This window comes from Pseudoxanthomonas sp. Root65 (genome assembly GCF_001427635.1).
Lineage (GTDB): Bacteria > Pseudomonadota > Gammaproteobacteria > Xanthomonadales > Xanthomonadaceae > Pseudoxanthomonas_A.
In genome coordinates this window covers 342,724-395,967 of the sequence record NZ_LMHA01000001.1, presented here as the reverse complement: position 1 = coordinate 395,967, position 53,244 = coordinate 342,724, and the positions used below count along the sequence as shown (strand labels likewise).

Below are 53,244 nucleotides of genomic sequence, written 5' to 3'. Positions count from 1 at the left end.
CCGCGCAGGGATTGGGGGGCGGGCTTTACCGGGGCCTGTCGCAGGCCGGCGCCGACGGCATCTGGATCGCCAGCAGCACCGGCAAGGTGGAACGGCTGGATACGCGCGGCGGACACGTGACGCCGTTGCCGCATCACGCCGCGCTGCTGGGCGAATTGCGGATCACCTCGCTGCGCCAGGACCGCCATGGCCTGCTGTGGATCGGCCATCGCAGCGGCCTGATCCGGGTGGATCCCCGCACCGGCGCCCTGCGGCAGTGGGGGCAGGGCGGCGAGGACGCGGTGCCCGACAGTACCTCGATCGACTGGCTGGTCGAAGCGCCGGACAACACCCTGTGGCTGGTGTCGCAGATGGGCAGCGTGCAGCAGCGCGATCTGACCAGCGGTCGCGTGCTGCGCACCCTCGTCAAGCAGGACGACGGCAGCGGCCTGCCTGACATCGAAGGCCTCGCGGTGTCGCCGGACGGGCGCGTCTGGCTGGGCGGTGCCGCCGGCATGATGGCCTGGGACGCGGCGACGCAGCGCTTCGTCGCGATGGACGCGATGGGCGGTGAGCGCGTTTACGCCTTCGCCTTCGAACATGCCGACCGCCTGTGGCTGCACCGTATGTCTGGCGTGGAGGCCTGGCGCCGCCAGGGCGGACGCTGGCTACGCGAGCGCCGCATCGGAGCCGCAGAAGGATTGCCGGCCCTCGAGTCGACCGGCCTGGCGGTCGATCCGCAGCGGCGCGTGTGGCTGGGGACGCGCCGCGGGCTGTTCCGCATCGATCCCAACCTGCAGGGCTCGCGCGCGCTGCTGCGCAACTTCGGCGTGCGCGAAGGCCTGCTGAGCCAGGAACTCAACGACCGCGGCCTGCTGATGACGGTGGACGGTCTGCTGGCGAGCACGGCCGCGGATGGTTCGGTCGCGCTGCTCGACACGCACCTGCCGGACCCGCGGCCGGTGACTCCGAACCTGGTGCTGGACAGCCTGCAGGTGAGCCGTGGCGACGACATAAGGCCGCTGCGGATCGACCAGCCGCTGGTGCTGCAGCCCGACGACCACGAGTTGCTGGTCGGCACCCGCCTGCTGAGTTACGAGAATCCGCTGGGCAACCGCTACCGCTCCAGGCTGGAAGGCTTCGACAGCAGCTGGCTCGAGCAGGGCGCCAGTGGCGAACGCGTGTTCTCCACGCTCACGCCGGGCCGCTACACCCTGCGCGTGCAGGCCTACGACGCCGCCGGCAACGCCTCGCGCGAACTCGTGCTGCCGGTGCACGTGCTGCCGCCGTGGTGGCGCAGTCCGTGGGGCATGGCGCTGTTCGCGGTGCTGGGCGTGGTGCTGCTGCTGATGGCCGGCGCCGCGTACCGGCGGCGGGTGAGCCGCCGCAGCGCCTGGCAGTTGGCCGAACACAAGCGCGAACTGGCCGAACAGGCGTCTCTGGCCAAGACCCGCTTCCTGGCCACGCTCGGCCACGAGATCCGCACGCCGATGACCGGCGTGCTGGGCATGACCGAGCTGTTGCAGGCCACGCCGCTGGACGAGCGGCAGAAGGGCTATGCCGATGCCATCCAGCGCGCCGGCACGCACCTGCTGCGCCTGGTCAACGACGCGCTGGACCTGGCGAAGATCGAAGCGGGCAAGCTGGAGTTGCAGCAGGTCGAGTTCGACCTGCATGCGCTGCTGGCCGACGTGGCCGCGCTGATGGGGCCGGTGGCCGGCAAGCGCGGGCTCGCCTTCCATGACGGCATCGCCGCCGGCGTACCGCACCTGGTACGCGGCGATCCGCTGCGGCTGCGGCAGATCCTGCTCAATCTGCTGGGCAATGCGATCAAGTTCACCGAGACGGGCCATGTTTCGCTGCATGCGCTCCCGCTGTCGCCGCACGGCGTGCGTCTGACCGTCGGCGACACCGGCCCCGGCATCAACGCCGAGCAGCAGGCCCGGCTGTTCCGGCGTTTCGAGCAGGCGGAAGGCGCGCAGACCACGGCCCGCTATGGCGGCAGCGGCCTCGGCCTGGCGATCTGCCAGGAACTGGCGGTGGCGATGGGCGGGCAGATCGAGGTCGACAGTGCGCCGGGCCGCGGCACGCGGTTCTCGGTGGACCTGCCCGCGCTGCAACCGCTGGCGCAGGGCGAAGCGCATGCGTCGTCCGTCGTGGATACGGCGCACGCCCCGGCGCCGGTCGGGCCGCTGGACATCCTGCTGGTAGAGGACGATGCGACCGTCGCCGAGGTCGTGGCCGGCCTGCTGCGCGCGCGCGGCCACCGGGTGACGCACGCGCCGCATGGCCTGGCCGCGCTCTCCGAGGTGGTCTCCACGGTGTTCGACGTGGCTTTCCTCGACCTTGACCTGCCGGGCCTGGATGGCATGGCCCTGGCGCGCCAGCTGCGCCTGCACGGCGTGACCACGCCGCTGATCGCACTGACCGCGCGCACCGATGCCGAAGCCGAGCCGCTGGCGCGACAGGCGGGATTCGACGACTTCGTCCGCAAGCCGGTGACCGGCGACATGCTGGCCGCGGCGATCGTCAACGTGAGGGGGGCGGCGACAGCCTCGGGGGAGGGTCAACAGGGAGAGCCCACATGATCCAGGGACGAAACCGGAAGGCACGCGGCATCCTCATGGGGGTCGCCTGTGGGCTGGCAACACTCTTCGCGTCGGCACCTGCGGCAGCGGCGGACACGCAGGCCGAGCGCCCGTTCCTCGGCGGCTTCCTGCAGGAGAGCCGCATCCTGTATCCGCTGACGATCGGTCAGTGGGTCGCTCGCGACGAACACCTGTACGAACAGGCCGAGGCGGGCGCCTCGGTGCGCTACCAGCATGGCGACCTGCGCGACCGCTGGATCGACGTCTATTTCTACCCGGCTGGTGTCGTGCCGGATGAGCGCGTGCGTGCGATGGCACAGGGAACCGTGGACGGCATCCGCGCGCTGCCGGGGAACGGCGGGCTGCCGGCGGGCGAACTGGAGACGTCGCAGATCGCGCTCTCCGGAGACAAGGATCGCCGGCACGCCACCCTGTACTCCGCAGGCTTCATGCTCGCCCGCGACGGCACACGCTATGCGTCGGCGATGAGCCTGCTGGCGAAGGACCTGTACTACATCAAGGGCCGTTACAGCGGCGACGAAGCGGCGCACACGCCCGAGGGTCTGCATGCCGAGCTGAAGGACTTCACGGTCCGGCTGGTGCGCGAAAGCCGGCTGTACAGCACGGGCGACTGCTGGCTGCCGCCGCCGATCGTGCAGGTCGCGGCGCCCGATCCCAACGCGGCGGGGGCGCTGGTGAACATCGGCGGCGACGGCGCGGCACAGGCGGTGGGCTTCGCCGATCGCGTCGAGGCAGTGGATACGCGGTCGAGCCAGGCGGTCATCGCGCAATTCATGGCGTACAGCGCGAGCGGTCGCTGGATCGCCGGCTGCAACCCGCCCGAGGACATGACGCCGGACGTGCCCGAGGGCATGCGCGAGATCCGCTTCGAGTACCGGTTGCCGGAAGGCGATGCCGACGGCACCACGCCGCGCCTGGGCAGTCCGCGCTCCGGCGTGGGCTGACCGGCTCAGCGCAGCCGGCGCACTTCCATCACGCCCGCGACCGGGTCGTAGTAGAACCAGTCGCTGGCATTGCCCGCGAGCCAGTCGATGCGCGCGCGCGCCGATGCCGGCACGTGGCACAGCACGCCCAGGCCGTAGTCGTCGCCCGTCGCCACCGGCGCCGGCGGCGTGTCTGCCAGCAGGTCCTGCAGCGACGCCGGCTTCTCGCCCCAGGTCAGGCAGTCCGCGTCCGTGCTGCTGTCGGCGGGCCAGTCCATGCGGGTCCAGAACGCCTCGCGGCCGCGCGCGCCCATCCGCTGCGCGTCCACCTGCTCCTCGTCCGCGGTGCGGGTGAGGCGCCACGACGGCGCTTCACCCTGCACGATCCAGACCACCTCGTCGCGGTCGGCGGTCGCGCCATGGCCGTACTGGCCGGTGAACGGCGCAGGTGGGGCGGCCTGGGTGGTTGGCGCAAGGAGGAGCAGCGAAAGCAGGGAAACACGCATCGGGTCAGTCCGCCCAGGCTTCGACATAGAGGGTGCGGGCGGCATCGTCGGGATCGACGTGGATCCAGATGCCGCCGGCATCGGAGGTGGGAAGGTAGAGGCCGTCGTCGGCCTCCAGCATGGTGCAGGCGGTGGCGGGCGCTTCATCGGCCAGCGTCCGGGCCAGGCAGCTGTCCTCGACGAACCGCCGGATCGCCGGGCCGGCGGCGGCGAACGGCGCAGCCAGCACGTACTGGTGGTCGCCCCAGCGCTGCGAGTCCATCAGTCGCACCTCGGCCACCGGCAAGCCGGCAAGCTGCACGCGGTCGGGCTGCAGCAACGCGCGCGCGGTCACCGCAGTGAGGCGCTCTTGTGCGTCGTCGGCCAGCGTGTCCTCGCAGTCCAGTTCGATGCGCGACACGCGGGTCCGCCATCCTGGCGCCAGTTCGTCCACGCGGCGCGCACGGATGCGCTCGCAGGTGGGCGGCGCCTGCCGTCCGTGCACCGCGTGCTCGTCCGGCACCACCATCACCAGCGCGGGAAAATCACCGCCGGCCACGTGCAGCACGCGCGGTGCATCCACCTCCCCGGCACGGACACGTGCGCCCGCGACCAGCAGCAGGACGGCGGTGGCGATGGCAAGCAGGTGGCGGCATTCCATTGCGTCACTCCGGCGGGAAGAGCGGGTGGCGTCAACGTGCGCTGTAGGCGTGGACTTCGTCCACCAGCACGGCGACGTGGTCGGGATTCATGTCCGGCGACATGCCGTGGCCGAGGTTGAACACGTGGCCGTCGCGCGAGCCGCCGTTGCCGTCGCGGTAGCTGTCCAGCGCACGGCGGACTTCGCGACGGATCGCCTCGGGCGCGCCGTACAGCGTGGCCGGGTCCAGGTTGCCCTGCAGCGCGACCTTGCCCTGGGTGCGGCGCGCGGCCTCGCCCAGTTCGACCAGCCAGTCCACGCCGACGCCGTCGGCGCCGCTGGCGGCCAGGTCTTCCAGATATGCCGCCGTGCCCTTGCCGAACAGGATCAGCGGCGCCTTCCCGGCGCCTTCGCCACGGTCCAGTTCGCGCGCGATGCGCTGCAGGTAAGGCAGGGAGAACTCGCGGTACATCGACGGCGACAGCACGCCGCCCCAGGTGTCGAACACCTGCAGGGCCTGCGCGCCGGCCGCGCGCTGCGCGGACAGATAGGCGATGACGGCATCGGTGTTGACCGACAGCAGGCGGTGCAGCGTGGCCGGATCGTTCAGCGCCATCGCCTTGATGCGGGCGAAGTCCTTGCTGCCGCCGCCTTCGACCATGTAGCAGGCCAGCGTCCACGGACTGCCGGAGAAGCCGATCAGCGGCACCTTGCCGTCCAGCTCGCGGCGGATCACCCGCACCGCGTCCATCACGTAGCGCAGCTCGGTTTCCATGTCCGGCACGGCGAGCTTCGCGGCGTCTTCCGCGCTGCGCACGGTGCGCTCGAACTTCGGGCCTTCGCCTTCGACGAAGTACAGGCCCAGGCCCATGGCGTCGGGGATGGTCAGGATGTCGGAGAACAGGATGGCTGCATCCAGGTCGAAGCGGCGCAGCGGCTGCAGGGTCACTTCGCAGGCGATCTCGGGATTCTTCGCCATGCCCAGGAAGCTACCGGCCTCCTTGCGGGTGGCGCGGTACTCCGGCAGATAGCGGCCGGCCTGGCGCATCAGCCACACCGGCGTGCGGTCCACGGGTTCGCGGCGCAGCGCGCGCAGGAAGCGGTCGTTCTTCAAAGCGGTCATCGGGGGAATCCGAAAAGGGTTACTTGGGCGCGTCGGCGCCGCGGGCGAACATCAGCTGGAAGCCGCGCTTGAGGTGGCTGTCGCGGGCCTTCTCGAACGCGGCATTGGCCTCGTCCTGCAGCAGGTATTGCTCGCGCTTGAGCGCCGCACGGCCGCCGATCTGGCCCGTTTCGCGCAGCAACTCCCAGCCGCCGAACAGATCGGGCTGCAGGGTCAGCTGGACGTAGCGGGGCGCTTCGCCCGCGTCGGGGCGTTGCTGGAGGAAGACGCGCATGGCGGCATTTTAGCCGGAGAGCACGGCCAGCACGCGGGTCTCGTCGACATCCGGTACCACCTCGGCCTGGCCCAGGCCGCGCCACAGCACCAGGCGCAGGCGGCCGGCCACGTTCTTCTTGTCCAGCCGCATGCGGGCCAGCAGGGCCTCGGGGGCGAGGCCGGCCGGTATCCGCACCGGCAGCCCACAGGCCGCCAGAAGGGCTTCCAGGCGGGCCGTGTCGGTCGCCGGCGCCATGCCGAGGTCGGCCGACAGGCGCGCGGCCAGCACCATGCCCACGGCCACGGCCTCGCCGTGGTTCAGGTTGTCGTTGCCGACGCCGCCGTAGCCCTGCTCGGTCTCGATGGCATGGCCGAAGGTGTGGCCGAAGTTCAGCAGCGCGCGCTCGCCCTTCTCCAGCGGATCGCGGGCGACGATCTCGGCCTTGTGCTCGCAACTGGCCGCGATGGCCAATGCCAGCGCCTCGGCGTCCATCGCCAGCAGCGCGTCGCGTTCCTGCTCCAGCCACTGGAAGAAGCGCGCGTCGCGGATGGCGCCGTACTTGATCACTTCGGCCAGGCCGGCGCGCAGTTCGCGCGGCGGCAGCGTCGCCAGTGCATCGGTGTCGGCGAACACCGCCCGCGGCGGATGGAAGGCGCCGACCAGGTTCTTGCCCTGCGGGATGTCCACCGCCGTCTTGCCGCCCACCGACGAATCCACCATCGACAGCAGCGTCGTCGGCACCTGCACGCAGTCCACGCCGCGCATCCAGCAGGCCGCCGCGAATCCGGCCAGGTCGCCGACCACGCCGCCCCCCAGCGCCACCACGCAGGCGTCGCGGGTGGCGCCCAGGGTCGCCAGCGCCTCGATGGCGTGGCCGAAGTGGGACAGCGTCTTCGATTCCTCGCCGGCCGGCAGGATGAAGGTGCCGATGGCCAGGTCCGGCCGCGCCGCATGCAGGGCTTCGCGCACGGTGCCGGCGTACAGCGGCGCGACGATCGAGTCGCTGACCAGCAGCACGTGGCGGCCGCGCACGTGCCGCGCGAGCGCGGCGCCGTCGGCCAGCAGGCCCGGCCCGATGGCGATGGAATATGGAATCTCGCCGCCGACATCGACGGTACGTGCGTGGCTCATGCGTTCTCTTCGATGGGCTGCCAGCGGTGCGCCAGCAACTGGGTCAGGCGGACGGTGGCCTCCGGCGGCGTCAGGCCGTCGGTGTCCAGGGTCAGGTCGGCCACGTCGCGGTACAGCGGCTCGCGCTTCACCGCCATGTCCTGCAGCACCTGCTCGCGGTCCGGCCGCTGCAGCAGCGGGCGGTTCGTGCAGCGGCCCAGCCGCTTCAGCTGCGCCTCCACGCTGACCTGCAGGTAGACCACGTAGCCGCGTTGTTTCATCCGTATCCGGTTGTCGGCGTCCAGCACCGCGCCGCCGCCGGTCGAGATCAACTGGCCATGGCCGGCCAGCAGTTCGTGCAGCGTGGCCTTCTCGCGTTCGCGGAAGCCGGCTTCGCCCACGTGTTCGAACAACGTGGCGATGCTGGCGCCGGTGCGGTCGACGATGGCCTGGTCCGCATCCACGAACACCAGCCCGAAGCGCTCGGCCACGCGCTTGCCGATGGAGGTCTTGCCCGCCCCGGTGGGGCCGACCAGGATCAGGTTGGGGGCCGGATTCATGATGGGACAGATGCTAGCACCGCCCGCGCGCATGGCGTGGACTTAACAGCTGCAGGTCTACGGTGGTCGTCCGGCGCTGTGCCGGGACAACCGAAGAGGGGACATCATGTCCGTCGCCAAGATCATCGAGGTCAATGCGTCGTCGAAGACCAGCATGGAAGACGCCGTCAAGGTCGGCCTGAAGAAGACCTCCGAGACCGTGAAGAACATCAAGGGCGCCTGGGTCAACGAGATCAAGGTGGTCACCGACGACGACGGCAACGTCACCGAGTGGCGGGTGAACCTGCGGATCAGCTTTGTGGTGACCTGAGGGGGCTCAGTCGCGGACAGGCCGTTGTGGGAGCGACGTCAGTCGCGATGCCGACATCCGGGCGCTTCATCGCGACTTACGTTGCTCCCACACCTGGCATCAACGGGACACGGGCCTGTGCGCCTCGTCGAGCACGACAACGCGATCCGCCCTCGCCGGCAGCGTCGCCAGCAGGTGGCGGCTGGTGCGTTCGTAGTGCTGGATGAAGTGCTCCAGTTGCGCGCGGTCCATGCCGTGGCGATCAGGTGTCCGCGCCACCATCGCCTGTTCCTGCTGCCAGCGCCACGTCCGTACGATCTCGAAGCCGGGCGGCTGCAGGAACCACAACGCATCGAGGCGTGACCACAGCGCCGGATAGTCGCGGCGCAGCGCGTCATTGCAATGGCGCCGCCAGCGGCCGTCCCGGTCTTCGTCGCGTTCCAGCGCGTTGATGGGCATGGCCAGCGCCGTGTCGTCTTCCGGCGTGGCGCCCACGCACCAGCCTTCGAACAGCACCAGGTCGACGCGTCCGCGCACGCGCGTCCATGCCGCGTTCGCCACGCGATCGTCGGCCAGCTTGTCGAAACGCGGCAGGTCGATGTCCTCGCCCGCCTTCAGGGCATCCAGCACGCGGCAGCCCAGCGCCACGTCGTGCGTGCCCGGCGGGCCGCGCGTTGCCAGCAACGGATGCACGTCGCGCGCCAGGCGCAGGCGTTCGGCCTGCGTCAGGTACAGGTCGTCCAGCGACAGCACCGCCACGCGCAGGCCGTCCGACTCCGCCCGGGCGGCGATCTGCATGGCCAGTGTGGATTTGCCGCTGCCCTGCAGGCCGCTGATGGCGAACACGGGCGTGCGTGCCGGCAGCGCACGTGCGGCGGCCAGCGCTGCGGCCACGAGCGGGCCGGGAAAGCCATCGGGATGCGTTGCCTGCGCCATCGCGCGACAATAGCGCATGCCCGGCATGCGGGCGCCGCCCCGACACCGCCATGACCGACCTGTACGCCGAAGCCCTGTCCACGTTCGCCACACTGTTCGGCGAAGCGAAGGCCGCCGGTACCGAAGTGGAGCCGAATGCGATGACGCTGGCGACCGCCACGCCCGACGGCCACCCGTCCGCACGGACCGTGCTGCTGAAGGCCTTCGACGAGCGCGGCTTCGTCTTCTACACCCACACGCACAGCCAGAAGGGCCGCGAACTCCGCGACAACCCGCGCGCCGCGCTGCTGTTCCTGTGGCGCAGCCTGCGCGAGGCCGGCATCCAGGTGCGCGTGGAAGGCCCCGTCGCCCCGGTCAGCGAGGCCGAAGCGGATGCTTACTTCGCCTCGCGTCCGCGCCAGAGCCAGCTCGGCGCCTGGGCTTCGATCCAGTCGGAGACGCTGGATTCGCGCGAGGCGTTCGATACCCGCGTGGCCGAAGTGGAAGCGCGCTTCGCCGGCGGCGAGGTGCCACGGCCGGACGGCTGGAGCGGCTACCGCGTGGCGCCGGAGGCGATCGAGTTCTGGTACGGCGCGCAGTTCCGCCTGCACGAGCGCTGGCGTTACGAGTGCGACAGCGCCGGCGCCTGGAGCAAGCGGATGCTGTTCCCGTGAGCGACAGGCAAGGCTCTTGTAGGAGCGACGTAAGTCGCGAGCTTTTCCCAGCGCTCCAACAGTTCGCGACTGACGTCGCTCCCACAGGACAGGTGTCGCAATGATGGGTCCGCGACGCATCGTCTGCCTGACCGAGGAGCCCACCGAGACGCTGTACGCGCTGGGCGAACAGGACCGCATCGTCGGCATCAGCGGTTTCACCGTGAGACCGCCGCAGGCACGCAAGGAGAAGCCGAAGGTCAGCGCCTTCACCAGCGCGAAGATCGGCGAGATCCTGAAGCTGCAGCCGGACCTGGCCATCGGCTTTTCCGACATCCAGGCCGATATCGCCGCCGAGCTGGTGCGACAGGGCGTGGAAGTCTGGATCAGCAACCACCGTAGCGTGGACGGCATCGTCGACTACGTGCGTCGCCTCGGTGCGCTGGTGGGCGCCGCCGCGCGCGCCAACGACTATGCCGATGCCCTGCAGCGTGGACTGGATGAGGTGCGTGCGCAGGCCGCGCAGCTGCCGCGCCGGCCGACGGTCTATTTCGAGGAATGGGACGAGCCGCAGATCACCGGCATCCGCTGGGTGTCGGAGCTGATCGGCATCGCCGGCGGCGACGATGTGTTCCCGGAGCTGGCGAAGGAATCGCTGGCCAAACACCGCATCCTCGCCGATGGCAGCGAGGTGGTGCGCCGCGCGCCCGACATCATCCTCGGCTCTTGGTGCGGCAAGAAATTCCGCCCCGACCGCGTCGCCGCGCGTCCCGGCTGGGACGCCATTCCCGCGGTGCGCGACGGCGAACTGCACGAAATCAAGTCGCCGCTGATCCTGCAGCCGGGACCGGCGGCGTTGACCGAGGGCGTGCAGGCGATCGCGGCGATCATCCAGGCGTGGGCCGCGCAGCGCACCTGAGTGGGAAGCTGCATCGGTCGGATGCGGGATGTCATGTCTGGGAGCGACGTAAGTCGCGATGGGCCACCGCGGTGCTTCATCGCGACTTACGTCGCTCCCACAGGCTGGCTCCCCTTCGGGCGAATGCTGCCTGCCTCAGAAATTCCGCTGGAACTTCACCGTTTCGGTGCGCCCGCCCGCCGTCACCACCACCTCGAAGCGGTAGGAGTTGCGCGGCGAGATGCGCGCGGTGCCGATGTGGTCGGTGTAGCCGCCGGCGTCCACCTTGCGCAGTGTGAGGGTCTGCCGCGCGCCGGACAGGTCGTGCGCGCTGACGGCGACGTCGCCTTCCGCATCGACCTCCTCGTCGCCCTTGATCTCGCGCAGGGCCACCAGCACCAGCGCGGTGTCGGCGTCGCGCGGAACGCCGTACTGCTTCGCCACCGGTGCGCTCAGGGCCAGCGTCGGCAACGCGTTGTAGCGCACGCGCAGGGTGCCGAAGTCGGCTTCGGCCGGCGAGGCCTGCACGAACTCCGCCGTGCGCGGCGCCTCGCCGCCGGAGCAGGCGGACAGCAGGGCCATCAGTGCGGCGGCGAACAGGGAGGTGCATTTCATGACAAGGGCTCCTCGGCAACGCGAAGGCATACGGCGTTCCGCACGGACGGGATGCAGCGTCACTCGTTCGCTGCCGACAGCTCGCCGCCGCGTACGGTCGCCGCATGCACCGCCTTCGCCACCAGGGCCTCGAAGCCACCGGCCTGGAACGTCTCGATGGCGGCCTGGGTGGTGCCGTTCGGCGAGGTCACGCGGCGCCGCAGCTCGGCGGGCGTCTCGTCGCTCTCGGTCAGCATGCGCGCCGCGCCCAGCACGGTCTGCAGTACCAGCGTGCGCGACGCCTCGGGCGACAGGCCTTCCGCAACCGCCGCCGCCTCCATCGCTTCGGCCAGCAGGAACACATAGGCCGGGCCGCTGCCGGACACGCCGGTGACGGCATCCATCTTCGCTTCGGCGTCGATCCACACCGTCGGGCCAGCGGCGGACAGCAGCAGCGCCGTGCGCTGGCGACCGGCGTCGTCGACCTCGTCGCTCGCGTACAGGCCGGTGACGCCGGCGCCCAGCAGGGCAGGGGTGTTCGGCATGCTGCGCACGACGGCCACGCCGCCGCCCAGCCAGCGCTGCATCTGCGCGGTGGTGATGCCGGCGGCGATGGACACGGCCAGCGGACGCTGCGCCTGCGCCAGCGGCGCCAGGCCTTCGCACACGGCGCGCATCACCTGCGGCTTGACCGCGAACAGCCAGGTGTCGGCGCCGTGCGCGGCCTCCCTCGCGTCGGCGAAGACCTGCACGCCGAAGTCGGCGGCGAGGGCAGCGCGCAGGGCATCGGCGGGTTCGGCCACGCGGATGCGCGTGGGGTCGGCCCCGCGCTTCAGCAGGCCGCCGATCAGGCTGCGCGCCATATTGCCGCCGCCGATGAAGGCCAGCGGATGGGTCAGCAGGGAGGAAGTGGGCGACGCCGTGATGGCCTGGGGTCCTGGGCAGAATGTGGAAAGGAAGCGGTCATGCCGGCCGCGCACCGAACAGCGCGGTGCCGATGCGCACCATCGTGGCGCCGTGCGCGATGGCCAGGGCGAAGTCGTCGCTCATGCCCATCGACAGTGTGTCGACCTGTGCGTGCCGTGCGGCCAGCGCGTCCTGCAGCGCCTGCATGCGGACGAATGCGGCGATGCGACGGGCGGCCTCCGGATGCGGTGCCGGGATCGCCATCAGGCCGCGCAGGCGCAGCGTCGGCTCGGCGGCGATGGCGTCGGCCAGGGCGCCGATCTCCTCCGGCCGGCAGCCATGCTTGCTCGCTTCGTCGTCGATGTTCACCTGGATCAGCACGTTCAAGGGTGCGCGGTCGGCAGGGCGATACCGTGACAGCGCGCCGATCAATTTGTGACGGTCGACCGTTTGCACCCAGTCGAAGAGGCGCGCGGCGATGTCGGCCTTGTTGGACTGCAGGTGGCCGATGAGATGCCATTCCAGTCCCATGCCGGCCAGTTCGCCGATCTTGTCCTGCGCCTCCTGCACGTAGTTCTCGCCGAACGCACGCTGCCCGGCACGCGCCAGTTCGGCCACGGCCGAAGCGGTCTGCCGCTTGGACACGGCCAACAGCGCGGGGGCTGGCCGATGTGCGGCATTCGCTGCGTTTTCAAGGCGTTGCAGGGTCTCGCTGAGGGTGTCGGCGAGCATGTGGGTCCAGCCATTGGCGGAAACGATGAGGGCGCTATACTGCCCTCCGGGGAATCAAGGTTCCAGTTCGCAGCAACTTGGGGAAGCAGCGTCATGGATATCGCCGAACTGTTGGCGTTCTCGGTAAAGAACAAAGCGTCCGACCTCCACCTGTCAGCCGGCCTGCCGCCGATGATCCGCGTGGACGGCGACGTGCGTCGCATCAACATCCCGGCGCTCGACCACAAGCAGGTGCACTCGCTGGTCTACGACATCATGTCGGACAAGCAGCGCCGCGACTTCGAGGAATTCCTCGAGGTCGACTTCTCGTTCGAGATCCCGTCGCTGGCGCGCTTCCGCGTCAACGCGTTCAACCAGAACCGGGGCGCGGGTGCGGTGTTCCGCACCATTCCGTCGGATGTGCTGACGCTGGAGGACCTGGGCTGCCCGCCGCTGTTCCGCGAGCTGATCCAGCAGCCGCAGGGCCTGATCCTGGTGACCGGTCCGACCGGCTCGGGCAAGTCGACCACGCTGGCAGCGATGATCGACCACATCAACAAGAACGAATACGGCCACATCCTCAGCGTCGAGGATCCGATCGAATTCGTGCACACCTCGCAGAAGTGCCTGATCAACCAGCGCGAAGTGCACCGCGATACGCACGGCTTCAACGAAGCGCTGCGTTCCGCGCTGCGCGAAGACCCCGACTACATCCTGGTCGGCGAGTTGCGCGACCTGGAGACCATCCGCCTGGCGCTGACCGCCGCGGAAACCGGCCACCTGGTGTTCGCCACCCTGCACACCAGCTCGGCGGCCAAGACCATCGACCGCATCATCGACGTGTTCCCCGCCGGCGAGAAGCCGATGGTCCGTTCGATGCTGTCCGAGTCGCTGCGCGCGGTCATTTCGCAGGCGCTGCTGAAGAAGATCGGCGGCGGCCGTACCGCCGCCTGGGAAATCATGGTGGGCACCCCCGCCATCCGCAACCTGATCCGCGAGGACAAGGTGGCGCAGATGTACTCGGCCATCCAGACCGGCCAGAACTACGGAATGATGACCCTCGACCAGCACCTGCAGGACCTGGTGAAGCGCAGCCTGATCACGCGCCAGCAGGCCAAGGAATACGCCAAGGAGAAACGTCTCTTCGAGTGATCGAAGCGACGTGGGAACTGGGAATAGAGAATCGGGAATAGTTCAAAGCTGGGACACGGAAGGGCTGGAACGGATCAGCGGCACGATTCTCCATTCCCCATTCCCTATTCCCGGCTCCACAGGAGCCACCCATGAGCACCATCGATTTCACCTCCTTCCTCAAGCTGATGGCGCACCAGAAGGCGTCGGACCTGTTCATCACGTCCGGCATGCCGCCGTCCATCAAGGTGCACGGCAAGATCTCGCCGATCACGCAGACGCCGCTCACCTCGCAGCAGTCGCGCGACCTGGTGCTGAACGTGATGACGCCGGCGCAGCGCGAGGAGTTCGAGAAGACCCACGAGTGCAACTTCGCCATCGGCGTGGCCGGCGTGGGCCGCTTCCGTGTCAGCTGCTTCTACCAGCGCAACCAGGTGGGCATGGTGCTGCGCCGGATCGAGACGCGCATCCCGACCATCGAAGAGCTGAACCTGCCGCCGGTGATCAAGACGCTGGCGATGACCAAGCGCGGCATCATCCTGTTCGTCGGCGCGACCGGCACGGGTAAGTCCACCTCGCTGGCGGCGATGATCGGCTACCGCAACCAGAACTCGACCGGCCACATCATCACCATCGAGGACCCGATCGAGTTCGTGCACAAGCACGAGGGCTGCATCATCACCCAGCGCGAGGTCGGCATCGACACCGACAGCTGGGAAGCCGCGTTGAAGAACACCCTGCGCCAGGCGCCGGACGTGATCATGATCGGCGAGGTGCGCACCCGCGAGGGCATGGACCACGCCATCGCCTTTGCTGAAACCGGCCACTTGGTGCTGTGCACGCTGCACGCCAACAACGCCAACCAGGCGATGGACCGCATCATCAACTTCTTCCCCGAGGACCGCCGCCAGCAGCTGTTGATGGATCTGTCGCTGAACCTCAAGGGCGTGGTGGCGCAGCAGCTGATCCCCACGCCGGACGGCAAGGCGCGCCGCGTGGCGATGGAGATCCTGCTGGGCACGCCGCTGGTGCAGGACTACATCCGCGACGGCGAGGTGCACAAACTGAAGGAAGTGATGAAGGAGTCCACCAACCTCGGCATGAAGACCTTCGACCAGGCCCTGTTCGAGCTGTACCAGGCCGGCGAGATCAGCTACGAGGACGCGCTGCGCTTCGCCGACTCGCAGAACGAAGTGCGCCTGCGCATCAAGCTTGCCCAGGGCGGCGACGCCCGCACGCTGGCGCAGGGACTGGACGGCGTGGAGATCGCGGAAGTCCGCTGATCCCATACGCAAAGCGGCACACCGGAAAGGGGCGGGCGACCGCCCCTTTTTCGTGGGCGATGAAGACGGTGGAGCGATTCGCGCGGGCGATGATGCGCGGTGGTGGACGACGGCCGGAAGTGGACGCGCGAAGTGCCGGCGAGGTTGGCTCGCCTGTCCGCGCGACAGCATTTGTCTGTATGGACACCACCTCACTTTTTGTGCGCGTTAGTATCCATCGGCGAATCGTGTACGCGTGACGTGGACGATTGCGTGGTAGGACCTTGGCGGCTTAGAACGCAAAGGGTCTGCAAGGATTCGGAGCATCGTTCGTCCAAGCGGGCGCGCTGTCAGGGGCACAGCGTCATTGCTTTGATTCGAGCGCTGCAACAACACTTCATGGAGGAAGCATGTCGCGTACGTTTCTTGTCCTGGTCTCGATCCTGGTGGTGCTGGGCGCCGGTCACCACGCATACAAGCACATCAAGGCTAAGTTGCAGTCCTCGATGACGGAGACTGCCATCGTCGCCTCGTCACGCAATACCGTGGTGGTTTACGGTCGCGACGGCTGCGGCTACACCCGGCAGATGCTCGCGTCCCTGCAGGGTCGCAACATTCCGGTCACCTACGTCGATATCGACCGTCCGGGCGCGAGCCAGGCCTTCCATGAGCGCTTTGATGGATCAGGACTGGCAGACCATCGCGGTTACGCCCTGCCCGTCGTTGAAGTGGATGGTGAGGCCCATGCGCGCCCCAGTCCGGACGTGGTGGCGTACCACTTCCAGACACGGGACTGATCCGACTTGATCGGGAATCACCAGAATCTTTGCAAAGGATGGAATGACGCATGAGAAACAAGATCTCCGGCGTGATCGGGATGCTCTGGGGCGGCGGCATCGTGGTGTCGCGACTGCTGTCCGATTCACCGGCCGAGGGCGCCTATCAGGCGGGTCAGACTGCCGGGCTGGCGTTCGGCGTGGTGTTGCTTGGCGCGGGTCTCTACTACTTCTTCAAGAAGCCGTGAGCGGTGATTGAGAGGATGTCGTGTCCATGCTGGACTGGTGACGCCATTCCTGGAGGGAAACGGGGTGCGGATTACTTCCCGGAGGCGGGAGTCCGAGGCACCCTGGGCCAGCCCGTTGCCGCAGGAAGCAAAGCAGGAAACCTGCTTCTGAGCTTTGCTGTCGGGATCAACGTCCCGCGGCATTCATCCATGGCGGCCGCTGCTTGGCGGCGCGCTTGAAGGCGGGGCAGTCCTCGCGGTGGGCGCCGGGCAGGTAGCCCAGGCTCATCAGGAACTCGTTGGTGATCTCGCCGCCGGTGAAACGGAAGGTCTTCTTGAACAGCTTGATCCACTCCGGCTTCGGCAAGGGGTGGTGGGCGTCCAGCCAGGCGGCAAAGCTGCCGTGCGTACCGCGGAGCTGCTGGATGACCTGGGCGTTGTGGATGGCGGCCTCGACCTTCAGGCGGTTGCGGATGATGCCGGGGTCGGCCAGCAGGCGGGCGCGGTCCTGCTCGCCGTAACGGGCCACCGTGTCGACATCGAAGCCGCTGTAGGCGGCGCGGAAGCCCTTGCGCTTCCTCAGCATCGTCTCCCAGCTCAGGCCGGCCTGGTTGATCTCCAGCAGCAGGCGCTCGAACAGCACGGACTCGTCCCGTTGCGGGAACCCGTACTCGCGGTCGTGGTAGGGGCCGTGCAGGGGATGGCCGGGGGCGATGTCGCAGTAGCCGGACATGGGCGTGCGCCTGAAGAGGAATGGCGATTCTAGGGCCAGTTGCGGACAGGATCCGTCCGTGAAGGCGCGAGGCGCGCGGGGGCGGGCTAGAATGTCGGCCATGCAAGATGCCGCCACGCCCCTGGCCAACCAGCTGCTGATCGCCTTGCCGGCGCTGTCCGATCCCAATTTCGCGCGCGCTGTCACCCTGATCTGCCAGCACGACGACGAAGGCGCCATGGGTGTGGTCGTCAATCGTCCGTCCGAGTACACGCTGGGCGAGGTGCTGCGGCAGATGAACCTGGCCTCGCACGATCCGCGCTTGGACGAACAGATCGTATTGGCCGGTGGCCCGGTGCACCCCGAGCGCGGCTTCGTGCTGCACGACAGTGCGCGCGCGTGGGAATCCACGCTGGAAGTCGCCAGCGGCCTGTACCTGACCACCTCGCGCGACATCCTCGAAGCGATGGCCGAAGGCGAGGGCCCGGCGCACGCCGTGGTGGCGCTGGGCTGTGCGGGCTGGGGTGCGGGCCAACTCGAATACGAACTGGGCGAGAACAGCTGGCTGACCGTGCCCGCCGATGCCGACCTGCTGTTTGCCGTGCCGCTGGAACAGCGCTGGCAGACCGCGGGCCAACGGATCGGCGTGGACATGACGCGCCTGACGGACTACAGCGGCCACGCATGAACCCGCATCCGCCGACGTCGCGTTGCCGCACGCCGCTGCAGGATGGCGCAGACCGCATCGAACGGAGGCACTGGGCATGAAGCTGGACGGCACCGTACTGGGATTCGACGTGGGCGCCCGCCGCATCGGCGTGGCGGTCGGCAGCGCGTTCGGCACCGGCGCACGCGCGCTGGCGGTCATCGACGTCCATGGCCATGGCCCCGACTGGCAGGCGATCGACAAGCTGCATGCGGAGTGGAAGCCCGATGGCCTGGTGGTCGGCGACCCGATGACGCTGGACGGCGGCGACCAGCCGATCCGCAAGCGCGCCCATGCCTTCGCCCGCGAGCTGCGCACGCGCTACCAGTTGCCGGTGGTGCTGGTGGACGAACGCACCAGCTCCGTCGAGGCGTCGCAACGCTTCGCGCTGGACCGCGCCGAAGGTCGCAAGCGCCGGCGCGATGCCGCCACGCTCGACGCCGTCGCCGCCGCCGTCATCATCGAACGCTGGCTGGCCGCGCCGCACGACGCGACCCTGCTGACCTGACCCTTCCCGACCGCACCCCATGACCCCACAACTCGATTCCGACGGACGCCTGCGCCACCTGCTCACCCTCGACGGCCTGCCGCGCGAGACCCTCTGCCGGCTGATCGACCGGGCTGGCCAGATCCGCGATGCCGCGCTCGGCCGCACCCCGCGCCGGCAGGTGCTCGACGGCACCACCGTCTGCACGCTGTTCTTCGAGCCGTCCACGCGCACGCGCAGCTCGTTCCACATCGCCGCGCAGCGCCTCGGCGCGGACGTGCTGAACTTCGATGCCTCCACCTCGTCCACCCGCAAGGGCGAGACCGCGCGCGACACGCTACGCAATCTGGAAGCGATGGGCGTGCGCGGCTTCATCGTCCGCCACGCCGACGATGGCGCGGTCGCCGCGCTGGCGGCCGAGGCCGGCGAGGGCACGGCGCTGGTCAATGCCGGCGACGGCCGCAGCGCGCATCCCACCCAGGGCCTGCTGGACGTGCTGACGATCCGCCAGGCCAAGGGCGCGGACTTCTCGCGCCTGAAAGTGCTGATGGTCGGCGACGTGAAGCATTCGCGCGTGGCACGCTCGGACCTGCACGCGCTGCGCACGCTGGGCGCGGGCGAGATCCGCGTGTGCGGCCCGCAGTCGCTGCTGCCGGACGACGGCACGCTGGCAGGATGCGTGCAGGGGCAGGACTTCGACGCCATGCTCCAGGGCGTGGACGTGGTGATGATGCTGCGCCTGCAGCGCGAACGGATGGAAGAGGGGCTGGTGTCGTCGCTGGAGGACTACCACCGCGACTACGGCCTGACCACGCTGCGACTGGCGCACGCCGCGAGGGACGCGGTAGTGCTGCACCCGGGGCCGATCAACCGCGGCGTCGAGATCACCGACGAGGTGGCCGACGGCCCGCAGTCGCTGGTGCTGCGCCAGGTCAGCAACGGCGTCGCCATCCGCATGGCGGTGCTGGAGATGCTGCTGGGGTAAGGTAGCGACGCTGCGTCGTGCATACGATGTCTGCTTGATGTGCGCGGGGATCCGAATGCCCCCATCGCGGCAGCGCTCAACAGACGAAAGGCTGATCAAGCCGGAACCAGCGACGTCATCCACCAGCACCAAAGACACTGGGTCCCGGCCTGCGCCGGGATGACGGTTTGAGACATCGCGGGTCAATAGACATGGATGCCGCGTCAACAGCATGCGCGATGTTCGATTCTCAGCGACTATCCGGTTCCCGACGGACTGCTTGGCCTCATGCGTGACGTGCTCGCGATTCTGCGAGTAGCTTGCAGACCGTCATCCCGGCGAAGGCCGGGACCCAGTGTCTTTCGCTCTCCCATCAAGCGAGGCCGCAGTGCCGTGTTGCCATGGATGAAGTCACTGGGTTCCGGCTTACGCCGGAATGACGGTCTGAGATATCGCGGAGAGAAAGTAGTCTGCATCGCGTCGATCGCACGTGCTACGCGCATGCAGGTACCGCCGGCGTTACGGGTTCAGACAGGGCATGACGCGTGGGATCGACATCGCGTCGCCTCCCAGCGGCGGGGTCACTCCGGTGCGGCGACCACGCGGTTCTTGCCGGCCTGCTTGGCCTGGTACATGGCACGGTCGGCGCGTGCGAGCAGTTCGTCCTGCGATTCGCCGGGTTGCCAGCGCGCCACGCCGGCGCTGAAGGTCACCAGGATGCCGCGGCCTTCGTAGACCAGTGGTTTGTGCGCGAGGCGGTCGCGCAGGCGTTCCAGCGTGCCCATCGCTTCCAGGAAGCTGGTCTCCGGCAACAGCAGCACGAATTCCTCGCCGCCGAAGCGGGCGACCGCATCGGTGGCGCGCAGGGTGTTGCGTGCCAGCGCCACGACATGGCACAGCGCGGCGTCGCCGCCGAGATGGCCGTGCGCGGCATTGATGTGGCGGAAATCGTCGAGGTCCAGCAAGGCCAGGGTCAACGTCTGGCCGCTGCGCAGCGCACGCACCGATTCGCGCTTGAACAGCTCGTCGAAGCCGCGCCGGTTGAGCGCTTCGGTCAGCTGGTCCACGCGCACCAGTTCGGAGACGGACTGCAGTTCCTGTTCCAGGTTCATCACGCGGCGCTCGGCTTCCTCCACCTCGCGTCGCGCTTCCAGCAGGCTGTCCCGCGCACGCGCGGCCTGCGCCTGCACCGTTGCGGTGTCCTCCAGGATGTCTTCCATCCGCTTGCCCAGCTCGGCGATGCTGCGGCTCTCGCGCACGGCCTGGGCGTGGAAGCTGATGCGGTCGTGGTATTCGCCGGTGCTGCTGGCCATGCCGTCCAGCCGCTCGACGAAGGTCACCATCATCTCCTTCATCGACGCCTTCGACTCGGCCAGGCCCTGTTTCAGCAGGCCCTGCTTGTAGATCACCTCGCGCAGACCGGCACGCGTCTGTTCCAGCGCGGTGCGGTCGAGCGGTCCGGCGAGCAACTGGCGTACCGCGCCGATCTGGTCCTGCAGCCAGCTGCCGTCCTCGATCAGTTCGCCGACGTTTTCCAACAGCAGGTCGAACAGGCTGCGCATCAGTTCCTGCGCATCGTTCACTTCGTGCGTGCGCAGGCCGACCTGCTGGCAGAGTTCCTTCAACTCGCTGCCGAGTTCGGCCAGCGGCTGCGCGGGTTGCCACTGGCGCACGCGGTCGGCCAGGGCGTGCGCCTGCGGCAGCAGCGTGGTGTCGTCGCGCAGCAGGTGTTCCATGCCGCCGACCAGCAGGTGGTGCAGCAGGTCGCGCATCTGCTCCGCTTCGCCCGACAGCGGCTCATCCTGGATCGTGCGGATGTACTTGTCGACGAGCTGGCGCAGCGCGCGGCCATAGCGCGGCCAATCGTTGTCGGCATGTGCGGACTGCAATCGCTCGCCCATGCCATGCAGTTCGCCCGGCAGACCGGCGACGCCGTCGGCAAAGGCGGACAGCAGGGCGGCCGGTTCCTCCGCGTGCGCGAACAGCGCCTGCAGTTGGGCGGCGCTGATCGCCGGGGCCCTGGCGGTGGTCTTTGTCGTGGCGAGTTCGCGCGAGGCCGGTGCAGCGGCCTCGCGGCGACGCGACCACAACCGGCGGAAGCCGCCAGAGATACCGGAGTTGTCGTCGGCCGCGTCAGCCATTCAAATCGCTCGCACGGCCATGGGCGGATGCCCGTCGGCCACCAGGGGATGCCGGGTTATCGGCCGCGACGGGCACGGGTTGAGGCTGGCGTGTCCGCCGGCGGCGGCGAGGCGGCCGAAGCGTGACCCAAGGCGTGCCGGCGCTGGCTCAGTCGCCGTGCCGGGGGAAACGGGCCTGGGCTTCCTCGATGATGGCCAGTTGGCTCGCGGCTTCCGCGTTGCCGGCAGCGGCGGCCGCGCGGACCTGCTCCAGCGTCGGGTGCGAGACGATCAGCAACAGGTTGCCGCACTGGGGGCAGGCGTAGTCGGTGACGGCGTCATGCAGTTCCATTGCCATGGCACGGCTGTCGCCCTGCCAGCCGCAGGGGCAGGCCAGCGGCTGGTCGCGCCAGCCGGCGGTGAAGTAGTCGGGGATCAGGTCGGCCACGCTCAGCGCCCGCGACGCTGCGCGAACAGCCAGTCCCACATCGGCGCGTGGGCGTAGGTCGCGTCCCAACTGTTGTGGTTGGCGTCGGGGAATTCGGTGTAGCGCGCGTCGCGCGCGCCAGCGGCCTTCAGCGCGGCATCCATGCGGCGCGACTGCGACGGCGGCACCACGTCGTCCTTGCCGCCATGGAAGATCCACACCGGCACATCCTTCAGCCGCTGCGCGGCGGCGGCGAAGGGGTCCGCAGCGCCCGCCACGCTGTGCACGTTCATGCTGGGGCGGTCGCGTCCCCAGTCCACGGTGATGCCGCCACAGATCGGCACCAGCGCGGCGAAGCGCGTGGGCTGCTGCAGCGCCAGTTCCCAGGTGCCGTAGCCGCCCATCGACATGCCGGTCAGCGAGACGCGGTCGGGATCGCCGTTGAACTCGCGCAATGCCGCGTCCAGCGTGGCGAAGGCGATGGGTCCGGCGTCCTGGGTCCATTCCGTATCGTCCGGCGCCTGCGGGAACACCACCAGGGCGGGAAACGTGTCGGCGTGCTCGCGCAGGTACGGCCCCAGGCCGGCCATGGTCTGCTTCACGCCATCGCGGCCGCGCTCGCCGGAGCCGTTGAGGAACAGCACCACCGGCGGCTTGTCGCTACGGAAGCGCGCGGCCGGCACGAACACTTGGTAACGGTAGGTCTGACCGTCGAGTGCGATCTCGCGCGCGACGAATTCGCCGCTGGGATTCATCGGGGCGGTCGTGGTGCAGGCGGTCATCAGGATCAGCAGCAGGCCCAGGCAGGCGGTGGCGAGAAAGCGCATGGCGGTCGGCATCGGGGATAACGAATGGCAGCATAACCCGAGGGTGCCGCCAAGCCGGGCGGGCCCGACCGTTTAGCGTGCGCGATCGGGCGGTGGCATGTCCTCGCGTACCCGCACGAAGCGGGCGAAGCGGGGCAGTCCGGTCGAGGTGAGTCCGCTGTAGCGGTACGTCACCCACGCGCCCAACGGCGGTGGCGCGGCCCGCTGCGCGTCGGTGAAGCCGCTCCCCAGGCGGAAGCTGCGTCCCTCCGGGGTACGCACCTGCACGGCGCCCATCATGCCCTCGTACTTGCCCTTGCCGGGCAGGTGCGCGACCACCTGCGCTTCGGCGTCCTGGTGGATCTTGTACTTGAGCAGGTGGTCGCTGCGCCCGGGCCGGTAGCGCGCGTCGCGCCGGTGCAGCATCAGGCCCTCACCGCCGGCGGCCACCACGCGGGCCAGTTCTGCATCCAGCTCGGCGGTGCTGGCGAAGCGCTGCTGCGGGATCATCGCCAGATGCACGTTGCCGGCGGCCGCGACCACCGCGCGCAGGCGCGCGACGCGCTGGTCGAAGGTGCCTGGATGCGCGGGCAGGTCGAAGGCCATGAAGCGCACGCTGCGCCAGGCCTGCGGATCGAGGTTGACGCGGCGGACCAAAGCGCTGACTTCATCGAAGCGGCCGCGCGCGATCCAGACCTCGCCGTCCATGGCGTCGGTCGGCCAGCCACGGGTGAACGTGGCGGGTGCCGCGATGCGCGCGCCGCCGCGTGTCCAGAGCGCCCGGCCATCCCAACGCGCCCGCACACCGTCCAGCTTCTCGCTCACCAGGAAGGACGACACCGCGACGCCCTCGCGGTAGGACGTGGCCAGCATCGGCTCGGGGGGCGGCGTCGCGAGGGCGGGCCACGTCAGCAGGCACAGCAGGGCAGCGAGAAGCAGGCGCATGGCGATGAACCGGATCCGGGAAGCGGCAGCGTCGCGCGCGGACACGATCGGAGGAATCGGGACATGCCGCAGCGGCCTGTAGGAAAGCGGCGCGTGCGGGCGAACGTCAGTCCGGCAGGCTCAGCCTCGTCGGGCCACAAACGCTGGCCACGTCCCTCGCATCGGCGTCATGCCCGCCCCCACAACCACGCAGCGGCGGCGATGAGGTGCAGTACCACCATGGCCCGGAACACCACGCGGTAAGCGCGTTTGCTTGACTTGTGCCGCAGCACCTGCTGGGCGATCCACGCACCGGGCCAGCCACCGGCCAGTTCCATCATATGCAGCGTCGATTCGGGCGTGCGCCAGCGGCCGGTCTGCGCGGCATGCTTGTCGAGCGCGTAGGCGACGAAGGTGATCGCCGACAGCGCCAGCGGCACCAAGGCCGCTTCCAACGGAAGTCGTCCCGCGCCGATCGCCCATGCGATCAGCAGGGCATAGGCCACGATGGCGAGCGCGCCCGGCAGGGCGGAGCCGGGTCGCCATGGCATCGCCCGCGACGGCGCCGCCGGTTTGGCCTGACGCACCGCCGGTACCGTCCTGCGCACCGTCAGGGTGCGCCACTTGCCGTCGGCCTGGCGTTGCGCGGTGAACCTGATCACTTCGCCCACCTCGGGGCGACGCCCGTCGAGCCGGTAGTCCCGAACGTGGAAGAACACGCGGGCCGGTTTGCCGTCGAGCGGTGCGATAAAGCCGAAGCCGCGGTCGTCGTTCCATTCGCTGACCTTGCCCACGCGTTCCATCGTGGAAACCATCAGTGCAGCAGGATGACCGTGGCCAGGCCCAGGAAGCAGAAGAAGCCCATCACGTCGGTCACGGCGGTGACCACGACGGTGCCGGCGACGGCGGGATCGATGTTCATGCGTTTGAGCAGCAGCGGAAGCAGCACACCGGCGGTGGCGGCGGCGCAGAAGTTCAGTACCAGGGCCATCGCGATGACCAGCGACAGCAGCGGACTGCGGAACCAGGCGAACGCGATGACGCCGACGATGCCGCCGATCAGCAGGCCGTTGATCAGCGCCACCCGGATTTCCTTCCACAGCAGGATGCGCGCATTGCTGGCGCCGACCTGGCCCAGCGCCAGGCCACGTACCATCAGCGTCAGCACCTGCACCGCGGCGTTGCCGCCGATGCCGGCGACGATCGGCATCAGCACGGCCAGCGCGACGATCTTCTCCAGCGTGGCGTCGAACTGCTTGATGACCGTCGCCGCCAGGAACGCCGTGAACAGGTTGATGCCCAGCCACACCACGCGACCGCGCACGGCGCGCTTGACCGGCGAGAACAGGTCCTCGTCTTCGTCCAGACCGGCGGCGCCCAGCGCCTGGTGCTCGGCCTGCTCGCGGATGATGTCGACCACGTCGTCGATGGTGATGCGGCCGAGCAGGATGTTGTTGTCGTCCACCACGGGCGCGGACACCCAGTCGTGGTCGGAGAACTGGCGCGCCACTTCCTGCGCGCTCTCGCCCACGTCGATGGCTGGCTGCTCATCGTCGATCAGGCGGTTGATCGGCGTGGTGTCCTCATGCGTGACCAGCGCGGCCAGCGGCACGCGGCCCAGGTACTGGTGGCGACGACTGACCACGTACAGGTGGTCGGTGTGGTCCGGCAGTTCGCCACGCAGGCGCAGGTAGCGCAGCACCACGTCGACGTTGACGTCGGCGCGCACGGTGACCACGTCCGGGTTCATCAGACGGCCGGCGGTGTCCTCCGCATACGACAGCACCTGCTCCAGGCGCTCGCGGTTCTCGCGGTCCATCGACTTGAGGACTTCGTCGATGACGGTGTCGGGCAGGTCTTCGACCAGGTCCGCGAGATCGTCGATGTCGAGGTCCTCGACCGCGGCGACGATTTCGTCGGTGTCCATGTCCGCCAGCAGGCTCTCGCGCACCTCGTCGCCGACGTGCACCAGCACTTCGCCGTCGTCCTCGGGATCGACCAGGCCCCACACCACTTCGCGCTTGCCCGGCGGCAGCGATTCCAGCAGGTTGCCGATCTCCGCCGGCGACAAGGTGTTGACCAACCGGCGCACGGGCCCCAGCCGACCGCTGTCGAGCGCGTCGGAGAGCAGGCGCAACTGGCGTGCGGTCTTGTCGTGGCGGATGGTCTCGACCATTCGGTACTCCGGAATGGGGCCGATCCGTCAGGCGGATGCGACCGGGGCATCAGGCGTTCATTGCGCCATTATCGCCCGGGCTGCGATTTATGGACACCCTGGGGCAGGGGTGTCGGGTGTGGTGTGGGATGTGGGTGGCGGGGTAGCGGTTGTGGGAGCGACGTCAGTCGCGATGAAGCTTTCCCGATGCCCTATCGCGACTTGCGTCGCTCCCACAAGAAGCTTCGGTGACCTCAGGCGGAGGCCGCCGCCTTCAACCAGCGCTCGATGCCGGCACGGTCGCGTGCCTGCAGCAGCTTCTCGGTGCGTGCCTGCAGATCGGCGAGGTCGACATCGCGGATTGCGCGGCGCACTTCCAGCAGCGTGGCCGGATGCAGGCTGAACTCGCGCAGGCCCAGCGCCAGCAGCATCGGCGCGAGCATGGCATCGCCGGCGATCTCGCCGCACATCGCCACCGGGACATCGTGTTCGGCGCCGGTGCGGATCACGTGCCGCAGCAGGCGCAACACGCCCGGGTGCAGCGGCGAATACAGTTCGCCCAGGGCGTCGTTGTTGCGGTCCGCGGCCAGCAGGTACTGCACCAGGTCGTTGGTGCCGATCGAAACGAAGTCGACCACGTCGGCGAAGGCGTGCAGCGCGATGGCCGCGGCGGGCACTTCGATCATCGCACCCAACGCCAGCTGGACCGCGACCTCATGGCCCTGCTTGCGCAGCTGGAGGGCCGCGCGCTGCAGGCGGCGACGGACCTCCAGCATTTCCTCGCGGCTGCTGACCATCGGCACCAGCACGCGGATCGGGCCGTAGCTGGACGCGCGCAGGATGGCGCGCAGCTGCGTGTCGAACACGCCGGCATGCGCCAGCGACAGGCGTACGCCGCGCAGGCCCAGCGCTGGGTTCTCTTCGTTATGAACCACAAGGCCGGCACGGTCGGCCTTGTCGGCGCCCAGGTCGAGGGTACGGATGGTCACCGGCCGGCCGCCCATGCCGAGCACCAGGTCGCGGTAGACCTGGAACTGCTCCTCCTCGCTGGGCAGCTCGCGCCGCTGCAGGAACAGGAATTCGGTGCGGTACAGGCCCACGCCGGTGGCACCGAGCGTGTGCGCCTTCGCCACGTCTTCGAGCGATTCCGCGTTCGCCCACAGGGCGATGTCGACGCCGTCGCGGGTGCGGCTGGGCTTGGATCGCAGGCGCCCCAGTTCGCGCGCCTCGCGCGCGGCGTCGCGCAGGCGTTCGCGGTAGCGGCGCAGGTCGTCCGGATCGGGATTGACCACCACTTCGCCGGTGGCGCCGTCGACCAGCAGCACGTCGCCGTCGTTGATCTTGTGCAGGGCCTGCGCATTGCCCACCACCAGCGGCAGGTGCAGGCTGCGCGCGAGGATCGCGCTGTGCGACAGCGTGCTGCCGGCCGCGGTGACCACACCCACCACGCCCTGCTGCTGCAGTTCCGCCAGTTCCGACGGCGCCACGTTGTCGCTCACCAGGATCTCGCCGGCCACACCCGGCGCATCGGGTGCGCGCTGCTGCAGGTGCGCGTGGATGCGGCCGATCACATGGTCCAGGTCGTCCATGCGGCTCTTGAGGTAGGCGTCGTCCATGCCGTCGAAGACGGCCGCCAGGCGGTCGCGCTGCAGGCGCAGCGCGTAGTCGGCCGAATAGCGGCCGGTACGGATCAGTTCGTCCAGGCCATGCAGCAGCTCGGGGTCGTCCAGCAACAGCGCGTGCAGGTCGAGGAACTCGCCGACTTCCTTCGCCAGTGCGCCGTGCAGGCGCGTGCGCAGGCTGTGCATCTCGCGGCGGGTGGCGTCGACCGCCTCGTGCAGGCGGGCGACCTCGTCGTCGATCTGGTCGGCGCGGATGAGCTGCTCGGCGACATCCAGCACATGCGGCAGCCGGACCCGGGCGCGTCCGAGCGCGCTGCCGCGCGAAGCCCCATGGCCCGGCAGCAGCGCCCTCAACTCAGGACTCCTCGTCGAATCGTCGCTCGAACAGCGACACGACGTCCTGCATGGCAGCCGCTTCGTCCTCGCCCTCGATGCGGACGGTCACCGGGGTGCCCTGGCCGGCGGCCAGCAGCATGACGCCCATGATGCTCTTGGCGTTCACCTCGCGGCCCTTGGCCGCCAGCGTGGCGTTACAGCGGAAGCCGGACAGCGTCTGCACCAGCTTGGCGGTGGCCCGCGCATGCAGTCCGAGGCGGTTGGAAATGATGAGTTCGCGTTCAAGCATCGTCGTGGATGACTCCATTGCGTGCGCCCGCCGCCGCCGTGGCAGGCAGGTCGTCCAGTCCCTGTTCCGGATAATTCATCACCCTCAGCAGCATGGGCAGGCTGAGCGCCGAGACGCGGCGTACCGGCGTGCCCAGGCGGGCCAGCTTGCCGGCCAGGTTGCTGGGGCTGGCGCCATACAGATCCGTCAGCACCAGCACCCCGTCGCCGCCATCGACGCGCCGCAACGCCGCGGATGCCTGCGGGAGCAGGGCATCGAGGTCGGCGTCGAACGGCACCTCGAAGGCTTCCGCCTTCAGGGGCAGTTGTCGCAGCAGCGCCGTGGCGACCGCCAGGATCGCCGCGCCCACGCCAGGATGAGTCACAAGAAGAATGCCACAGGCCATGCAGGAACGTTAACAGACGGGCATGACGGGCAGGAAGCGGCGCGGATGGAACGGTCAGGGTTTCCGGGTGGCTGCGCATTACCAGAGCGGAGCGTGCTCTGCGGCGGCTGCGGCCCGAGGTGTCGGAAAGTGTGAGCCGGGCAGGCCCGGCCCTATAAACCGGGGGTCAATCCAGTTCGCGGTGGAAGGTGGCGACTTCTTCCCAGCCCTGCTCGCGGGCGTGCCGCGCGAGGGTCTCGGCCAAGTAGACCGAGCGGTGCTTGCCGCCGGTGCAGCCGAACGCGATGGTCACGTAGCTGCGGGTTTCGCCGCGCAGGCGCGGCAGCCAGGTATCGAGGAAGCCGCTGACCTGGCCGACGTATTCGGCCACTTCCGGTTGCGTGTCGAGGAAGGCCCGCACCTTGGGGTCGCGGCCGGCGTAGGGACGCAGCTCGGGGTTCCAGTGCGGGTTGGGCAGCACGCGGGCGTCGAACACGAAGTCCGCGTCCGCCGGTACGCCGCGCTTGTAGGCGAAGGACTCGAACAGCAGCGACAGCTGGGTGCCCTTGTTGAGCGCGAACTCGGCGATGATCCGGCGGCGCAGCTGGTGCACGTTGAGCTGGCTGGTGTCGATGACGACATCGGCTTCGTCGCGCAGCGGCTGGATGATCGTGCGCTCCTGGCGGATCGCTTCCTGCAGCGACAGGCCGCCATGCCCCAGCGGGTGACGGCGGCGGGTGTCGGAGTAGCGCCGCAGCAGCACGTCGTCTTCGGCATCGAAGAATACCAGCCGGCCTTCCAGGCCCAGCTGCGCCAGGGCGGCGCGCCATTGCGCCAGCTTGGACAGATCGCTGCGACGGCTGCGCACATCGATGCCGACCGCGATTTTCGGCGGCAGCTCGTCCTCGCGCACCAGGCTGCGCACGAACGAGGGCAGCAGGTCCACCGGCAGGTTGTCGACGCAGTAGTAATCCAGGTCCTCGAAGGTCTTCAGCGCCACCGACTTGCCGGAGCCGGACAGGCCGCTGACGATGACCACCGTGGGAGGCGGCGGAGCGGCGATGGACTCGTCGCGCGGGTCCGCGGGGGTCGGGTCGCCCTGGGTCATGGCGTGCTGCGCTCGAGCAGGTTGCTGTGTCGGGCGATGAACATCGCCGCCGGATCGATGCCCTTGGTGCGCAGGATGTGCAGCCGCGTGGCGGCCTCGGTCAGCACAGCCAGGTTGCGGCCGGGCATGACGGGCAGGGTGATCAGCGGGACGTCCAGGTCCAGGACGTGGCGGGTGCCGGAATCGCCGGTGAGGCGTTCGTAACCGTGCGGATTGGGTTCGGTCATCGGCCGGGTGAGGTGCACGATCAGGCGCAGGTACTTGTTCTTCTTCACCGCCGTGTCACCGAACATCTCGCGCACGTTGAGCACGCCCAGGCCACGCACTTCCAGCAGGTCCTGCAGCAGTTCCGGGCAGGTACCGTCCAGGACATCGGGCGCGATCTGGGTGAACTCGGGTGCGTCGTCGGCGACCAGGCGATGGCCGCGGCTCAGCAGTTCCAGCGCCAGCTCGCTCTTGCCGGAACCGGCTTCACCGGTGATCAGCACGCCGATCGAGTAGATCTCCATGAACACGCCATGCAGCGTCACCCGCGGCGCCAGTGTGCGCGCCAGGTGATAGGAGAGGTGGTTGAGCAGTTCGTGGCCGCGCTTGGGCGAGGCCCACAAAGGCGTGTCGTTCTCGTTCGCCGCTTCGCGCAGGTCCTCGGGGCAGGACTGGCTCTTGCTGATCACCAGCGCCAGCGGCTTGGCCTGCACGATCTTCTCGATGGTTTCCCAGCGCTGGCGCGAGTCGAGCGAATCCAGCCAGGTCAGTTCCTCGGTACCGAGGATCTGCACCTTGTTGGGATAGACGGCGTTGAGGTAACCGGCCAGCGATGGCCGCCGCGACACGGTGTCGCCCGATTCCAGCACGCGCTTCTCGCCCTTCTGTCCCGCCAGCCAGCGCAGGGCCAGCTTGTCCTTCTGCTGATCGAACAGTTCACGGGCGGTGATGCTGGTATTCATCATGCGGAGACAGCCGGCGGGAAGGGAATGCCGCGTCGGGCGGTGCGCGATGGCCACGAGCCGGCATCGGCATCGTCCGCCAGGGGCGCGACGAGTCCAGTGTAATCGGCATGTCGGGAGCGCGCGACCGCAGGCTGCGGTCATCCCGGGGCGGCAGGCGTTGGTGAGTTGCAACGGGTCGCTCCGCGTCGCGGAGCGACTCCGTGCAGGGTAGTGCGTCAGCCGATCAGTTCGCCGCGCATGCTGTGGCGCTGGACGTCGGTGCGCTTTTCCTTGTGCTTGACCAGCAGGCGGTCGAGCTTGTCGGCCAGGATGTCGATGGCGGCGTACATGTCCTGCGCACCGGCATCGGCGTGCAGCCTGCGGCCGGCGACATTGACCGTGGCTTCGGCCAGGTAATCGGGTTTACGGGTTCCCAGTTGCGTCCGGACTTCGCAGGGTTGCTCGAAGTGGCGTTCCAACCGCCTCAGTTTGGTTTCGACGTATTCGCGCAAGGCGGGAGTGACTTCGATTTCATGGCCGTAAGTCTCGATACGCATTAGTGCCTCCTTCGGGTCGGTAGAGCCGCGCGCGGGGCGCGGTGGGCGTGTCATGGAATGACCACGCGGTAGCGTCTGGGTTCCGTCGATCTCCTGTGCGAGTGGCGATGGCAGGGGATGCCTGCAAGACAAAGATGGACCCCTCCGCGGCAACTATCAACTGTCGCGGCGGTCTTTTTTTCGTGACCCGGGGAGGTGTTAGGAAAACGTTTCGTGCGGGCGGAACGCGATCACGATTCCGGGGCGCAACGGGCGCGGTTCAGGCGATGCGCACGCGTTCGTGCGAGGACAGGATGTTGAGGGCCTCGCGGTACTTGGCCACGGTGCGGCGCGCGACCGGAATGCCCGAGGCCTTCAGCAGGTCGGCCAGCTTGGCGTCGGACAGCGGCTTGCGCGGATTCTCGGCATCGACCAGCCGCCGTATCATCGCCTGGATCGCCGTGCTGGAGGCTTCGCCGCCGCCGTCGGTGTCGATGCCGGAGGCGAAGAACGCGCGCATCGGCAGGGTGCCGCGCGGCGTGCGCACGTACTTGCGGGCGATGGCGCGCGACACGGTGGATTCGTGCAGGCCCACTTCTTCGGCGACATCGCGCAAGGTCAACGGGCGCAGCGCCTGCTCACCGAATTCGAGGAAGCCGGCCTGCTGGTGCAGCAGGCAGCGCATCACCTTCAGCAGGGTATCGCCGCGGGCTTCGACGCTCTTGAGCAGCCAGCGCGCTTCCTGCAGTTGCGCCTTGAGGTAGCCGGCATCGCTGTCGCCGCACTGCCGGATCATCTGTTCGTAACCGCGATGGATGCTGATGCGCGGCAGGGTGTTGCCGGACAGCGCCGCGCGCCAGATGCCGCGCTGGCGCCAGACCACGCAGTCCGGCACCACGTAAGTGTCGTGCGAGAGATCGCCCACCTGGGCGCCGGGCTTGGGATCGAGGGTGCGCAGCAGTTGCACGGCCTCCTCGACGTCGGCGACCGGGCGTTTCAGTTCCTGTGCGATGCCGGCCACGCCACTGCGCGGCAGGCGTTCCAGCGCGGTATCGGCGATCTGCAGCGCCAGCGCCTTGCCGGGCGTGTCGTCGCTCAGCACCGCCAGTTGCAGGTGCAGGCATTCGCCGAGCGTGCGCGCGGCAACGCCGACGGGGTCGAAGCGCTGCAACTGGTGCAGCACGACCAGCACCTCGTCTTCGTGAGCGTCGACGTCCGGACGCAGCGCCTGCACGATGCCGGCCAGCGGCTCGCGCAGGTAGCCGTCGTCTTCCAGCGCGTCGATCAACGTAGCGCCGATGCGACGGTCGCGTTCGGAAAGATGCGAGAGATGCAGCTGCCACAGCAGGTGGCCATGCAGGGTGTCGGCTTCCGCCACGCGCTCGGCCGGGCTGCCGCCGTCATCGTCTTCGAAGGAGCCGCCGCTGCCGGACGAGGTCCAGGGTCCTTCGTCGGGCGACCAGTCGTCGCGGTCGTCGGTGGCCTCGCGCGCGACTTCCTGCGCCGGTTCGGCGGGGGGCTGGTCGTCGTCGTTGCCGCGGACCTGGGCCGGTTCTTCCTCCGGTTCGCTCCAGTCCAGCAGTGGATTGGTTTCCACCGCTTCGGTCAGTTCGATCTCGAGTTCGGCGGTGGACATCTGCAGCAGCCGGATGGCCTGACGCAACTGCGGCGTCATGACCAGATGCTGTCCCAGCGATGTCTGCAGGCGTGGCTTCATTCCCGACCTTGGAAACCCGAAAGGCGGCCAAGGGCCGCCGACGGGATCACAGGCGGAAGGTTTCGCCCAGATAGACCCGGCGTACGTCCGGATTGGCCAGCAACGCGTCCGGGGCCCCCTGCGCCAGAACGCTACCGGCATTGAGGATATACGCCCGGTCGCAGATTCCCAAGGTTTCGCGCACGTTGTGGTCGGTGATCAGCACGCCGATGCCGCGATCCTTGAGGTGCTTCACGATCCGCTGGATTTCGCCGACCGAGATCGGATCGACGCCGGCGAAGGGTTCGTCCAGCAGCATCAGGCGCGGACGGGCGGCCAGAGCGCGGGCGATTTCCACGCGCCGGCGTTCGCCACCCGACAGGCTGGCGCCCAGCTGGTCGGCCACGTGGGTGACCTGCAGTTCGTCCAGCAGCGAGGCCAGTTCGCGCTCGATGCCGGCGCCGTCCAGGTCTTCGCGCAGTTCCAGCACCAGGCGGATGTTGTCGGCCACGCTGAGCTTGCGGAACACCGACGGTTCCTGCGGCAGGTAGCCCACGCCGAGCTTGGCGCGCTGGTACATGGGCTGGGCGGTGATGTCCTGGCCGTCCAGTTCGATGCTGCCGGCGTCGGCGGCCACCAGGCCGACGATCATGTAGAAGCAGGTGGTCTTACCGGCGCCGTTCGGGCCCAGCAGGCCGACCACTTCGCCCGGCTGCAGGGTCAGGCCGAAGTCGGCGACGACCTCGCGCTGCTTGTAGCGCTTGCGCAGTCCCTTGGCGGTGAGCATCAGTTCTTGCCTTGTGCCGGCGCCGCGGACTTGGGCTGGATGACGGTACGCACGCGGGTGCCGTCGCCGCCGCTCTGCATGTTGCCGCTGGTGGTGTTGTAGACCATGCGCTGGCCGCTGTTGGAGCCGCGTTCGGACTTCACCGTGTAGTTGCCGATGAAGGTGATGGTCTCGGTCTTCATGTCGTATTCGACGCGGTCGGCCTGCGCGTCCATCCACGTGCCGTCGTCCATCTGCTGCTTCATCTTCACCTGCTTGCCGGTGAAGACCGAGCGCGAGATCTCGCCGTTGGCCATGTAGATTTCGGCCGCTGCCGACTGGATCTCCAGCGTGCCCTGGGTCACCACCACGCCGCCGCCGAGCACGGTCTTGCCGTTGCCTTCCATGTTGCCGGACTGGCTGCCCGAATCGATGGTCATGGCCTGGTTGCGGTCGGTGGACTTGGCCACGGCGCCGGCGGCGGGCAGCAGGAGCAGCAGCGCGGCGCTAGCGAGCAGAACGCGGTTCATAGATGGATCTCACCTGGGATTTGAATGTGTATTCCTTGGTCTTGAGATTGGTCTCAAAACCGCGCCCGCTCAGTCTAGAGCGGGGTTGCGTGACCGTCACCACATCGTCGGTCTGGGCCAGATCGCGATCGGGGAACACGTTGAGCGTTTCGGTGCGGAACTCGGCCTTGCGGGTGCCGCCCGCCGGCGAGGTGCCATGCACGTCGCCCTTGAGGCGCAGTTCCTCGCCCTTGGCACTGAGCCAGCCGGTCTTCGAGCGCAGCTCCCACGAGCGGCCATCCTCTTCGGGCAGCAGGAACAGCGGCGTGGTGATGGTATAGGTCTGATCCTGCGGATTGCGCGCCATCTCCGGTGCGCGCACGGCGACAGCCTCTTGGCCCTCGCCATTCAACGCGATCATCTCGAAGTCGCGCATTACGTAGTCGGACCGATCGGCGACGACGCGGTTGGGCGGGGGAACGTCGCGGTTCTTCCAGGCCGACCAACCGCTGACGATCGCAGCCAGCAACAGCACCAGGCCCAGCGTGGTACGCCAGCTCATGCCGTGCCTCCGTCGAATGCGGGGGCATGGCCTTGCGAGCCGAGCAGCAGGTCGCAGGCTTCGCGAGCCGCGCCCTGGCCACCGGCGCGGTGGGTGCGCCAGTGCGCGTGCTGCGCCGTCCATGGGTGCGCATCGGCCGGCGCGATGGCCAGGCCCACGGCGCGGAACGGCGGCACGTCCGGCAGGTCGTCGCCCATGAAGGCGACCTGCTCCAGCCCGATGCCGAGCCCGGCACCGAGTTCGCGCACGGTGGCCAGCTTGTCCTTGATGCCGGTGAACACCTGCACGCCCAGTTCGCGGCCACGGGCCACGGCGACCGTGCCGCCGCGGGCGGTGATGAAGGCGACCTCGATGCCGGCGCGCTTCAGCAGCACCAGCCCCTGGCCGTCCTGCACATGGAATGCCTTCTGCTCCCGGCCCTCGCTGTCCAGGAACAGGCGGCCATCGGTCAGCGTGCCGTCCACGTCGAAGCACGCCAGCCGGATGCGTGAGGCACGGGCCAGCACGTCGTCGGTCAGGTCGTGGAGATGGCGGAGCGGCATGGTCGGCGGAGGCTCGTTGGGAAGGTGGGGAACGGTGGCAACCCTGCGGGTTACACCACGCGGGCACGCAACAGGTCGTGAATGTTGAGCGCGCCGACCGGCCGCAGTTCATCGTCCACCACGATCAAGCCGCTGATCTTGTGGGTTTCCATCAGGCGCGCGGCCTCGACGGCCAACTGGTCGGCGCCGATGGTCCTGGGCGCACGCGTCATCACGTCGGCGATGCGCGCGCTGCGCACGTCCAGGGCGGGATTGTCGAGCGTGCGGCGCAGGTCGCCGTCGGTGAACAGCCCGGCCAGGCGGCCGTCGCCATCGACCACGGCGGTCATGCCGAGGCGCTTGCGGCTCATTTCCACCAGTGCTTCGCTCAGCGTCGCCCCCACATCCACACGCGGCACGTCATCGCCCGCATGCATCACATCGGTGATGTGCAGCAGCAGGCGCCGACCGAGGCTGCCGGCGGGATGGGAACGGGCGAAGTCGTCGGCGGTGAAGCCGCGCGCATCCAGCAGCGCCACCGCCAAGGCGTCACCCATCGCCAGCGAGGCGGTGGTGCTGCTGGTCGGCGCCAGATCCAGCGGACAGGCCTCGGCCGGCACGCTGACATCCAAGTGCAGGTCGCTTTCGCGTGCGAGCGTGGACTGCGGCCGGCCGGTCATGCCGATGACCAGGTTGCCCTGGCGCTTGAGCACCGGCAACAGCATCAGTACCTCGTCCGATTCGCCCGAGTACGACAGCGCCAGCACCACGTCGGCATCGGTGATCATGCCCAGGTCGCCATGCCCGGCTTCGCCCGGATGCACGTAGAACGCCGGCGTGCCGGTGGAGGCCAGCGTGGCGGCGATCTTGCGGGCGATATGCCCCGACTTGCCCATGCCGGTGCACACCACCCGGCCGCTGCCGGCCAGGATGGCCTGGCAGGCGGCAGCGAAGGCGCCGTCGATGCGGGCGGCCAGTGCGTCCAATGCGCGCGCCTCGATCTCGATGACCCGACGGCCGCTGGCCGCCAGGCTGGCAGGCGAGACGGACGGGGTCAGGGGGTGCGGCTGGGACATGCGGACGGGGCGCCGGCGGGTAGAATGGCCGGGTATTTTATTAGGAAAGCCCGTTGGACGCCGAAACCATCCGTAAACTGATCGAATCCGGCCTGCCGGGCGCCCGTGCCGACGTGCAGGGCGACGATGGCGTCCACTTCGAGGCGACCGTGGTGGCCGAGGCGTTCCGCGGCAAGCTGCCGCTGGCCCGGCACCGCATGGTCTACGCCACCCTGGGCGACCTGATGGGCGGCGCGATCCATGCGCTGCAGTTGAAGACGGTTACCCCCGATGAAGCCGGGGGGCGGGAATAGGGAGTCGGGAATCGGGATTCGGCAAACAACGGCGCTTTCCCGGCCCCTTCCTCGTCCCACCCGCAAACCCGCTCCTACGAATCCCTATTCCCGACTCCCCATTCCCGGTCCCTCATGCAGAAAATCATCGTCACCGGTGGCAACACGCTCAACGGCGAAGTCACCATTTCCGGCGCCAAGAACGCCGTGCTCCCCATCCTGTGCGCGACGCTGCTGGCCGATGCGCCGGTGGAGATCACCAACGTGCCTCACCTGCACGACGTGGTCACCACGGTGAAGCTGCTGGGCGAGCTGGGCGCCGGCATCACCATCGACGAAGGCACGCTGGCGAAGGGACGTGGCATCACCGTCGATCCCACCACGGTCAGCCGCTTCGTCGCGCCGTACGAGCTGGTCAAGACCATGCGTGCGTCGATCCTGGTGCTCGGCCCGCTGGTCGCGCGCCACGGTGCAGCGGTGGTGTCGCTGCCGGGCGGCTGCGCGATCGGTTCGCGTCCGGTCGACCAGCACATCAAGGGCCTGCAGGCGCTGGGTGCCGAGATCACGGTCGAGAACGGCTACATCAAGGCGCGGGCGGCACGCTTGAAGGGCGCGCGGTTCGTGTTCGACATGGTCACCGTGACCGGTACCGAGAACGTCATGGCCGCCGCCACGCTGGCCGAAGGCACCACGGTGCTGGAGAACGCGGCGATGGAGCCGGAGGTCACCGACCTGGCCGAATGCCTCAATGCGCTGGGTGCCAGGATCGAAGGCGCCGGCACCTCGCGCATCGTCATCCACGGCGTCGAGCGCCTCGGCGGCGGGCGCCACTCGGTGGTGCCGGACCGCATCGAGACCGGTACGTTCCTCGTGGCGGCGGCGATGACCGGCGGCAAGGTCACGGCGCGCAATGCCCGTCCCGACACGCTGGAAGCGGTGCTCGACAAGCTCACCGAAGCCGGTGCGAAGATCGAGACCACGACCGACAGCATCACCCTGGACATGCAGGGCAAGCGGCCGAAGGCCGTCAGCCTGACCACCGCGCCGTACCCGGCATTCCCCACCGACATGCAGGCGCAGTTCATGGCCTTGAACTGCGTGGCCGATGGTGTGGGCGTGATCAACGAGACGATCTTCGAGAACCGTTTCATGCACGTCAACGAACTGCTTCGGTTGGGTGCGGACATCCGCGTCGAGGGCCACACGGCCATCGTGCGGGGCGTAGAGAAGCTCGGTGGGGCGCCGGTGATGGCGACCGACCTGCGTGCCTCGGCCTCGCTGATCCTCGCCGGCCTGGTGGCCGAGGGCGAAACCACCATCGACCGCATCTACCACCTCGACCGTGGCTACGAGAACATCGAAGAGAAGCTGGGCGGCCTGGGCGCGAAGATCAGGCGCGTCTCGTGAGCCGGCACGATCCCACGCTTTCCGGGATCCGTTCGCGTTTCCCGCTGCGCCGCAAGATCCTGCTGGGCATCGTCGTCGGGCTGCTGGCGCTGGTTGCGTGGCTGCATTACACCGGCTCGGCGGCAACGCACGGCATCACCACGCAGGACATGGACTGGAACGGCGACGGCACGGTGACGCAGGGCGAGATCGCGCAGGCCGTCTTCACCGTGGTGGTCGAACAGAAGCAGGACGGCAACCGTCAGTGCAACACGTTCGCCTGGCGCAATGGCAGCGGCACCCTGCGGATGGACTGCAAGACGGTGTTCCAGGCCGACGCGCCCGCCGCGGAGTAAAGAAAAAGCCCGGCGTTGCCGGGCTTTTTCGTGCGGTGATCCGAGGGCTCAGCGCCAGGATTTCAGCGTGAGGTCGATGGTGTCCTGCCCCTTCTCGCGCTGCAGGATGCGGGCCGGCACGGGGGCGTCGGCCACCACCCAGACGATGGTCTGCTTGTCGCCATCGGTACGGACGACTTTGGTGGCGTCCTGCGGCTTGCCGGCCACGGTGATGCGTTCCTTGCCGGCGACCTGGTAGGTCATCGGCTTGGCGCGACCGTTCTCCACCATGCGGTAGGTCAGCGGCTTGCCGGCGGCGACGTCGCGCACGATGGCCAGATTGACCAGCAACGCGTCCATGTCGCCTGCGGCGAGCTTTACCGGACCGGCGCGGTCGGGCTTCACGTCGCCATTCCAGGTGGCCTGCGCCTTGCCCCAGTCGTAGACGGTGTTGACGTTCTTCTTCTTGATCAGCAGGCGAGAGCTGTCGCTGCTGCTCAACGGACGCATGCGGCCGTCCTGCACGTCGAACACGGTCTTCTGGCTCAGGTCGACGGCCTGGTTGCGCACGGTCAGCGAGTACTGCCAGCGGTTGCCCGGCTGGGCCGCGACGGACATCTGGCCTTCGCCGACCATGCCCAGCGCGCTGGCGCTGTACTGCGCGGTGAAGGCCTCGACGGCGAGGGCGGGCGTGCTGGCGGCGGCCAGCAGCGCGGCGGTGAGCAGCAGGCGTGGGGTGGGGAACGCGGTCTTGGTCATGTTCACGGTGCTCCTTGGTATTCGACCAGGCGGAGGTCTATGCCGTCCTGGCCGTCTTCCCGCTGCAGGATGCGCACGGGGGTGGGTACGCCATCGGCGACCCAGAAGATGGTTTCGTCGTTGCCGCCGTTGGCCCGGCTCACGCGCAGGGCGCTGTAGCTCAGGTCTTCGACGGTCACGTTTTCCGGCTCAGCTGCCACCGTGTACTGGTATTCGCGGATGCGGCCATTGTCCACCACGCGGTAGTCGAGCTGCTTGCCGGGCGCGGCATCGCGGATGACCGCAAGGTTCATCAGCAGCGCGCTCATGTCGCCGGGCTGCAGGGGCAGCGGGGCGCGTCGCTCTTTCTTGATGTCGCCCTGCCACTGCGCCGTGCGGGCGTTCCAGTCGTAGGTGCCGACCATCTTCCTGCCCATGAACACTGCCCGGCGCACGGTGGCCTGGCTGATCGGACGGAACTGCCCATCGGCCGTATCGAAGACGGTGCTCTGCTCGATGTTCAACCCGGCCAGTCGCGCGAACCCGCGTGTGCCTTTCACGTTCAGGTCGATCTGCCACTGGCTGCCGGCCTTGGGCACGACTTTCATGCTCGCCGTGCCCGCCAGCTTGCCCTCGTTGTAGGCCTGGTAGCTCGCCACGAACGGCTCCAGCGCCAGCGCGGGCACAGTGGCGCCGGCCATGGCGAGGCCGAGCAGCAGGGAACGGAAAGGCACAGGCATCGGGGGGGGAAGTCAGGGAACCAAACGGTCGGTTGAATCTAGGGACAGGGGATTTAATAGCGGCTGACCGTTGTAGAGCGCGATGTCGCCCTGTTCAGCTAGTGCCCCGTCGCAGGCCAGGCGCAGCACCGCCAGCATCAGGGCGTGTTCGCGCGGGAGCAGGCGTTCGGCCAGCTTGTCGGGCGACTCCCGGGGCAGGATCGGGATGCGCACCTGGGCGATCACCGCGCCGGCATCCAGTTCCGGGGTGACGAAGTGGATGCTGGCGCCGTGTTCGGCGTCGTGCGCCGCCACCGCGCGTGCATGCGTGTACAGGCCAGGGTACTTGGGCAGCAGAGAGGGGTGGATGTTCAGCAGCCTGCCGCGGAATCGTTCGATGAACGCGTCGCCGAGGATGCGCATATAGCCTGCGCAGACGACCCAGTCCGGGCGGGTCGCGTCGATGGCATCCGCCAGCGCGGCCTCGTAGCGGGTCTTGTCCCCGAAATGAGAGGGCCGATAGCCCCAGCGCCTGTCTTCCGGCGCATAGCGCAAGGCCGGCGCCCCGGGCTTGTCGGAGAAGACACCGACGACCTCGGCATCGAGCGTGCCGTCGGCGGTGGCTTGCAGGATCGCCCGCAGGTTGGTGCCGCGGCCGGAAGCCAGCACGGCGATACGGAGGGTCATGCAGGCAACTCCTGGAATTCCTTGCGCGCCAGCGGCCACACCAGCAGCGCGCCGAGTGTCGCCAGCAGCATGTCGGCGTGGGCGTCCCAGCCGTCGCCCTGCTGGCCGTTGTACGACTCGGCGGCCTCGGGCGACATCGTCAGCGCGATGCCCCACTCCAGCCATTCGTACGCCAGGCTGGTGCACATGATGAGCATCACCGCCAGGGCGAAGGCGTGTCCCGGCGACAGCTGCGGCCAGCGCTGGCGCAGCCAATGCCAGACCGCAGGCGTGAAGCACACGCCGTACATCAGATGGATGAACCGGTCGAAGTGGTTGCGCTGCCAGCCGAAGGCCTCCGCCGGCGACCAGCCGACCGCCGCCTGCAGCCACGCGTCGTACGGCACGTAGGAATACAGCCAGCGCGCGCCGATGCAGTGCGCCACGATGAAGCCGCAGATCAGCGCGAAGTGCGACGGTCGCAGCGGCCAGCGCCGGTCATGCCACCACAGCCAGGCCAGGCCCACGACCGTCAGGCTGCTGTGCATGGCCTGTTCCAGTGGCCAGCGCGGCGAGATCCAGCTGCCGGCGAACACCGCCAGCGTCAGCCCGAAGGCGATCGCCTTGCTGCGCGGCATGCCGCGCTCAGCCGATGCGGACGCGTTCGCCGCCGGAGGCGGCGACGACTTCGCCGATCTGCCAGTGGGTCAGGTGGAGGCGGGCCAGGTCGGCCTGCACGGCGGCCAGCTGGTCCGGTGCGACCACCAGCACGAAGCCGATGCCGCAGTTGAAGGTGCGCCACATTTCGGCGTTCTCGACCGCGCCCTCGCGCTGCAGCCAGTCGAACACCGGCGGCAGCGTCCACGCGCTGGCGTCGATCTGCAGGCCCAGGCCGTCGGGGATCACGCGGATGATGTTCTCGGTCAGGCCGCCGCCGGTGATGTGCGCCATGCCGTGCAGGTCGTGCGCCTGCAGCAGTTCCAGGATGGGCTTCACGTACAGCGTGGTCGGCGCCATCAGCGCGTCGGCCAGCGTCACGCCGCCCACGTCGAGGTCGGCCGGGCGGCCGGCGCGGTCGTAGATGCGGCGGACCAGCGAATAGCCGTTGGAATGCGGGCCGCTGGACGCGATGCCGACCAGCACGTCGCCGGCGCGCACCTTGGCGCCGTCCAGCAGGCGCGACTTCTCCACCGCGGCCACGCAGAAGCCGGCCAGGTCGTATTCGCCCGGGCCGTACATGTCGGGCATCTCGGCGGTCTCGCCGCCGATCAGCGCGCAACCGGACAGTTCGCAGCCGCGGGCGATGCCGCCGACCACGGCGACGGTGGTGTCGACATCGAGCTTGCCGGTGGCGAAGTAGTCGAGGAAGAACAGCGGCTCGGCGCCCTGTACCAGCACGTCGTTCACGCACATGGCGACCAGGTCGATGCCGATGGTGTCGTGGCGGCCCAGCTGCTGCGCCAGCTTCAGCTTGGTGCCGACGCCGTCGGTGCCGGACACCAGCACCGGCTCGCGGTACTTGCCGGACAGGTCGAACAGCGCGCCGAAGCCACCCAGTCCGCCCATCACTTCCGGCCGGAAGCTGCGCTTGACCAGCGGCTTGATGCGTTCGACCAGTTCGTTGCCGGCGTCGATGTCGACACCCGCGTCGCGATAGGTCATCGGGGTGGGGGCGGAAGGCGTCGGCTGGGTCACGGGCGGTCGTCGGCGGGGCAAGAGGCGTGATTTTAAAGGAATCGACACGCCGAGCGACCGTCCTGAACGGGTGCCGTTGGCGGTATCGGGTCATTCGGGCAACAATTCGCCGGGTCTGTAGAGCTCAAGGACGCTCGATGCGCCGGATCCCAGGTATCGCACTCGCCACCGTATTGCTGATGGCGGCATTGACCGCAACGCCCGCCGTGCAGGCGCAGTCCGGCCTGCGCACGGAAGGCGATGCGGTCTCCGCGCGCGGCCTGTACCAGGCCGAGGTGCCGGTCAACGGGCAGGGCGAGGCGGAACGTCAGGGCGGCTTCGCGCGCGCACTCGGTTCGGTGCTGGCCAAGCTCTCGGGCGACCGCGCGGCGATGTCGCGACCGGGTGTGGGCGCAGAACTGCGCAACGCCAAGGACTACGTGGAGGGTTACGACTACCGGCAGGACCAGGGTACGTCCGCCACCGGTGCGCCGACTTTCCGCACCACCCTGGTGGTGCGCTTCGACGAAGACCAGGTCAACGGCCTGGCCGGCGCACTCGGCCTGCCGGTGTGGCCGCAACCGCGCCCGAAGCCGGTCGTCTGGCTGGCGATCAACGACGGCAGTGGTCCGCGCCTGGTCGGCCTGCCGCAATCCAACGCCGCGCGCCCGCTGCTGAACCGTGCCATCGAGCGCGGTTACGGCCTCGGCCTGCCGGCCGGCGGTGCGGCGGAGCAGGCGCTGGTCGGTGCGATCTGGCGCCAGGACACCGCCGCCGTCGCCCGCGCCTCGGCCCGCTACAGCCCGCCGATGCAGCTGATCGGCAAGCTCTACCGCAACGCCAAGGGCGGCTGGACGGCGGACTGGGTGTTCGTCGATGCCGGCAAGGTGCTGGCGACATGGTCGGTGACCGATGCCGATGCCCGCCGCGCGATGGTATCCGGCGCCGACGGCACCGCCGATGCGCTGGTGAAGCGCTACGGCAAGCGCGGCAGTGCCGGTCCGGCCGGGACGTACCGCGTGCTGTTCACCGGCATCCGCAGCACCGACGACTACCTGCGCCTGACCGGCCATCTGCAGAAGATGGCCGTGGTCCGCCGCATCACCCCGGTGCGCGCCAGCGGCGACGTGCTGGAACTCGACCTGGAACTGGTGTCGGGCCTGGCCGGCTTCCGCCGCACCATGGGCGACGAGGCTCCCTTCACCGGTGGCGAAGGCGAGCCGCCCGCCTACCAGATGCGCTGACACAAGGACGCTGCATGGATCTTTCCACTACGCCGGCCGGCACGCTGGCCCGTCGCTGGCAATGGCTGCTGATCGCTTTGATCGTCGGCTGGCTGATCTGGCTGCTCGCGCCGGTGCTGACGCCCTTCGTCTGCGCCGCGCTGCTGGGCTGGCTGGGCGATCCGTGGGTCGACCGGCTGGAACGCAGCGGCCGCTCGCGTACCACCGCAGTGATCCTGGTGTTCACCCTGATGCTGCTGTTGCTGGTGCTGGCGCTGGTGATCCTGGTGCCGATGATCGAACGGCAGGTGGTGACGGTGATCGAATCGATGCCGGCCTACCGCGACTGGTTCGTGGACAAGGCGCTGCCGTGGGTGGAACAGCGCACCGGGCTCGAACTGGTCGCATGGCTCGATCCGGATCGCCTGACCGAATGGATCCGGGGCCACTGGCAGCAGGCCGGTGGCGTGGCCGCCACGCTGTTCGGCTATTTCTCGCGCTCCGGGTTCGCGGTGATGGCCTGGGTGGCCAACCTGGTGCTGCTGCCGATCCTGACGTTCTACTTCCTGCGCGACTGGGACACGCTGGTCGAGCGCATCGCCGCGCTGGTGCCGCGCGACCACATCGCGACGGTGACGCGGCTGGCGCTGGAATCCAACGACGTGCTCGGTGCCTTCCTGCGCGGCCAGTTCCTGGTGATGCTGGCGCTGGGCGCCATCTACGCCATCGGCCTGTCGGTCGTCGGCCTGAAGGTGGGCCTGCTGGTCGGCATCATCGCCGGCCTGATCAGCTTCGTGCCGTACCTGGGCACGGCTACGGGCATCGTGCTGGGCGTGATCGCCGCGCTGGTGCAGTCCGGCGGCGACTGGTCGCTGGTGGCGCTGGTGATGGGCGTGTTCGTCGCGGGGCAGATGCTGGAAGGCTATGTGCTGACGCCGCGCATCGTCGGCGACCGCATCGGCCTGCATCCGGTGGCGGTGATCTTCGCCATCATGGCCGGCGGGCAGTTGTTCGGCTTCCTCGGCATGCTGCTGGCGCTGCCAGTCGCCGCCATCGCCAACGTGCTGCTGCGGTTCGCGCACGAACGCTATACGCAGAGCCGGCTGTACGCCGGCGACCGGCCGTCCATCGTGCTCGATTCGTACATCGACAAGGGCAGCGTGGAGCAGGCGGCGCCGCGCGCGGATTCCGATACGCCGTGAGCCGCGACCTGCAGGGCGCGCCGCTGGGGCCGCAGTTGCCGCTGGCGCTGCGGTATCCGCCGGACCAGCGCTTCGAGAGTTTCATCGCGCCGCCAGAAGGGGCCTTGCCGGCGCTGTCGGGGCTGGCCACCACGGCGGGCATGGACTGGGTGTACCTGTCCGGTGCGTCGAGGACCGGCAAGACCCACCTGGCCCTGGCGGTCTGCGCCGCGGCCGAGCAGCAGGGAAGGCGTGCCGCCTACCTGCCGCTGATGGCGGCGGCGGGGCGGCTGCGCGACGCGCTCGACGCGCTGGAAGGCCACGACGCGGTGGCGCTCGACGGGCTGGAGGCGATCGCCGGCAGTCGCGATGACGAAGTCGCCCTCTTCGATTTCCACAACCGCGCCCGTTCGTCCGGATTGAACGTGCTGTACACAGCGCGCGGCATCCCCGACGACATCGGACTGGTGTTGCCGGACCTGCGTTCGCGCCTGCAGCAGTGCCTGCGACTGATGCTGGATCCGCTCGATGACGAGGGCCGGCGCGATGTACTGCGCGATCGCGCGCAGCGGCGCGGGCTGGTGCTGGAAGATGCGGCGCTGGACTGGCTGCTCACGCGCACCGACCGCGACCTGGGCGCGCTCGTCGCGCTGCTGGACCGGCTGGACCGTGCATCGCTCGCGGCCCAGCGCAGGATCACGGTGCCGTTCCTGCGGCAGGTGCTGTAGGCGCGGGTCGTGCCCGCGATGCGCTTCCAGCGCGCCGCTCAGCCTAAGCGCCGCGCAAGCTCGTTTCCAGGTCGGCCAGCCGTTGCGGCGTACCGACATCGGTCCAGCGCCCGGCATGACGTTCACCGTGGATGCGGCTGGCGTCCATGCCTGCATGCAGCAGGGGCAGCAAGGGAAACCGCGGCTTGCCGCCGCTTGTTTCACGGATCTGGCCGGCCGCATGCTGCTGCCAGTCGTCGAGAAGGGCTGGGCGGTAGATGCCGAGACCGGCGTAGGTCAGCCGATGGTCGCCCTCGCGATGGAGGACGCCATCGTCATCGATCGCGAAATCGCCGCGTGGCGCGAATGCCGGCGGATCCACCAGCGCCAGATGCGCCAAACCCGCCGGTTCGCGCGGGAGCCGAGTAAAGTCGAAATCGGTCCAGATATCGCCATTCACCAGCAGGAACGGTGCTTCACCGAGCAAGGGACGAGCATTGAGCATGCCGCCGCCGGTTTCCAGCGGTGTGTCGCCCTCGTGCAGGTAGTGCAGCCGCAGTCCCCACTGCGCGCCATCACCGAGCGTGGCCGGGAAGCGATCGGCCAGCCAGCTGGTGTTGACGACCACTTCTTCCACGCCCATCGCCGACAGCTTTTCCAGATGCCAGACGATCAGCGGCTTGCCGCCGGCTTCGATCAACGGCTTGGGCGTGTGGTCGGTCAGCGGACGCATGCGTTCGCCCAGACCGGCGGCGAAGACCAGCGCCTTCATGCGAGCTCACCGCGCGCGTGCAGCACCGGTTTGATGCGTGCGTCCAGCAGCGTGCGCAGCCCGGCCAGTTCCGGATAGCGTGGCAGCACTTCGTCCAGGTAGCGGATGAAACGCGGGACATCGGGCAGATAGCGGGTCTTGCCGTCGCGGTAGTGGAGGCGCGAGAAGATGCCGAGGATCTTCAGGTGCCGCTGGATGCCCATCCAGTCCGCATCGCGCAGGAAGATCTTCAGTTCGGGCACGGGCACCCCCGCGCGCGTCGCGCGCGCGTGGTAGCGGGCCAGCCAGCCATCCACGCGTTCGATCGGCCAGCTCAGGAACGCATCCTTGAACAGGCTCATCGCGTCGTAGGCGACCGGTCCGCGCACGCAGTCCTGGAAATCCAGCACGGCCGGCCCCGGTGTCACCGGCATCAGGTTGCGTGGCATGAAATCGCGATGGGTCAGCACGCGCGCCTGCGCCAGTGCGTTGTCCATCAGGCGGCGCTGCGCGAGCTCGAGGCCTTCCGCTTCGCCGCAGTCCAGCGTGAGCCCCAGGTGGCGGCGCAGGAACCATTCGTCGAACAATCCCGCATCCCGCTGCAGCAAAGCTTCGCCGAACTCGCCCATGCCCGCGGGCGGGACGATGGCCTGCACGCGCAGCAGCTGTTCGAGGGCGGCGTCGAACCAGGTGTCGGCGTTGTCCTCGCTGATCACGTGCGCCAGCGTCGGGCCGCCCAGGTCCTCCAGCAGCAGGAAGCCGAGCTCGGTGTCGATGGCCAGCACGTCCGGCACGCGGACGTCGCCGCCCGCCAGCAGTTCGCGCATGGCCAGCCACGGCCGCACGTCTTCGAGGCCGGGCGGGGAATCCATCACGATGCGTCCGGGGCCATCGCCCAGGCTGCGCCAGTAGCTGCGGAAGCCGGCATCCATCGACGCGCGCTCCAGCTGCGCGTAAGGGTCGCCGAGCGCGCCACGCGCCCACTCCAGGCGCTGGGCGCCACGCCCCGAAGGGTCCTGAATCGTTGGGTTCATGCAGCAGCGACCACGCACAGGCGATAAAGGCCTACAGGGTAAACTGGCGCCCTACCGACTTGCGAGGCTTGCATGGCCAAACTCCAACCCGTGCTGCTGTCCGGCGGCTCCGGCACGCGCCTGTGGCCGTTGTCGCGCGAAGCCTATCCCAAGCAGTTCCTGCCGTTGGCCGGCGACGACACGATGGTGCAGGCGACCTGGCGTCGCGTGGAGGCCATCGCCGAAGCGGCGCCCATCGTGGTCGCGAACGAAGAGCACCGGTTCCTGGTTGCCGAACAACTGCGGCAGATCGGTGCGCCGGTGCCGGCCATCCTGCTGGAACCGGTGGGCCGCAACACCGCGCCCGCGATCGCCGCCGCGGCATTGCAGGCGATGGCCGACGGCTCGGATCCGCTGCTGCTGGTGCTGCCGTCGGACCACGTGGTGCGCGACACGCTGGGCTTCCAGCGCGCCGTGCGCGATGCCTCGGTCGCCGCCGAGGCGGGCGCCCTGGTGACCTTCGGCATCGTGCCCGATGCGCCGGAGACGGGCTTCGGCTACATCCAGGCCGAAGCCGGCGATGGCCTGCGCAAGGTGTCGCGCTTCGTCGAGAAGCCGGACGTCGCCACGGCGCAGTCGTATCTGGAGGCCGGCGGCTATTACTGGAACAGCGGCATGTTCCTGTTCCGGGCCAGCCTTTATCTGGAGGAACTCGCGCGCTTCCGTCCCGACATCGTCGACGCCGTGCGCGCGTCGCACGCGGCCGCACGCCACGATGGCGATTTCGTCCGCCTCGACAAGGCGGCGTTCGCGGCCTGTCCGTCGGACTCGATCGACTACGCGGTGTTCGAGAAGACCGACCACGCGATGGTGCTGCCGGTCGACATCGGCTGGAACGACGTCGGCAGCTGGTCCGCGCTTTGGGACGTGGCCGAGCGCGACGCCGATGGCAACGCGCACCACGGCGACGTGATCGCCGTGGACAGCCGCAACAGCTACGCCTACGCGCAACGCCTGGTCGCGCTGGTCGGCGTGGACGACATCGTGGTGGTCGAAACCGACGATGCGGTGCTGGTCGCGCGCAAGGATCGCGTGCAGGACGTCAAGCGGGTCGTGGCCCAGCTGAAGAAGGAACAGCGCAGCCAGGCCGTGCTGCACCGCGAAGTGCACCGACCATGGGGCAGCTACGATTCGGTCGACAACGGCATCCGCCACCAGGTGAAGCGCATCAAGGTCAAGCCCGGTGCCGCGCTCAGCCTGCAGATGCACCACCACCGCGCCGAGCACTGGATCGTGGTCAGCGGCACCGCCAAGGTGACGCGCGGCGAAGAAACGCTGCTGCTGTCGGAAAACGAGAGCACCTATATCCCGCTCGGTGTGAAGCATCGCCTGGAAAATCCCGGCAAGGTGCCGCTGGAACTGATCGAAGTGCAGTCCGGCAGCTATCTGGGCGAAGACGACATCGTGCGCTTCGAGGATGTGTACGGCCGCAGCCAGTGAGGGCCTGAGCGCCGTGCGCTACCGCCTGGATGATCTGCTGATCGATCTGGAGCGCCAACGCGTCGAACGCGATGGCGCACCTCTCGGTGTGGCGGGCCTCAGCTTCCAGTTGCTGCGGCACCTGGTGGAACAGGGCGACCGCGTCGTCGGTTTCGATGAGCTCATCCACCGCGTGTGGGCTCCGGCGGTGGTCAGCGAGGAGACCGTCACCCAACGGGTCAAGCTGCTGCGCCAGGCCCTGGGAGACGACGGACGCAGTCCGCGCTACCTGCGCTCGGTGCGCGGGCAGGGCTACCAGTTGTGCTCCCGACCTCACCCCTTGCCGGTCACGGAGCCTGCAACGTCGCCGGCACCTCGTTCGCAGCGACCACACATGAGGGTAGCCGTGGCAAGCGTCGTGCTGCTCGTCGCGTGCGCAGGCCTGTGGACGTGGAAGCAGCATGCCGGCCGCTCGCACCTCCCGGTCGCGGCGCCTGCCCCGGAGCAACCTTCGTTGCTGCAACGCGCCGCGTATTACGCCAGCATCGGCCAGCGCGACAACAACGAACGCGCCATCGGGCTCTTCGATCAGGCCCTGCAGGCACAGCCCGGCAACGTGGAGGCGCTGCTCGGATTGAGCCGCGCCTACAGTGCCCGCGTCTGCCTGTTCAACTTCCCCCCGGAATGGGCGGCACGCGCACAGGCGCTGGCCGAACAGGCTATCCTCGCGCAGCCCGCGCGTGCGACCGCCCACGCCGCGCTGGGGTATTCGCATGACTGTCGCGGGCGCATCGACGATGCGCTGGCCGGCTATGAACGTGCGCTCGCGCTGGATCCCGCCGCCGACAGCACCCGCGCGTCCGCAGCCTACCTCTACGACCGCAAGGGACTGCTGGCCCAGGCGCTGCTCGCGAACACCTCGCTGCGCGGCGATCCGGCGCGCGTCCGCTATCTGCAGTTGCAGATTGCCGGCATCCTGGATCTGCTGGGGTACCCGCAGGCCGCGGAAGCGCGTTATCGCCAAAGCTTCGCGCTTTATCCCGACAACGTGTTCTCCAACATCGCATGGCCGCGTTTCCTGTTCCGGCATGGGCGCACGACCGAAGCGCAGGCGGCACTGGACGAGGCCATGCGGCGCGGTACCGAGCACGCCGACCTGTTCCTGCTCGCTGCCGAACTGGCGCAACTGCGCGGCGATCCCGCGGCGGCCCTGGCAGCCTATCGGCAGGCCGAAGCCTTGCGTCCGCAGGCAAGCCTGCCGGCGACACTGGCCCATCTCCAGGCCGGTCCCGTCGATCCGGTGTGGGCCAAGGCGCGCGCTAACCGCCTCGCCCGCGAGCTGGAAGGTGGTGCGGGCTATCCCTCCGACTGGCTTGAAGTCGTGGTGCTGCGCGAGGCCGCCGGCGATCGCGCGGCGGCGCTCGCATCACTGCAACGCGCGGTGGATGCGGGTTACCGCGATGCGGCCTATCTCCGAGTGTCGCCGTTGTTCAGGATGCTGGCAGCCGAGCCGGAGTTCGCCCGCAGCGTCGACGCGCTCAACCGGCGCGTCGCCCTGGAACACCGCAAGGTGCCCGGCGCCTTGCTGGAGCGTCTTACGGCATCGCCTTGAGCACGTAGTCGCCGAACATCTGCTGTGACTGCGGGTGCACGTTGCGCTGGTTGAACGAGGTTCGCGTGATCACCGCCACCAGTTTCCGTTCGGGCACGATGAAGACGTAGTTGCCGCCGTTGCCCGACATCGCCCACGCCGCCAGCTCGCCGTCACGGTCGGGAAAACGGAACCGCCAGAACTGGTAGCCGTAGTCCGCATCCTCGCGCGCCTGTGCATGCACCGTCAGCGCTGTGTCGATCCAGGCAGTCGAAATGATCTGCCGGCCCTGCCAGCGGCCGCCATCGGCCACCAGTTGCCCGAGTTTGGCGAGGTCGCGACTGCGGTAGCGCGTGCCGCCGCCGCCCATGCCCACGCCTTCCGAAGATCGGTTCCACTGCGCTCGCTGGATGCCCAGCGGATGCTCCAGCGCCTCGGCAGCGAAGGTCGCCAGCGGCTTGCCGGTCGCCCGTTCGATCACCGCCCCCAGCAGGAAGCTGCCCGCCGTGCAGTACGAAAAAGCCCGCCCATGCGGGCTGTCCTCCGGGCGTGTCATCCAAGGCGCGAAGCCGCGCGTCGGCAGGTCCAGCGCGAACCGGGTCCAGTCCTCGCTGAGGTACATGCGTTCCTCGTTGCCGGCAGAGAACTGGTTTTCGTCGTCGCATTCCCAGGCCGAGCTCATCGTGAGCAGGTCTTCCAGCGTCATCCGCTGTTTGCGCGGACTGGGGTTCTGCCAGGGCTGCATGTCGGCGAAGTAGGCATACACGGGCGCCTGCGCACCGGGAATGTGGCCCTGATCGATCGCGGCCCCCAGCAGCAGGGCGGTGACGCTCTTGGTGGCCGAGCGCGTGTCGTTGAGCACGTCCGCGCCGCCGCCGTTGAAGTAGCGCTCGTAGACCAGCTTGCCCTGGTGGGCGATGACGACACTGGTGACCCCGGGGAACTCCCCCTTGACGATGGCGCTTTCCAGCGCCTGCAGACGATCGATCTGCCAGCCGCTGCGACCGGCGTCGGCGATTCGCCAGCCGTCCTGCATCGCCTCGGGCGGGCGATAGGCCCCGGGCAGTGCAGGGAGGCTCGCGGCCGGTTCCGCAGCCCGCGCTACAGGCGCAATCACGAGGAAGAGCGAGAACAGGAAACAACGCATGGCATGACTCCTTGGAGGGGAGCGTCATTCCATCGCGGGCCTGAATGAAGCGCCTGACAGCCGGGTGAAGATTTATGAAAGCAGTCGTACGCGTCGCGCGTGCGCAAAAAAAAGCCCCGCCGGGCGGGGCTTTTCCGGTCTGCCGTTCCGGCGGCTCAGCCTTTCTTCTTCACCATGGCATAGATGACGAGCAGCACGATGGCGCCCACCACCGAGGCGATGAACCCCGCCGGTTCGCCGGGGGAGTACCAGCCCAGCGCACCCCCGATGAAGCGCGCCAGCAGGGCGCCCAGGATGCCCAGCACGATGGTCATGAAAAAGCCGAGCTTGTCGTTGCCGGGCTTGATGGCCCGTGCGAGCAGGCCGGCCAGGAAGCCGATCAGCAAGGTCCACAGGATGCCGCCGCCAAAGATCTGTTCCATCGAAACACTCCGGTTGGGAAGGTGTGGGGCGAGGCGCAGCGTAACCCAGGGGCCCCGGCGCAGGCCATCTGCAGGCTGCATGCCCGGACATGTGATGCGTGATGTGGGATGTGGGATGTGGGAGCGACGTAAGTCGCGATGGGGCCTTCACCGGAAAGCCCATCGCGACTTACGTCGCTCCCACCCACGCCCCCCGAGCCCCTGCAAACCCTGATGCGCCTGAGATGTGAAACGACGAAGGCCGGGTCTCCCCGGCCTCCGTCGCGATACCACCGCACCACCGCGATCAACAGCAGCCGTGGTCGCCGTGCTGTTCGCCGCCGGCCACTGCGGCCACGCCCGTGGTCTCGCCACGCACGCTGGCGGCATGGTGTTCGGCGATCACACGTGCCACGCAGGCGGTGACCTTCTTGCCCATCGGGATGTGCAGGAATTCGTTCGGCCCGTGCGCATTGGAATGCGGCCCCAGCACACCGGTGATCATGAACTGCGCGCCGGGGAACTTCTCGCCCAGCATGCCCATGAAGGGGATGGTGCCGCCTTCGCCCATGTACATGGCGGGCTTGCCGAAGAACTCGCGGCTGGACGCGTCGATCGCCTGCTCCAGCCATGGCGACATCGCCGGTGCGTTCCAGCCGGTGCTGGCCTTTTCCAGTTCCAGACTGACCTGCGCACCGTTCGGCGGGTCGCGCTCCAGCAGCTCCTTCAACAACTGCCCGGCCTGCTTGCCTTCCAAGGTGGGCGGCAGGCGCAGCGAGAGCTTCACCGACGTATGCGGACGCAGCACGTTGCCGGCCGACGACAGCGGCGGCATGCCGTCCACGCCGGTCACCGACAGCGCCGGGCGCCAGGTGCGGTTGAGCACCAGTTCGGCCAGGTCCTCGGCCATCGGCGTCATGCCGGGCAGGAACGGGAACTTGTCGAACACCGCCGTATCCAGCACGCGCGCGGCTTCCTTCGCCTGCGCCATGCGGGCGGCCGGAATCTCGGCCTGCAGACCCTCGGGCAGGATGCGGCCGGTCTGCTCGTCCTCCAGGCGCGACAGCAACTGGCGCAGCAGGCGGAAGCTGGACGGCACAACGCCTGACGCATCGCCCGAGTGCACGCCTTCCTCCAGTACCTTGACGGTGAAGTTGCCGCCGGCCAGGCCGCGCAGCGAGGTGGTGCACCAGAGCTGCTCGTAGTTGCCGCAGCCGGAGTCCAGGCACACCACCAGCGACGGCTTGCCGATGCGCTCGGCCAGGTGGTCCACGTAGGCGGGCAGGTCGTAGCTGCCGGATTCTTCGCAGGCCTCGATCAGCACCACGCAGCGCGCATGCGGCACGCCCTGCTGCTGCAGCGCCTGGAGGGCGGCCAGCGAGCCGAAGAGCGCGTAGCCGTCGTCCGCGCCGCCGCGACCGTACAGCTTGTCGCCCTTGATGACCGGCACCCACGGGCCCAGGTCGTCGTCCCAGCCGGTCATTTCCGGCTGCTTGTCCAGGTGGCCGTACAGCAGCACGGTGTCGGCCCCGGTCTCCGGACCACTGGCGGGAATCTCGATCAAGATCAGCGGCGTGCGTCCCTCCAGCCGCACGACTTCCACCTGCATGCCGGGGATGGCCTGCGCCTTCGCCCAGCGCTCCATCAGCTGCACGGCCTGCTCCATGTACCCGTTGGCCACCCAGTCCTTGTCGAACATCGGCGACTTGTTGGGGATGCGGATGTATTCGACCAGTTGCGGGACGATGTCGTCGTCCCATTTCTCGGCAACGTAGCGGTCGACTTTGGCGGTATCCATGGCAACTCCGGGTGCAGAAAGGCAGGCCACCATTCTACGCCCTGCTCACGGGTAGGACTTTTCCTACACGCTTTTGCGGTGTTTACGGGCAGATTCGCCGGCGCATGGGCGATACCTTGGGACCCGTCGGGGTTGGAAACTCTCCCTACCGTCGCAGGCCAGCGGCCACCGGCGGAAACATGATGGCGGCGTCGACGCCGCCGTCATGCAGGGAGAAGCCAATGCCACAAGGAGAGTCGTCATGAAGTCGTTCATCCACATCGTGTTCGCCGCTGCGCTGTCGCTGCTGTTCGCCGTTCAGGCGATGGCGGCCGAGAAGGTCAACATCAACACCGCCGACGCGGCCGCGCTGGATCGCGTGCTGATCGGCGTGGGGCCGGCCAAGGCCGCCGCGATCATCGAGTACCGCAAGGCCAACGGACCGTTCAAGAGCGCCGAGGAACTGGCCATGGTGAAGGGCATCGGCCTGAGCACCATCGAACAGAACCGCGACCGCATCGA

The 53,244-nt window shown here is 68.7% G+C and carries 60 protein-coding genes (2 of these 60 cut by a window edge); 21 read left to right on the top strand and 39 right to left on the bottom strand.

Features of this window, described 5'->3' with window-relative positions:
• A protein-coding gene (locus tag ASD77_RS01810; RefSeq protein ID WP_055936490.1) for a hybrid sensor histidine kinase/response regulator crosses the window boundary here: on the top strand, positions 1-2,567 show its 3' portion. It extends 1,012 nt beyond the left edge of the window; only the last 2,567 of its 3,579 coding nucleotides appear in the window; its start codon lies beyond the left edge, outside the window; the stop codon is at positions 2,565-2,567.
• Positions 2,564-3,532, top strand: coding sequence for a hypothetical protein (locus ASD77_RS01805; protein WP_156383425.1), 969 nt, complete (start codon positions 2,564-2,566; stop codon positions 3,530-3,532). Before ASD77_RS01810 ends, ASD77_RS01805 begins: the two co-directional genes overlap by 4 nt.
• A 5-nt stretch (positions 3,533-3,537) precedes the next feature.
• On the opposite strand, the gene ASD77_RS01800 is transcribed toward ASD77_RS01805, so the two are convergent.
• Genes ASD77_RS01800 through ASD77_RS01775 form a run of 6 tightly spaced genes read right to left on the bottom strand, consistent with a single transcriptional unit; the run spans position 3,538 to position 7,685 of the window.
• Positions 3,538-4,017, bottom strand: a complete 480-nt coding sequence (locus ASD77_RS01800) for a hypothetical protein (RefSeq protein WP_055936484.1) — start codon at positions 4,015-4,017, stop codon at positions 3,538-3,540.
• A 4-nt stretch (positions 4,018-4,021) separates the two neighbouring features.
• Complete coding sequence (locus tag ASD77_RS01795; RefSeq protein WP_055936481.1) at positions 4,022-4,657, bottom strand: hypothetical protein; 636 nt, start codon at positions 4,655-4,657, stop codon at positions 4,022-4,024.
• A gap of 31 nt (positions 4,658-4,688) precedes the next feature.
• Complete coding sequence (gene hemE / locus ASD77_RS01790; protein WP_055936477.1) at positions 4,689-5,759, bottom strand: uroporphyrinogen decarboxylase; 1,071 nt, start codon at positions 5,757-5,759, stop codon at positions 4,689-4,691.
• A gap of 19 nt (positions 5,760-5,778) precedes the next feature.
• A complete protein-coding gene (locus ASD77_RS01785) occupies positions 5,779-6,033 on the bottom strand; it encodes a WGR domain-containing protein (protein WP_055936474.1) in 255 nt (84 codons plus the stop codon).
• 9 nt (positions 6,034-6,042) lie between these two features.
• Positions 6,043-7,146 (bottom strand): 3-dehydroquinate synthase, encoded by a 1,104-nt coding sequence (aroB, locus tag ASD77_RS01780; RefSeq protein WP_055936471.1) that lies wholly within the window; start codon positions 7,144-7,146, stop codon positions 6,043-6,045.
• Positions 7,143-7,685 (bottom strand): shikimate kinase, encoded by a 543-nt coding sequence (locus ASD77_RS01775; protein WP_055936469.1) that lies wholly within the window; start codon positions 7,683-7,685, stop codon positions 7,143-7,145. The genes aroB and ASD77_RS01775 overlap by 4 nt, the downstream gene beginning before the upstream one ends.
• Before the next feature lie 106 nt (positions 7,686-7,791).
• On the opposite strand from ASD77_RS01775, the gene ASD77_RS01770 reads away from it, so the two are divergent.
• Positions 7,792-7,995, top strand: a complete 204-nt coding sequence (locus ASD77_RS01770) for a dodecin family protein (RefSeq protein WP_055936466.1) — start codon at positions 7,792-7,794, stop codon at positions 7,993-7,995.
• Between the two features lie 99 nt (positions 7,996-8,094).
• On the opposite strand, the gene ASD77_RS01765 is transcribed toward ASD77_RS01770, so the two are convergent.
• Positions 8,095-8,928 carry a kinase gene (locus ASD77_RS01765; RefSeq protein WP_235578447.1) on the bottom strand — a complete coding sequence of 278 codons (834 nt, stop codon included), beginning with the start codon at positions 8,926-8,928 and terminating at the stop codon, positions 8,095-8,097.
• A 32-nt stretch (positions 8,929-8,960) separates the two neighbouring features.
• Here ASD77_RS01765 and pdxH point away from each other — a divergent pair, with 32 nt between their 5' ends.
• Together pdxH and ASD77_RS01755 are read left to right on the top strand one after the other, a co-directional pair.
• Positions 8,961-9,563, top strand: a complete 603-nt coding sequence (gene pdxH, locus ASD77_RS01760) for a pyridoxamine 5'-phosphate oxidase (RefSeq protein WP_055936460.1) — start codon at positions 8,961-8,963, stop codon at positions 9,561-9,563.
• Positions 9,564-9,666: 103 nt separating this feature from the next.
• The gene (locus ASD77_RS01755; protein WP_055940861.1) at positions 9,667-10,461 is read left to right on the top strand and encodes a cobalamin-binding protein; all 795 of its coding nucleotides are present in this window, start codon (positions 9,667-9,669) and stop codon (positions 10,459-10,461) included.
• Between the two features lie 135 nt (positions 10,462-10,596).
• Here ASD77_RS01755 and ASD77_RS01750 read toward each other — a convergent pair whose 3' ends face one another.
• Genes ASD77_RS01750 through ASD77_RS01740 form a run of 3 tightly spaced genes read right to left on the bottom strand, consistent with a single transcriptional unit; the run spans position 10,597 to position 12,672 of the window.
• Positions 10,597-11,055 carry a DUF4426 domain-containing protein gene (locus tag ASD77_RS01750; protein WP_055936457.1) on the bottom strand — a complete coding sequence of 153 codons (459 nt, stop codon included), beginning with the start codon at positions 11,053-11,055 and terminating at the stop codon, positions 10,597-10,599.
• 59 nt (positions 11,056-11,114) lie between these two features.
• The gene (gene proC / locus ASD77_RS01745; RefSeq protein WP_055940858.1) at positions 11,115-11,960 is read right to left on the bottom strand and encodes a pyrroline-5-carboxylate reductase; all 846 of its coding nucleotides are present in this window, start codon (positions 11,958-11,960) and stop codon (positions 11,115-11,117) included.
• 37 nt (positions 11,961-11,997) lie between these two features.
• A complete protein-coding gene (locus ASD77_RS01740; protein ID WP_055936454.1) occupies positions 11,998-12,672 on the bottom strand; it encodes a YggS family pyridoxal phosphate-dependent enzyme in 675 nt (224 codons plus the stop codon).
• 93 nt (positions 12,673-12,765) lie between these two features.
• Between ASD77_RS01740 and ASD77_RS01735 the strand changes: the two genes are divergently transcribed.
• The 4 genes from ASD77_RS01735 (at position 12,766) to ASD77_RS18355 (ending at position 16,068) form a co-directional block, all read left to right on the top strand.
• Positions 12,766-13,803 carry a type IV pilus twitching motility protein PilT gene (locus ASD77_RS01735; protein WP_055936451.1) on the top strand — a complete coding sequence of 346 codons (1,038 nt, stop codon included), beginning with the start codon at positions 12,766-12,768 and terminating at the stop codon, positions 13,801-13,803.
• A gap of 131 nt (positions 13,804-13,934) precedes the next feature.
• Positions 13,935-15,065: a PilT/PilU family type 4a pilus ATPase gene (locus ASD77_RS01730; protein WP_055936448.1), complete on the top strand. Its 1,131-nt coding sequence runs from the start codon at positions 13,935-13,937 to the stop codon at positions 15,063-15,065.
• Between the two features lie 389 nt (positions 15,066-15,454).
• Entirely contained in the window at positions 15,455-15,841 is a 387-nt protein-coding gene (locus ASD77_RS01725; protein ID WP_055936445.1) for a glutaredoxin domain-containing protein, read from the top strand.
• A gap of 50 nt (positions 15,842-15,891) precedes the next feature.
• Positions 15,892-16,068 carry a hypothetical protein gene (locus ASD77_RS18355; protein WP_200947346.1) on the top strand — a complete coding sequence of 59 codons (177 nt, stop codon included), beginning with the start codon at positions 15,892-15,894 and terminating at the stop codon, positions 16,066-16,068.
• 166 nt (positions 16,069-16,234) lie between these two features.
• Here the strand turns inward: ASD77_RS18355 and ASD77_RS01720 are convergent, their stop codons facing one another.
• Positions 16,235-16,780, bottom strand: a complete 546-nt coding sequence (locus ASD77_RS01720; protein WP_055936441.1) for a DNA-3-methyladenine glycosylase I — start codon at positions 16,778-16,780, stop codon at positions 16,235-16,237.
• Between the two features lie 100 nt (positions 16,781-16,880).
• Here ASD77_RS01720 and ASD77_RS01715 point away from each other — a divergent pair, with 100 nt between their 5' ends.
• The 3 genes from ASD77_RS01715 (at position 16,881) to ASD77_RS01705 (ending at position 18,937) form a co-directional block, all read left to right on the top strand.
• Positions 16,881-17,447, top strand: coding sequence for a YqgE/AlgH family protein (locus tag ASD77_RS01715; protein WP_055936439.1), 567 nt, complete (start codon positions 16,881-16,883; stop codon positions 17,445-17,447).
• Between the two features lie 76 nt (positions 17,448-17,523).
• On the top strand, positions 17,524-17,973 hold the full coding sequence (gene ruvX / locus ASD77_RS01710; RefSeq protein ID WP_055936436.1) for a Holliday junction resolvase RuvX: 450 nt from the start codon (positions 17,524-17,526) through the stop codon (positions 17,971-17,973).
• Positions 17,974-17,992: 19 nt separating this feature from the next.
• Positions 17,993-18,937 (top strand): aspartate carbamoyltransferase catalytic subunit, encoded by a 945-nt coding sequence (locus ASD77_RS01705; protein ID WP_055936432.1) that lies wholly within the window; start codon positions 17,993-17,995, stop codon positions 18,935-18,937.
• A 560-nt stretch (positions 18,938-19,497) separates the two neighbouring features.
• On the opposite strand, the gene ASD77_RS01700 is transcribed toward ASD77_RS01705, so the two are convergent.
• From ASD77_RS01700 to ASD77_RS01615, 18 genes are all read right to left on the bottom strand, one after another.
• A complete protein-coding gene (locus ASD77_RS01700) occupies positions 19,498-21,057 on the bottom strand; it encodes a GGDEF domain-containing protein (protein WP_055936428.1) in 1,560 nt (519 codons plus the stop codon).
• A 148-nt stretch (positions 21,058-21,205) separates the two neighbouring features.
• Positions 21,206-21,484, bottom strand: a complete 279-nt coding sequence (locus ASD77_RS01695) for a hypothetical protein (protein ID WP_055936425.1) — start codon at positions 21,482-21,484, stop codon at positions 21,206-21,208.
• Between the two features lie 2 nt (positions 21,485-21,486).
• Positions 21,487-22,290 (bottom strand): prolyl oligopeptidase family serine peptidase, encoded by an 804-nt coding sequence (locus tag ASD77_RS01690; RefSeq protein WP_235578446.1) that lies wholly within the window; start codon positions 22,288-22,290, stop codon positions 21,487-21,489.
• A gap of 72 nt (positions 22,291-22,362) precedes the next feature.
• On the bottom strand, positions 22,363-23,214 hold the full coding sequence (locus tag ASD77_RS01685; protein WP_055936418.1) for a DNA ligase: 852 nt from the start codon (positions 23,212-23,214) through the stop codon (positions 22,363-22,365).
• A gap of 167 nt (positions 23,215-23,381) precedes the next feature.
• Positions 23,382-23,987: a DUF1294 domain-containing protein gene (locus ASD77_RS01680; protein WP_162247573.1), complete on the bottom strand. Its 606-nt coding sequence runs from the start codon at positions 23,985-23,987 to the stop codon at positions 23,382-23,384.
• 20 nt (positions 23,988-24,007) lie between these two features.
• Entirely contained in the window at positions 24,008-25,369 is a 1,362-nt protein-coding gene (gene mgtE / locus ASD77_RS01675; protein WP_055936413.1) for a magnesium transporter, read from the bottom strand.
• A gap of 233 nt (positions 25,370-25,602) precedes the next feature.
• The gene (gene ptsP / locus ASD77_RS01670; protein WP_055936410.1) at positions 25,603-27,324 is read right to left on the bottom strand and encodes a phosphoenolpyruvate--protein phosphotransferase; all 1,722 of its coding nucleotides are present in this window, start codon (positions 27,322-27,324) and stop codon (positions 25,603-25,605) included.
• A 1-nt stretch (position 27,325) separates the two neighbouring features.
• Positions 27,326-27,595: an HPr family phosphocarrier protein gene (locus ASD77_RS01665; RefSeq protein ID WP_055936407.1), complete on the bottom strand. Its 270-nt coding sequence runs from the start codon at positions 27,593-27,595 to the stop codon at positions 27,326-27,328.
• The gene (locus tag ASD77_RS01660) at positions 27,588-27,980 is read right to left on the bottom strand and encodes a PTS fructose IIA subunit family protein (protein WP_055936404.1); all 393 of its coding nucleotides are present in this window, start codon (positions 27,978-27,980) and stop codon (positions 27,588-27,590) included. The genes ASD77_RS01665 and ASD77_RS01660 overlap by 8 nt, the downstream gene beginning before the upstream one ends.
• Positions 27,981-28,146: 166 nt before the next feature.
• Entirely contained in the window at positions 28,147-29,067 is a 921-nt protein-coding gene (rapZ, locus tag ASD77_RS01655) for an RNase adapter RapZ (RefSeq protein ID WP_055936401.1), read from the bottom strand.
• Positions 29,064-30,014: an HPr(Ser) kinase/phosphatase gene (gene hprK, locus ASD77_RS01650; RefSeq protein ID WP_055940856.1), complete on the bottom strand. Its 951-nt coding sequence runs from the start codon at positions 30,012-30,014 to the stop codon at positions 29,064-29,066. Before hprK ends, rapZ begins: the two co-directional genes overlap by 4 nt.
• A gap of 218 nt (positions 30,015-30,232) precedes the next feature.
• On the bottom strand, positions 30,233-30,553 hold the full coding sequence (gene raiA, locus ASD77_RS01645; RefSeq protein WP_055936397.1) for a ribosome-associated translation inhibitor RaiA: 321 nt from the start codon (positions 30,551-30,553) through the stop codon (positions 30,233-30,235).
• A gap of 259 nt (positions 30,554-30,812) precedes the next feature.
• Positions 30,813-32,249 (bottom strand): RNA polymerase factor sigma-54, encoded by a 1,437-nt coding sequence (locus ASD77_RS01640; RefSeq protein WP_055936394.1) that lies wholly within the window; start codon positions 32,247-32,249, stop codon positions 30,813-30,815.
• A 46-nt stretch (positions 32,250-32,295) separates the two neighbouring features.
• Positions 32,296-33,015: an LPS export ABC transporter ATP-binding protein gene (lptB, locus tag ASD77_RS01635; RefSeq protein WP_055936391.1), complete on the bottom strand. Its 720-nt coding sequence runs from the start codon at positions 33,013-33,015 to the stop codon at positions 32,296-32,298.
• A complete protein-coding gene (lptA, locus tag ASD77_RS01630; protein WP_055936387.1) occupies positions 33,015-33,524 on the bottom strand; it encodes a lipopolysaccharide transport periplasmic protein LptA in 510 nt (169 codons plus the stop codon). The genes lptB and lptA overlap by 1 nt, the downstream gene beginning before the upstream one ends.
• Positions 33,502-34,065 (bottom strand): LPS export ABC transporter periplasmic protein LptC, encoded by a 564-nt coding sequence (gene lptC, locus ASD77_RS01625; protein ID WP_055936384.1) that lies wholly within the window; start codon positions 34,063-34,065, stop codon positions 33,502-33,504. The genes lptA and lptC overlap by 23 nt, the downstream gene beginning before the upstream one ends.
• Positions 34,062-34,607 carry an HAD hydrolase family protein gene (locus tag ASD77_RS01620; RefSeq protein WP_055936381.1) on the bottom strand — a complete coding sequence of 182 codons (546 nt, stop codon included), beginning with the start codon at positions 34,605-34,607 and terminating at the stop codon, positions 34,062-34,064. The genes lptC and ASD77_RS01620 overlap by 4 nt, the downstream gene beginning before the upstream one ends.
• A 50-nt stretch (positions 34,608-34,657) precedes the next feature.
• On the bottom strand, positions 34,658-35,662 hold the full coding sequence (locus tag ASD77_RS01615; protein WP_055936378.1) for a KpsF/GutQ family sugar-phosphate isomerase: 1,005 nt from the start codon (positions 35,660-35,662) through the stop codon (positions 34,658-34,660).
• Positions 35,663-35,715: 53 nt separating this feature from the next.
• On the opposite strand from ASD77_RS01615, the gene ASD77_RS01610 reads away from it, so the two are divergent.
• The 3 genes from ASD77_RS01610 (at position 35,716) to ASD77_RS01600 (ending at position 37,676) form a co-directional block, all read left to right on the top strand.
• On the top strand, positions 35,716-35,955 hold the full coding sequence (locus ASD77_RS01610; RefSeq protein ID WP_055936375.1) for a BolA family protein: 240 nt from the start codon (positions 35,716-35,718) through the stop codon (positions 35,953-35,955).
• Positions 35,956-36,069: 114 nt separating this feature from the next.
• On the top strand, positions 36,070-37,341 hold the full coding sequence (murA, locus tag ASD77_RS01605; RefSeq protein ID WP_055936372.1) for a UDP-N-acetylglucosamine 1-carboxyvinyltransferase: 1,272 nt from the start codon (positions 36,070-36,072) through the stop codon (positions 37,339-37,341).
• On the top strand, positions 37,338-37,676 hold the full coding sequence (locus tag ASD77_RS01600) for a hypothetical protein (RefSeq protein WP_055936369.1): 339 nt from the start codon (positions 37,338-37,340) through the stop codon (positions 37,674-37,676). Before murA ends, ASD77_RS01600 begins: the two co-directional genes overlap by 4 nt.
• Before the next feature lie 48 nt (positions 37,677-37,724).
• Here the strand turns inward: ASD77_RS01600 and ASD77_RS01595 are convergent, their stop codons facing one another.
• The 5 genes from ASD77_RS01595 to purM are packed head-to-tail and all read right to left on the bottom strand — an operon-like array spanning position 37,725 to position 41,440.
• Positions 37,725-38,414 carry a DUF3108 domain-containing protein gene (locus tag ASD77_RS01595; protein WP_055936367.1) on the bottom strand — a complete coding sequence of 230 codons (690 nt, stop codon included), beginning with the start codon at positions 38,412-38,414 and terminating at the stop codon, positions 37,725-37,727.
• Between the two features lie 2 nt (positions 38,415-38,416).
• On the bottom strand, positions 38,417-39,094 hold the full coding sequence (locus ASD77_RS01590; protein WP_235578506.1) for a DUF3108 domain-containing protein: 678 nt from the start codon (positions 39,092-39,094) through the stop codon (positions 38,417-38,419).
• A gap of 51 nt (positions 39,095-39,145) precedes the next feature.
• Positions 39,146-39,799, bottom strand: coding sequence for a phosphoribosylglycinamide formyltransferase (purN, locus tag ASD77_RS01585; RefSeq protein ID WP_055936361.1), 654 nt, complete (start codon positions 39,797-39,799; stop codon positions 39,146-39,148).
• Positions 39,796-40,416 carry a DUF2238 domain-containing protein gene (locus ASD77_RS01580; RefSeq protein WP_055936358.1) on the bottom strand — a complete coding sequence of 207 codons (621 nt, stop codon included), beginning with the start codon at positions 40,414-40,416 and terminating at the stop codon, positions 39,796-39,798. Before ASD77_RS01580 ends, purN begins: the two co-directional genes overlap by 4 nt.
• Before the next feature lie 7 nt (positions 40,417-40,423).
• Positions 40,424-41,440, bottom strand: coding sequence for a phosphoribosylformylglycinamidine cyclo-ligase (purM, locus tag ASD77_RS01575; RefSeq protein ID WP_055936355.1), 1,017 nt, complete (start codon positions 41,438-41,440; stop codon positions 40,424-40,426).
• A 170-nt stretch (positions 41,441-41,610) separates the two neighbouring features.
• Here purM and ASD77_RS01570 point away from each other — a divergent pair, with 170 nt between their 5' ends.
• From ASD77_RS01570 to hda, 3 genes are read left to right on the top strand one after another with little or no spacing between them, the layout of a single operon-like run.
• Positions 41,611-42,696, top strand: coding sequence for a DUF2066 domain-containing protein (locus ASD77_RS01570; protein ID WP_082563065.1), 1,086 nt, complete (start codon positions 41,611-41,613; stop codon positions 42,694-42,696).
• Between the two features lie 14 nt (positions 42,697-42,710).
• Positions 42,711-43,877, top strand: coding sequence for an AI-2E family transporter (locus tag ASD77_RS01565; RefSeq protein WP_055936352.1), 1,167 nt, complete (start codon positions 42,711-42,713; stop codon positions 43,875-43,877).
• 23 nt (positions 43,878-43,900) lie between these two features.
• On the top strand, positions 43,901-44,584 hold the full coding sequence (hda, locus tag ASD77_RS01560) for a DnaA regulatory inactivator Hda (protein WP_055940849.1): 684 nt from the start codon (positions 43,901-43,903) through the stop codon (positions 44,582-44,584).
• Positions 44,585-44,627: 43 nt separating this feature from the next.
• On the opposite strand, the gene murU is transcribed toward hda, so the two are convergent.
• Together murU and ASD77_RS01550 are read right to left on the bottom strand one after the other, a co-directional pair.
• Positions 44,628-45,335 carry an N-acetylmuramate alpha-1-phosphate uridylyltransferase MurU gene (gene murU, locus ASD77_RS01555; RefSeq protein WP_055936350.1) on the bottom strand — a complete coding sequence of 236 codons (708 nt, stop codon included), beginning with the start codon at positions 45,333-45,335 and terminating at the stop codon, positions 44,628-44,630.
• Positions 45,332-46,348 (bottom strand): phosphotransferase, encoded by a 1,017-nt coding sequence (locus tag ASD77_RS01550; protein WP_055936347.1) that lies wholly within the window; start codon positions 46,346-46,348, stop codon positions 45,332-45,334. Before ASD77_RS01550 ends, murU begins: the two co-directional genes overlap by 4 nt.
• Before the next feature lie 72 nt (positions 46,349-46,420).
• Here ASD77_RS01550 and ASD77_RS01545 point away from each other — a divergent pair, with 72 nt between their 5' ends.
• Both ASD77_RS01545 and ASD77_RS01540 read left to right on the top strand, forming a co-directional pair.
• Positions 46,421-47,827, top strand: coding sequence for a mannose-1-phosphate guanylyltransferase/mannose-6-phosphate isomerase (locus ASD77_RS01545; RefSeq protein ID WP_055936344.1), 1,407 nt, complete (start codon positions 46,421-46,423; stop codon positions 47,825-47,827).
• Entirely contained in the window at positions 47,805-49,418 is a 1,614-nt protein-coding gene (locus tag ASD77_RS01540) for a winged helix-turn-helix domain-containing protein (protein WP_055936341.1), read from the top strand. The genes ASD77_RS01545 and ASD77_RS01540 overlap by 23 nt, the downstream gene beginning before the upstream one ends.
• Here ASD77_RS01540 and ASD77_RS01535 read toward each other — a convergent pair.
• The 3 genes from ASD77_RS01535 to ASD77_RS01525 all read right to left on the bottom strand — a co-directional run bounded on the left by ASD77_RS01535 (position 49,402) and on the right by ASD77_RS01525 (position 52,743).
• On the bottom strand, positions 49,402-50,544 hold the full coding sequence (locus ASD77_RS01535; protein WP_055936338.1) for a serine hydrolase: 1,143 nt from the start codon (positions 50,542-50,544) through the stop codon (positions 49,402-49,404). The two genes, ASD77_RS01540 and ASD77_RS01535, sit on opposite strands and share 17 nt — an antisense overlap.
• 155 nt (positions 50,545-50,699) lie before the next feature.
• Positions 50,700-50,966, bottom strand: a complete 267-nt coding sequence (locus tag ASD77_RS01530; RefSeq protein WP_055936335.1) for a GlsB/YeaQ/YmgE family stress response membrane protein — start codon at positions 50,964-50,966, stop codon at positions 50,700-50,702.
• A 286-nt stretch (positions 50,967-51,252) separates the two neighbouring features.
• Entirely contained in the window at positions 51,253-52,743 is a 1,491-nt protein-coding gene (locus tag ASD77_RS01525) for a M20 family metallopeptidase (protein WP_055936332.1), read from the bottom strand.
• Positions 52,744-52,984: 241 nt separating this feature from the next.
• Here ASD77_RS01525 and ASD77_RS01520 point away from each other — a divergent pair, with 241 nt between their 5' ends.
• On the top strand, positions 52,985-53,244 hold the 5' portion of the coding sequence (locus ASD77_RS01520; protein WP_055936329.1) for a helix-hairpin-helix domain-containing protein. Its footprint extends 85 nt past the window's final position; only the first 260 of its 345 coding nucleotides appear in the window; the start codon lies at positions 52,985-52,987; its stop codon lies beyond the right edge, outside the window.

What these genes read in the sequence shown, in the direction of transcription:
- ASD77_RS01805 (WP_156383425.1), top strand. Translation starts at nt 2,564, where the DNA reads ATGATCCAGGGACGAAACCGGAAGGCACGCGGCATCCTCATGGGGGTC.
- ASD77_RS01800 (WP_055936484.1), bottom strand. Translation starts at nt 4,017, where the DNA reads ATGCGTGTTTCCCTGCTTTCGCTGCTCCTCCTTGCGCCAACCACCCAG.
- ASD77_RS01795 (WP_055936481.1), bottom strand. Translation starts at nt 4,657, where the DNA reads ATGGAATGCCGCCACCTGCTTGCCATCGCCACCGCCGTCCTGCTGCTG.
- hemE (WP_055936477.1), bottom strand. Translation starts at nt 5,759, where the DNA reads ATGACCGCTTTGAAGAACGACCGCTTCCTGCGCGCGCTGCGCCGCGAA.
- ASD77_RS01785 (WP_055936474.1), bottom strand. Translation starts at nt 6,033, where the DNA reads ATGCGCGTCTTCCTCCAGCAACGCCCCGACGCGGGCGAAGCGCCCCGC.
- aroB (WP_055936471.1), bottom strand. Translation starts at nt 7,146, where the DNA reads ATGAGCCACGCACGTACCGTCGATGTCGGCGGCGAGATTCCATATTCC.
- ASD77_RS01775 (WP_055936469.1), bottom strand. Translation starts at nt 7,685, where the DNA reads ATGAATCCGGCCCCCAACCTGATCCTGGTCGGCCCCACCGGGGCGGGC.
- ASD77_RS01770 (WP_055936466.1), top strand. Translation starts at nt 7,792, where the DNA reads ATGTCCGTCGCCAAGATCATCGAGGTCAATGCGTCGTCGAAGACCAGC.
- ASD77_RS01765 (WP_235578447.1), bottom strand. Translation starts at nt 8,928, where the DNA reads ATGCGCTATTGTCGCGCGATGGCGCAGGCAACGCATCCCGATGGCTTT.
- pdxH (WP_055936460.1), top strand. Translation starts at nt 8,961, where the DNA reads ATGACCGACCTGTACGCCGAAGCCCTGTCCACGTTCGCCACACTGTTC.
- ASD77_RS01755 (WP_055940861.1), top strand. Translation starts at nt 9,667, where the DNA reads ATGGGTCCGCGACGCATCGTCTGCCTGACCGAGGAGCCCACCGAGACG.
- ASD77_RS01750 (WP_055936457.1), bottom strand. Translation starts at nt 11,055, where the DNA reads ATGAAATGCACCTCCCTGTTCGCCGCCGCACTGATGGCCCTGCTGTCC.
- ASD77_RS01740 (WP_055936454.1), bottom strand. Translation starts at nt 12,672, where the DNA reads ATGCTCGCCGACACCCTCAGCGAGACCCTGCAACGCCTTGAAAACGCA.
- ASD77_RS01735 (WP_055936451.1), top strand. Translation starts at nt 12,766, where the DNA reads ATGGATATCGCCGAACTGTTGGCGTTCTCGGTAAAGAACAAAGCGTCC.
- ASD77_RS01730 (WP_055936448.1), top strand. Translation starts at nt 13,935, where the DNA reads ATGAGCACCATCGATTTCACCTCCTTCCTCAAGCTGATGGCGCACCAG.
- ASD77_RS01725 (WP_055936445.1), top strand. Translation starts at nt 15,455, where the DNA reads ATGTCGCGTACGTTTCTTGTCCTGGTCTCGATCCTGGTGGTGCTGGGC.
- ASD77_RS18355 (WP_200947346.1), top strand. Translation starts at nt 15,892, where the DNA reads ATGAGAAACAAGATCTCCGGCGTGATCGGGATGCTCTGGGGCGGCGGC.
- ASD77_RS01720 (WP_055936441.1), bottom strand. Translation starts at nt 16,780, where the DNA reads ATGTCCGGCTACTGCGACATCGCCCCCGGCCATCCCCTGCACGGCCCC.
- ASD77_RS01715 (WP_055936439.1), top strand. Translation starts at nt 16,881, where the DNA reads ATGCAAGATGCCGCCACGCCCCTGGCCAACCAGCTGCTGATCGCCTTG.
- ruvX (WP_055936436.1), top strand. Translation starts at nt 17,524, where the DNA reads ATGAAGCTGGACGGCACCGTACTGGGATTCGACGTGGGCGCCCGCCGC.
- ASD77_RS01705 (WP_055936432.1), top strand. Translation starts at nt 17,993, where the DNA reads ATGACCCCACAACTCGATTCCGACGGACGCCTGCGCCACCTGCTCACC.
- ASD77_RS01700 (WP_055936428.1), bottom strand. Translation starts at nt 21,057, where the DNA reads ATGGCTGACGCGGCCGACGACAACTCCGGTATCTCTGGCGGCTTCCGC.
- ASD77_RS01690 (WP_235578446.1), bottom strand. Translation starts at nt 22,290, where the DNA reads ATGCGCTTTCTCGCCACCGCCTGCCTGGGCCTGCTGCTGATCCTGATG.
- ASD77_RS01685 (WP_055936418.1), bottom strand. Translation starts at nt 23,214, where the DNA reads ATGCGCCTGCTTCTCGCTGCCCTGCTGTGCCTGCTGACGTGGCCCGCC.
- mgtE (WP_055936413.1), bottom strand. Translation starts at nt 25,369, where the DNA reads ATGGTCGAGACCATCCGCCACGACAAGACCGCACGCCAGTTGCGCCTG.
- ASD77_RS01665 (WP_055936407.1), bottom strand. Translation starts at nt 27,595, where the DNA reads ATGCTTGAACGCGAACTCATCATTTCCAACCGCCTCGGACTGCATGCG.
- ASD77_RS01660 (WP_055936404.1), bottom strand. Translation starts at nt 27,980, where the DNA reads ATGGCCTGTGGCATTCTTCTTGTGACTCATCCTGGCGTGGGCGCGGCG.
- rapZ (WP_055936401.1), bottom strand. Translation starts at nt 29,067, where the DNA reads ATGACCCAGGGCGACCCGACCCCCGCGGACCCGCGCGACGAGTCCATC.
- hprK (WP_055940856.1), bottom strand. Translation starts at nt 30,014, where the DNA reads ATGAATACCAGCATCACCGCCCGTGAACTGTTCGATCAGCAGAAGGAC.
- raiA (WP_055936397.1), bottom strand. Translation starts at nt 30,553, where the DNA reads ATGCGTATCGAGACTTACGGCCATGAAATCGAAGTCACTCCCGCCTTG.
- ASD77_RS01640 (WP_055936394.1), bottom strand. Translation starts at nt 32,249, where the DNA reads ATGAAGCCACGCCTGCAGACATCGCTGGGACAGCATCTGGTCATGACG.
- lptB (WP_055936391.1), bottom strand. Translation starts at nt 33,015, where the DNA reads ATGCTCACCGCCAAGGGACTGCGCAAGCGCTACAAGCAGCGCGAGGTC.
- lptA (WP_055936387.1), bottom strand. Translation starts at nt 33,524, where the DNA reads ATGAACCGCGTTCTGCTCGCTAGCGCCGCGCTGCTGCTCCTGCTGCCC.
- lptC (WP_055936384.1), bottom strand. Translation starts at nt 34,065, where the DNA reads ATGAGCTGGCGTACCACGCTGGGCCTGGTGCTGTTGCTGGCTGCGATC.
- ASD77_RS01620 (WP_055936381.1), bottom strand. Translation starts at nt 34,607, where the DNA reads ATGCCGCTCCGCCATCTCCACGACCTGACCGACGACGTGCTGGCCCGT.
- ASD77_RS01615 (WP_055936378.1), bottom strand. Translation starts at nt 35,662, where the DNA reads ATGTCCCAGCCGCACCCCCTGACCCCGTCCGTCTCGCCTGCCAGCCTG.
- murA (WP_055936372.1), top strand. Translation starts at nt 36,070, where the DNA reads ATGCAGAAAATCATCGTCACCGGTGGCAACACGCTCAACGGCGAAGTC.
- ASD77_RS01595 (WP_055936367.1), bottom strand. Translation starts at nt 38,414, where the DNA reads ATGACCAAGACCGCGTTCCCCACCCCACGCCTGCTGCTCACCGCCGCG.
- ASD77_RS01590 (WP_235578506.1), bottom strand. Translation starts at nt 39,094, where the DNA reads ATGGCCGGCGCCACTGTGCCCGCGCTGGCGCTGGAGCCGTTCGTGGCG.
- purN (WP_055936361.1), bottom strand. Translation starts at nt 39,799, where the DNA reads ATGACCCTCCGTATCGCCGTGCTGGCTTCCGGCCGCGGCACCAACCTG.
- ASD77_RS01580 (WP_055936358.1), bottom strand. Translation starts at nt 40,416, where the DNA reads ATGCCGCGCAGCAAGGCGATCGCCTTCGGGCTGACGCTGGCGGTGTTC.
- purM (WP_055936355.1), bottom strand. Translation starts at nt 41,440, where the DNA reads ATGACCTATCGCGACGCGGGTGTCGACATCGACGCCGGCAACGAACTG.
- ASD77_RS01570 (WP_082563065.1), top strand. Translation starts at nt 41,611, where the DNA reads ATGCGCCGGATCCCAGGTATCGCACTCGCCACCGTATTGCTGATGGCG.
- ASD77_RS01565 (WP_055936352.1), top strand. Translation starts at nt 42,711, where the DNA reads ATGGATCTTTCCACTACGCCGGCCGGCACGCTGGCCCGTCGCTGGCAA.
- murU (WP_055936350.1), bottom strand. Translation starts at nt 45,335, where the DNA reads ATGAAGGCGCTGGTCTTCGCCGCCGGTCTGGGCGAACGCATGCGTCCG.
- ASD77_RS01550 (WP_055936347.1), bottom strand. Translation starts at nt 46,348, where the DNA reads ATGAACCCAACGATTCAGGACCCTTCGGGGCGTGGCGCCCAGCGCCTG.
- ASD77_RS01545 (WP_055936344.1), top strand. Translation starts at nt 46,421, where the DNA reads ATGGCCAAACTCCAACCCGTGCTGCTGTCCGGCGGCTCCGGCACGCGC.
- ASD77_RS01540 (WP_055936341.1), top strand. Translation starts at nt 47,805, where the DNA reads ATGTGTACGGCCGCAGCCAGTGAGGGCCTGAGCGCCGTGCGCTACCGC.
- ASD77_RS01535 (WP_055936338.1), bottom strand. Translation starts at nt 50,544, where the DNA reads ATGCGTTGTTTCCTGTTCTCGCTCTTCCTCGTGATTGCGCCTGTAGCG.
- ASD77_RS01530 (WP_055936335.1), bottom strand. Translation starts at nt 50,966, where the DNA reads ATGGAACAGATCTTTGGCGGCGGCATCCTGTGGACCTTGCTGATCGGC.
- ASD77_RS01525 (WP_055936332.1), bottom strand. Translation starts at nt 52,743, where the DNA reads ATGGATACCGCCAAAGTCGACCGCTACGTTGCCGAGAAATGGGACGAC.